45 protein-coding genes, 9 tRNA genes, 3 rRNA genes and 1 pseudogene (2 of these 58 cut by a window edge) are annotated in these 57,671 nt (G+C 46.1%); 30 read left to right on the top strand and 28 right to left on the bottom strand.

Features of this window, described 5'->3' with window-relative positions; translation table 11 throughout:
* The 6 genes from K4H25_RS14475 to K4H25_RS14450 all read left to right on the top strand — a co-directional run.
* Positions 1-7: the final stretch of a restriction endonuclease subunit S gene (locus K4H25_RS14475; protein ID WP_221021124.1), read on the top strand. It extends 1,319 nt beyond the left edge of the window; 7 of the gene's 1,326 nt are visible here — the last part of the coding sequence; its start codon lies beyond the left edge, outside the window; it ends in the stop codon at positions 5-7.
* A gap of 445 nt (positions 8-452) precedes the next feature.
* Positions 453-1,397 carry a hypothetical protein gene (locus K4H25_RS14470; RefSeq protein WP_221021123.1) on the top strand — a complete coding sequence of 315 codons (945 nt, stop codon included), beginning with the start codon at positions 453-455 and terminating at the stop codon, positions 1,395-1,397.
* A 119-nt stretch (positions 1,398-1,516) separates the two neighbouring features.
* Positions 1,517-2,296, top strand: a complete 780-nt coding sequence (locus K4H25_RS14465) for a Fic family protein (protein WP_221021122.1) — start codon at positions 1,517-1,519, stop codon at positions 2,294-2,296.
* A 184-nt stretch (positions 2,297-2,480) separates the two neighbouring features.
* Positions 2,481-5,783, top strand: a complete 3,303-nt coding sequence (locus K4H25_RS14460) for a type I restriction endonuclease subunit R (protein WP_221021121.1) — start codon at positions 2,481-2,483, stop codon at positions 5,781-5,783.
* A 10-nt stretch (positions 5,784-5,793) separates the two neighbouring features.
* Positions 5,794-6,465, top strand: a complete 672-nt coding sequence (locus K4H25_RS14455) for a hypothetical protein (protein WP_221021120.1) — start codon at positions 5,794-5,796, stop codon at positions 6,463-6,465.
* Between the two features lie 71 nt (positions 6,466-6,536).
* A complete protein-coding gene (locus K4H25_RS14450; protein WP_221021119.1) occupies positions 6,537-7,244 on the top strand; it encodes a YgjP family zinc-dependent metalloprotease in 708 nt (235 codons plus the stop codon).
* 183 nt (positions 7,245-7,427) lie between these two features.
* Here K4H25_RS14450 and K4H25_RS14445 read toward each other — a convergent pair.
* The 6 genes from K4H25_RS14445 to K4H25_RS14420 form a co-directional block, all read right to left on the bottom strand.
* A tRNA-Leu gene (locus tag K4H25_RS14445) sits at positions 7,428-7,512 on the bottom strand.
* Between the two features lie 55 nt (positions 7,513-7,567).
* Positions 7,568-7,641: transfer RNA gene (locus K4H25_RS14440), tRNA-Cys, on the bottom strand.
* 47 nt (positions 7,642-7,688) lie between these two features.
* Positions 7,689-7,764 (bottom strand) — tRNA-Gly (locus tag K4H25_RS14435).
* A 37-nt stretch (positions 7,765-7,801) separates the two neighbouring features.
* Positions 7,802-7,877: transfer RNA gene (locus K4H25_RS14430), tRNA-Gly, on the bottom strand.
* Between the two features lie 44 nt (positions 7,878-7,921).
* Positions 7,922-7,997, bottom strand: a tRNA-Gly gene (locus tag K4H25_RS14425).
* 45 nt (positions 7,998-8,042) lie between these two features.
* Positions 8,043-8,118 (bottom strand) — tRNA-Gly (locus K4H25_RS14420).
* A gap of 229 nt (positions 8,119-8,347) precedes the next feature.
* Here K4H25_RS14420 and nadA point away from each other — a divergent pair.
* Positions 8,348-9,262 carry a quinolinate synthase NadA gene (nadA, locus tag K4H25_RS14415; RefSeq protein ID WP_221021118.1) on the top strand — a complete coding sequence of 305 codons (915 nt, stop codon included), beginning with the start codon at positions 8,348-8,350 and terminating at the stop codon, positions 9,260-9,262.
* 80 nt (positions 9,263-9,342) lie between these two features.
* On the opposite strand, the gene K4H25_RS14410 is transcribed toward nadA, so the two are convergent.
* From K4H25_RS14410 to K4H25_RS14350, 13 genes and pseudogenes are all read right to left on the bottom strand, one after another.
* Positions 9,343-9,861 (bottom strand): type II secretion system protein, encoded by a 519-nt coding sequence (locus K4H25_RS14410; protein WP_221021117.1) that lies wholly within the window; start codon positions 9,859-9,861, stop codon positions 9,343-9,345.
* Positions 9,836-10,210, bottom strand: coding sequence for a type II secretion system protein (locus tag K4H25_RS14405; protein WP_255587724.1), 375 nt, complete (start codon positions 10,208-10,210; stop codon positions 9,836-9,838). The genes K4H25_RS14410 and K4H25_RS14405 overlap by 26 nt, the downstream gene beginning before the upstream one ends.
* The gene (locus K4H25_RS14400) at positions 10,200-10,673 is read right to left on the bottom strand and encodes a type II secretion system protein (protein ID WP_221021115.1); all 474 of its coding nucleotides are present in this window, start codon (positions 10,671-10,673) and stop codon (positions 10,200-10,202) included. Before K4H25_RS14400 ends, K4H25_RS14405 begins: the two co-directional genes overlap by 11 nt.
* 296 nt (positions 10,674-10,969) lie before the next feature.
* A pseudogene (locus K4H25_RS17150) lies at positions 10,970-12,127 on the bottom strand (secretin N-terminal domain-containing protein); the annotation flags it as partial.
* Between the two features lie 569 nt (positions 12,128-12,696).
* Positions 12,697-13,230 carry a hypothetical protein gene (locus K4H25_RS14390; protein WP_221021113.1) on the bottom strand — a complete coding sequence of 178 codons (534 nt, stop codon included), beginning with the start codon at positions 13,228-13,230 and terminating at the stop codon, positions 12,697-12,699.
* The gene (locus K4H25_RS14385; RefSeq protein WP_221021112.1) at positions 13,230-13,754 is read right to left on the bottom strand and encodes a hypothetical protein; all 525 of its coding nucleotides are present in this window, start codon (positions 13,752-13,754) and stop codon (positions 13,230-13,232) included. The genes K4H25_RS14390 and K4H25_RS14385 overlap by 1 nt, the downstream gene beginning before the upstream one ends.
* A complete protein-coding gene (locus tag K4H25_RS14380; RefSeq protein ID WP_221021111.1) occupies positions 13,754-14,356 on the bottom strand; it encodes a hypothetical protein in 603 nt (200 codons plus the stop codon). The genes K4H25_RS14385 and K4H25_RS14380 overlap by 1 nt, the downstream gene beginning before the upstream one ends.
* Positions 14,353-15,153: a hypothetical protein gene (locus K4H25_RS14375; protein ID WP_221021110.1), complete on the bottom strand. Its 801-nt coding sequence runs from the start codon at positions 15,151-15,153 to the stop codon at positions 14,353-14,355. Before K4H25_RS14375 ends, K4H25_RS14380 begins: the two co-directional genes overlap by 4 nt.
* Positions 15,134-16,786, bottom strand: a complete 1,653-nt coding sequence (locus K4H25_RS14370) for a GspE/PulE family protein (RefSeq protein ID WP_221021109.1) — start codon at positions 16,784-16,786, stop codon at positions 15,134-15,136. The genes K4H25_RS14375 and K4H25_RS14370 overlap by 20 nt, the downstream gene beginning before the upstream one ends.
* Positions 16,783-17,961 (bottom strand): type II secretion system F family protein, encoded by a 1,179-nt coding sequence (locus K4H25_RS14365; protein ID WP_221021108.1) that lies wholly within the window; start codon positions 17,959-17,961, stop codon positions 16,783-16,785. Before K4H25_RS14365 ends, K4H25_RS14370 begins: the two co-directional genes overlap by 4 nt.
* Before the next feature lie 3 nt (positions 17,962-17,964).
* Entirely contained in the window at positions 17,965-18,393 is a 429-nt protein-coding gene (gene gspG / locus K4H25_RS14360) for a type II secretion system major pseudopilin GspG (RefSeq protein ID WP_221021107.1), read from the bottom strand.
* A gap of 263 nt (positions 18,394-18,656) precedes the next feature.
* Positions 18,657-20,630, bottom strand: a complete 1,974-nt coding sequence (locus tag K4H25_RS14355; RefSeq protein WP_221021106.1) for a glycosyl hydrolase family 18 protein — start codon at positions 20,628-20,630, stop codon at positions 18,657-18,659.
* 581 nt (positions 20,631-21,211) lie between these two features.
* On the bottom strand, positions 21,212-21,805 hold the full coding sequence (locus K4H25_RS14350) for a superoxide dismutase (protein ID WP_221021105.1): 594 nt from the start codon (positions 21,803-21,805) through the stop codon (positions 21,212-21,214).
* Between the two features lie 169 nt (positions 21,806-21,974).
* Here K4H25_RS14350 and K4H25_RS14345 point away from each other — a divergent pair, with 169 nt between their 5' ends.
* Complete coding sequence (locus K4H25_RS14345) at positions 21,975-22,895, top strand: CobD/CbiB family protein (protein ID WP_221021104.1); 921 nt, start codon at positions 21,975-21,977, stop codon at positions 22,893-22,895.
* Positions 22,896-22,898: 3 nt separating this feature from the next.
* The gene (locus K4H25_RS14340; RefSeq protein WP_221021103.1) at positions 22,899-23,546 is read left to right on the top strand and encodes a fumarylacetoacetate hydrolase family protein; all 648 of its coding nucleotides are present in this window, start codon (positions 22,899-22,901) and stop codon (positions 23,544-23,546) included.
* A 102-nt stretch (positions 23,547-23,648) separates the two neighbouring features.
* On the opposite strand, the gene tsaD is transcribed toward K4H25_RS14340, so the two are convergent.
* On the bottom strand, positions 23,649-24,665 hold the full coding sequence (gene tsaD, locus K4H25_RS14335; protein ID WP_221021102.1) for a tRNA (adenosine(37)-N6)-threonylcarbamoyltransferase complex transferase subunit TsaD: 1,017 nt from the start codon (positions 24,663-24,665) through the stop codon (positions 23,649-23,651).
* A 176-nt stretch (positions 24,666-24,841) separates the two neighbouring features.
* Between tsaD and rpsU the strand changes: the two genes are divergently transcribed.
* The 7 genes from rpsU (at position 24,842) to K4H25_RS14300 (ending at position 34,604) form a co-directional block, all read left to right on the top strand.
* On the top strand, positions 24,842-25,054 hold the full coding sequence (gene rpsU / locus K4H25_RS14330) for a 30S ribosomal protein S21 (protein WP_157670867.1): 213 nt from the start codon (positions 24,842-24,844) through the stop codon (positions 25,052-25,054).
* A gap of 204 nt (positions 25,055-25,258) precedes the next feature.
* Positions 25,259-25,699, top strand: a complete 441-nt coding sequence (locus K4H25_RS14325) for a GatB/YqeY domain-containing protein (RefSeq protein ID WP_221021101.1) — start codon at positions 25,259-25,261, stop codon at positions 25,697-25,699.
* A 48-nt stretch (positions 25,700-25,747) separates the two neighbouring features.
* Positions 25,748-27,658 carry a DNA primase gene (gene dnaG, locus K4H25_RS14320; RefSeq protein WP_221021100.1) on the top strand — a complete coding sequence of 637 codons (1,911 nt, stop codon included), beginning with the start codon at positions 25,748-25,750 and terminating at the stop codon, positions 27,656-27,658.
* 102 nt (positions 27,659-27,760) lie between these two features.
* Positions 27,761-29,701 carry an RNA polymerase sigma factor RpoD gene (rpoD, locus tag K4H25_RS14315; RefSeq protein WP_221021099.1) on the top strand — a complete coding sequence of 647 codons (1,941 nt, stop codon included), beginning with the start codon at positions 27,761-27,763 and terminating at the stop codon, positions 29,699-29,701.
* Positions 29,702-29,716: 15 nt separating this feature from the next.
* A tRNA-Ile gene (locus tag K4H25_RS14310) sits at positions 29,717-29,793 on the top strand.
* 232 nt (positions 29,794-30,025) lie between these two features.
* Entirely contained in the window at positions 30,026-31,219 is a 1,194-nt protein-coding gene (locus K4H25_RS14305) for an autotransporter strand-loop-strand O-heptosyltransferase (RefSeq protein WP_221021098.1), read from the top strand.
* A gap of 16 nt (positions 31,220-31,235) precedes the next feature.
* Entirely contained in the window at positions 31,236-34,604 is a 3,369-nt protein-coding gene (locus K4H25_RS14300; protein WP_221021097.1) for a hypothetical protein, read from the top strand.
* A gap of 203 nt (positions 34,605-34,807) precedes the next feature.
* Here the strand turns inward: K4H25_RS14300 and luxS are convergent, their stop codons facing one another.
* On the bottom strand, positions 34,808-35,320 hold the full coding sequence (luxS, locus tag K4H25_RS14295; RefSeq protein WP_221021096.1) for an S-ribosylhomocysteine lyase: 513 nt from the start codon (positions 35,318-35,320) through the stop codon (positions 34,808-34,810).
* Positions 35,321-35,537: 217 nt separating this feature from the next.
* Between luxS and K4H25_RS14290 the strand changes: the two genes are divergently transcribed.
* The 6 genes from K4H25_RS14290 (at position 35,538) to rrf (ending at position 41,246) form a co-directional block, all read left to right on the top strand.
* The gene (locus K4H25_RS14290) at positions 35,538-35,879 is read left to right on the top strand and encodes a hypothetical protein (protein ID WP_221021095.1); all 342 of its coding nucleotides are present in this window, start codon (positions 35,538-35,540) and stop codon (positions 35,877-35,879) included.
* A gap of 40 nt (positions 35,880-35,919) precedes the next feature.
* Positions 35,920-37,453: ribosomal RNA gene (locus K4H25_RS14285) — 16S ribosomal RNA — on the top strand.
* A gap of 64 nt (positions 37,454-37,517) precedes the next feature.
* Positions 37,518-37,594: transfer RNA gene (locus K4H25_RS14280), tRNA-Ile, on the top strand.
* A 7-nt stretch (positions 37,595-37,601) separates the two neighbouring features.
* Positions 37,602-37,677: transfer RNA gene (locus tag K4H25_RS14275), tRNA-Ala, on the top strand.
* A 377-nt stretch (positions 37,678-38,054) separates the two neighbouring features.
* Positions 38,055-40,947 (top strand): 23S ribosomal RNA (locus K4H25_RS14270).
* Between the two features lie 185 nt (positions 40,948-41,132).
* A 5S ribosomal RNA gene (rrf, locus tag K4H25_RS14265) occupies positions 41,133-41,246 on the top strand.
* The 16S, 23S and 5S rRNA genes sit together here with 2 tRNA genes alongside, the layout of an rRNA operon.
* Before the next feature lie 114 nt (positions 41,247-41,360).
* Here the strand turns inward: rrf and K4H25_RS14260 are convergent.
* Positions 41,361-42,448, bottom strand: a protein-coding gene (locus K4H25_RS14260) for an IS3 family transposase (protein ID WP_221020586.1) whose coding sequence is annotated in 2 segments (ribosomal slippage) — positions 41,361-42,196 and positions 42,196-42,448 — 1,089 coding nt in all. Because the reading frame shifts where the segments join, the coding sequence is not laid out codon by codon here.
* Positions 42,449-43,039: 591 nt separating this feature from the next.
* On the opposite strand from K4H25_RS14260, the gene K4H25_RS14255 reads away from it, so the two are divergent.
* Positions 43,040-44,368, top strand: a complete 1,329-nt coding sequence (locus K4H25_RS14255) for an APC family permease (protein ID WP_221021094.1) — start codon at positions 43,040-43,042, stop codon at positions 44,366-44,368.
* A 65-nt stretch (positions 44,369-44,433) separates the two neighbouring features.
* Positions 44,434-45,519 (top strand): calcium:cation antiporter, encoded by a 1,086-nt coding sequence (locus K4H25_RS14250; protein WP_221021093.1) that lies wholly within the window; start codon positions 44,434-44,436, stop codon positions 45,517-45,519.
* A 129-nt stretch (positions 45,520-45,648) separates the two neighbouring features.
* Here the strand turns inward: K4H25_RS14250 and K4H25_RS14245 are convergent, their stop codons facing one another.
* The 6 genes from K4H25_RS14245 to K4H25_RS14220 all read right to left on the bottom strand — a co-directional run bounded on the left by K4H25_RS14245 (position 45,649) and on the right by K4H25_RS14220 (position 52,053).
* The gene (locus K4H25_RS14245; RefSeq protein ID WP_221021092.1) at positions 45,649-46,869 is read right to left on the bottom strand and encodes an EAL and HDOD domain-containing protein; all 1,221 of its coding nucleotides are present in this window, start codon (positions 46,867-46,869) and stop codon (positions 45,649-45,651) included.
* Positions 46,870-46,937: 68 nt separating this feature from the next.
* The gene (locus K4H25_RS14240; protein ID WP_221021091.1) at positions 46,938-48,842 is read right to left on the bottom strand and encodes a chemotaxis protein CheA; all 1,905 of its coding nucleotides are present in this window, start codon (positions 48,840-48,842) and stop codon (positions 46,938-46,940) included.
* Between the two features lie 29 nt (positions 48,843-48,871).
* Positions 48,872-49,630 (bottom strand): protein phosphatase CheZ, encoded by a 759-nt coding sequence (cheZ, locus tag K4H25_RS14235; RefSeq protein ID WP_221021090.1) that lies wholly within the window; start codon positions 49,628-49,630, stop codon positions 48,872-48,874.
* Between the two features lie 38 nt (positions 49,631-49,668).
* Positions 49,669-50,058, bottom strand: a complete 390-nt coding sequence (cheY, locus tag K4H25_RS14230; RefSeq protein ID WP_173532170.1) for a chemotaxis response regulator CheY — start codon at positions 50,056-50,058, stop codon at positions 49,669-49,671.
* Between the two features lie 68 nt (positions 50,059-50,126).
* Positions 50,127-51,074: a chemotaxis protein gene (locus K4H25_RS14225; RefSeq protein ID WP_173532169.1), complete on the bottom strand. Its 948-nt coding sequence runs from the start codon at positions 51,072-51,074 to the stop codon at positions 50,127-50,129.
* Between the two features lie 28 nt (positions 51,075-51,102).
* Positions 51,103-52,053 (bottom strand): chemotaxis protein, encoded by a 951-nt coding sequence (locus K4H25_RS14220; protein WP_221021089.1) that lies wholly within the window; start codon positions 52,051-52,053, stop codon positions 51,103-51,105.
* 197 nt (positions 52,054-52,250) lie between these two features.
* On the opposite strand from K4H25_RS14220, the gene K4H25_RS14215 reads away from it, so the two are divergent.
* The 6 genes from K4H25_RS14215 to K4H25_RS14190 all read left to right on the top strand — a co-directional run.
* Positions 52,251-53,426 (top strand): sensor histidine kinase, encoded by a 1,176-nt coding sequence (locus K4H25_RS14215; RefSeq protein WP_221021088.1) that lies wholly within the window; start codon positions 52,251-52,253, stop codon positions 53,424-53,426.
* A gap of 96 nt (positions 53,427-53,522) precedes the next feature.
* A complete protein-coding gene (locus K4H25_RS14210; protein ID WP_173532166.1) occupies positions 53,523-53,828 on the top strand; it encodes an STAS domain-containing protein in 306 nt (101 codons plus the stop codon).
* Positions 53,829-53,833: 5 nt separating this feature from the next.
* Positions 53,834-55,561, top strand: a complete 1,728-nt coding sequence (locus tag K4H25_RS14205; RefSeq protein WP_221021087.1) for an ATP-binding SpoIIE family protein phosphatase — start codon at positions 53,834-53,836, stop codon at positions 55,559-55,561.
* Between the two features lie 115 nt (positions 55,562-55,676).
* Positions 55,677-56,846: a methyl-accepting chemotaxis protein gene (locus K4H25_RS14200; protein WP_221021086.1), complete on the top strand. Its 1,170-nt coding sequence runs from the start codon at positions 55,677-55,679 to the stop codon at positions 56,844-56,846.
* A 36-nt stretch (positions 56,847-56,882) separates the two neighbouring features.
* The gene (locus K4H25_RS14195) at positions 56,883-57,248 is read left to right on the top strand and encodes a response regulator (protein ID WP_221021085.1); all 366 of its coding nucleotides are present in this window, start codon (positions 56,883-56,885) and stop codon (positions 57,246-57,248) included.
* Between the two features lie 24 nt (positions 57,249-57,272).
* Positions 57,273-57,671 carry the beginning of a chemotaxis protein CheW gene (locus K4H25_RS14190; protein ID WP_221021084.1) on the top strand. 1,740 nt of this gene lie beyond the right edge of the window, so 399 of the gene's 2,139 nt are visible here — the first part of the coding sequence; its start codon is at positions 57,273-57,275; the stop codon falls past the right edge of the window.

The raw sequence follows: 57,671 nt of genomic DNA, 5'->3' as shown, positions 1-57,671 counted from the left end.
CGCTTAAGCATGTATTGGCTTGTAGTCATTGTTAATATTAGTTTTGGTGGATATACATCGTAATGGTTGTTGATTCAGTGATGGCGCAATGTTTTATCGACGCGAATATGGCGGGCGACTTTGGTCAGCGATGGCCTGCTGGCAGGGTTGACGCTGCTAGGGCCGAACTACAAGCGTGACTTCACCGCCAGCGATACCGAGCTGAGCGAACAAGGGGCGTTTAGTTTGGGCTGAGGTTGTAGCCTAAAAGGCTACGTTCGTAGCTAAAAAGGCAACGATATTGTGCTGTTAGGTATGGGCTGTTTGTTGTGGCGCAGCTATTTCATAGATGGATAAACAATTAGCAATATTTGAAGCCAAATTATTTCATTACTTAATCCTTTAGGCAGTAACCCGCAGTAATCGATTTTGGTGGGTGAAGCGTGATATGAGAAACGGCGGGGAAACATCGTATGCAAATTCGTGAAGATTATCTAGACCCTACTCGTGCATGTGAGCTTATGCAGCAGCAGGATAATATCGAGCTATTACCACTTCTGCGCTATCAATTTTGCGATGGTATTCATCGCGGTATTTATTCTGTGCGCTTATTGCCTGATGCTCAATTACTGATATTGCGTGGCGATGGAATTAGCCCAGAAGAATTAGTTGACCGTGCGCAAGAAGCTGCAATTGCTACTGTACGTTTAGGTCCCGCATTGCGGGCGGTGTTATTTGATTTACGCGGGCTACTCACTGACTATGCTTTGACGCAAATTTTTCAGGCAACGCAATCACATCTTTGGCCTATGCGCGGCGCGATTGATGTGTCGTATGACTCGCTTTCGTTTTTACTGGAAGAAATAGACTCACTGACCTTCGCTTTGCCGACGCAGCTTTTTCAGCCTGAAATGGTAGGGCTATTGTGCATGCGTGGCGATGCACGTCGTGAAATGGAAACGCCAGAGGAAATTATCGAGAAAGTGCAAGGCAATGCGGTACAACTATTCGCTTGGTTACGGTCATTGGCCAGTGATACAGCCCCCCTGTTACGGGAGCGTTTAACTTTGCGCGTGATTTCTGAGCTGAGGCATCAGCCCGCTTTTGGTGTTCACGGAGATGGTTTTAGTTCTATGTGGGCAGAGTATTGCGATGTACTAGCAAGTGATTCCATGCTTGGTGAGGTGGTCGATAGTCAACTTGAACTGCAGGTTCATAATGAATTGTCCAAGTTATCACAGCAAGAGCGTGTATTTTTGTGGCTAGATTCCGATGATTCTTCGGGGTGGGAAAGAGATTGTGAAAATGGTTTGTCCGAGTTGGTTCCTGTGCCGAAACAAATCAATTTACATGCAACCACAAGGTGGGCTGTAGAGGAGATTCATCGTTTGATGGTGCGTGAAGTAATAGCTGACTAAATTGGGCACAGTGCTTTTTAGAGTTAGCTACTGCAAAGTTGTAATTTAAAAGGCAACGATATTGTGCTGCTGTTAATGGTTGGCGGTCGTGGTGTATCGGGTCGCAAGGAGAGAAGGATATGACGGTGAAAAATGAATTGGCAGCACTGCTGATTGAGTTGGATGCGAGCAAAGCCAAACTCGATGCGTTGCGCCCCTTGCCACCTGCTGCGGTGCGTAATTTGCACGATGAGCTGGTGCTGCGCTGGACGTATAACTCGAATGCGATTGAAGGCAATACGCTGACGCTAATGGAAACCAAGGTGGTGCTGGAAGGTATTACCGTGGGCGGTAAGTTGCTGCGTGAGCATTTTGAGGCCATCAATCATCGCGATGCGATTTTGTATGTGGAAGAGATTGCCCGCCGCGAAGAGCCATTTAGCGAGTGGCAAATCCGCAATTTGCATCGGCTGATTTTGAAGCAAATCGACGACGAAAATGCTGGCACGTATCGCAAGTTGAATGTGACGATTGCAGGCGCAAGACATATCCCACCCGATATGTTGCAAGTGCCAGAGCAAATGGTGGCTTTGCTGCGCTGGTATGAACAAAGTCAGTACGATACCGAGGCGCACGCGCTACATCCTATTGAGCGCGCCGCCAAGCTGCATTTAGATTTCGTCAAAATCCACCCGTTTATCGACGGCAATGGCCGCACTGCGCGCTTGCTGCTGAACCTAGAGCTAATTAAATCGGGCTTCCCTGCCATTGTATTGCCTGTCGAGCGCCGCTTGGCCTATTACGAAGCCCTTGATACCGCCTGCGTCGATGGCGACCTAGCGCCGTTTGTGGCGCTGGTGGCGGAATGCGTCAAAGAAGGCTTTAAGCCGTATTGGTTTATGTTGGGTATGCCTCAGTAGCCTTTTAATTTTAATGTTTACAAGGCAATACCTACTGTTTCCTGCAGGTTGATACGTTTGGCTGTTTTGCAGGAAACCACTTTGTAAAACACGTAATGGTACAAAAGTTTTCACGCAAGGCGAAGCAACGATGCGTGAAGACTTTTGTCTTGCGACTTAGAAATGCGCTTACTGAGATTATTGAATGAGCCAAGCTGAAAAAATCGGCGTCGAAAACCCTGCCATCGCCAGTTTGGTAAAGCTGGGTTACCAGCATCTATCGGGCAAAACCATCAAGCCTGAACCGCGCCATTTGGCTCCCGTCATGCTGGATGTGTTGCAAGCGCGTTTGCTGATGCTGAACCCTTGGCTGGCCGATACGGCAGGCGGCGTTGCGGCGGCGGTGATTGAGCTTAAAAAGCGGGTGAATGATGAGTTGATACCCGCTAACCGCGCATTTTGGGAGCAGGTGGTTCACCGTAGTGATATTCAGGTTAAAGACGCGCTGGGCTTTATGAAAAGCGTGCGGTTTTTTGACGCGAGCGATGCAGCGAATAATGACTTTCATGTGGTTGACCAGTTTGTCGGGGCTAATGCCGACGGTGATGCATTTCGCCCTGATTTGCTGTTGTTTGTGAATGGGCTGCCGCTGGCGATGATTGAGTGCAAAGCATCGCACCATAGAATGGAAGAGGCGCTAGGCCAGCTCGATGGGTATCAGCGCAGCTTTGCGCCACAGTTCGTATTTAACCAAGTGCTGGTGGGCCTCAACCGCCGCGAAGGCCGTTATGCCGCGATTGCGACCAAACCCGATTACTATGCGCGTTACCGCTTGCAAGAGGCGGAACGGCAGCAGGTGATTGCAGTGCTGGGGGATGACCCTAGTGAGCAGGACGAGCTGCTATGGGCGCTATTTGAACCGAGCCGCTTCCTTGAGCTGATTACGCATTTGGTGTTGTTTGAAGTGCGCGACGGCAAGGTAATGAAAAAATTGCCGCGCTATCAACAGTGGCGGGCAATTCGCAAAACAGTGGCCCGCCTGACTGCGCCGAATCCTGTTGGTGGCGTGGTGTGGCATACGCAGGGTAGCGGCAAGTCGCTGACGATGGCGCTGCTGGCACGGTATTTAAGAAGTGATGCTTTGGGTTTAAACAACCCGACCGTACTGGTGCTAACCGACCGCAAAGACCTCGACCAACAGATTTTTGAGACGTTTTGCGCCATTGGCATTAAGACGATGAAGGCGGGTTCGGTCGATGGCCTAATTAGAATTCTATCGAATGACTACGGTAGCGTGTTGACCAGCACGGTGCATAAATTCCAAGAGCAAGACGAGGAAACTGAGAGTGATGGGCCAGATACACCTGAAGATGTGGATGACGGCGATACTTTAAAACCGAACGAGCAAGCCTCGCGGCATGTGCGGGTTCGGGTCGACAATGATTTTTATATCGTTGAGCAGACTAATGCCCATTTTGGCAAAGTCGACGCTGACGGCGTGTTGCTCAAGGCGAAATGGGTCGAGGTAGCGCGGGAGAAAATCACTTTTCGAGTGCTGAGTAATAAAGCTAATTTTTATGTTCTGGTCGATGAGGCGCACCGCAGCCAATACGACTTTTTGGCCGCGTTTATGCGCGCTAGCGTGCCGAACGCCAAGTTTGTGGCTTTTACAGGGACGCCGCTACTGCAAGACGACAAACACACGCTGGGTGAGTTTGGCGGTGGCGAATATATTGACGAATATCGCCTACACGAAGCGGTCGCCGACGGCGCAACGCTGCCGATTAAGTATTTGGATGCGTGGATTGAGCTGGTGGCCAGTGGCGACCTCGATAAAGCCTTTAAAGAAAAATTTGGCGACGAATCCGAAGTTCGACAGTACGCGCTGAAAAAAGCTTTGCTGCAAAAATGGCGCGAAGCCGCTGACCGCTTGGATAAAGTGGCCGAGCATTTGACCGAGCATTTTTTAGCCAATGTGCAGGCAAAAGGACTCAAGGCCATGCTGGTTTGCGATGGCCGCGATATGGCCGTGGCGTATAAGGATTTGCTCGACGCCAAAATGATGGAACGGGCTAAGTTGGGTTTGCCGACATTTGAAAGCCGCGTCGTGATTTCGCTGGCGGGGATTACGTCAAAACGCACTGGGCATACCGAAGCCGAAGAGGCTGAAAAACGCGGGGTCGATGTCGCCGAGATTGCCTCAATTGAAGAACGTATCAAAGCTGAAATCAAAGCCAAGACAACGCCTGTTGCTATCTTGCCTGATGAAATCAGTACCTTTGTGAGTAAATTATTCCCGTTGCCCTATGGTGATGAAAGCAAAGGCCGCGACGGCCAAATTCACGCCAATAATATCGGCTTGATTATCGTATCGGATATGTTGCTCACTGGCTGGGATGCGCCGATTGTGGGGACAATGTATCTGGACAAACCGCTGAAAGAACACACGCTGCTGCAAGCGATTGCGCGGGTGAATCGCACTTTGGCGGGCAAAAATGCGGGTTATATCGTTGATTACCACGGTGTAGTCGAACACCTCGACCATGCGCTGAAAATTTACGGTGGTGAAGTCAAACCATCGCAGGTGTGGGAAGGCGTAGAAAGTGAAATCCCGAAAGCGCAGGCAACGCTAGAGCGGATTTTAAAGCTGCTGCCGCGTAAGCACGACCCTGTGACGCAGCGTGAAGATTATAAAGACGACGCCGAGCAGTATCTTGACCCCGATACCCGCCTTGATAGCGTCGAAGAATTTATCGCGCTGGTGAAGCAATTTAACCGCTCACTCGACATTATTTTGCCCGACGTGCGCGGCATTCCGTTCAAACCGTATTTCACGTTGTTTGGCGAAATTCGCCTGATGTTGCGCGATAAGTTACCAAGCAATGCATATCAGGAGCGGATTACCAAACTGGAATCGGCGCTACTTCAGCAATTACTGGATGAATACATCGCCGCCAGCCCAGCCAAAAGCCTGCTAGGGCATGAAGTGTCGATTCTGGATGCCAGTGATATGGCACGCCTCAAGCGCGGTGCAAACGCAGGCAGCCAAGCCCTGACGATGAAAAATCAGCTCAAGCATACGATTGTGACGGGCCGAGATAAAGACCCTGCTTTTTTTGACAAGCTGGCTGAAGAGTTGGCAAAACTACTACTCGAAGAAAAAGCAGGCCGCATCACGCAGGTGCAGTTTTTAGAGCAGCTAGAGCTATTTGGGCAGCAAATCCGCGATAAAGATAAATCTGGCTTTGCAAATGCAGCACAGACGGCGGCATATCACTATTTGGCCAAAGAGTTGACTGGTGATGTGGCTAAAGTCATCACGACCAAGGTGTTTGAGCATGTGGAGTTGAGTAATACCTTGGCCGCGCACAACTGGAAGCAGATGCGTGATGTTCACCCTGAAGTACGCGACTTATTACGCCGATTATTAATGCCGCTGGCAGGCTGGGAGCGTACCGTGGCGCGTGAACATGCCAATCAATTGTTTGATATTTTGCTGAAGAATTGAGGTGAGTATCTTGAAAAACAATCTTGTTGAGGTTTTGAAAAAATTTAATCGCAAAGAGCGTTATTGGTTAATCAATAATGCGCTAGATAACCCAAGCCTGGGTAAAACCTTTATCGGCAGGCTTAGTGTGGCCCTTTCCGCAGAAAGGGTCGAGATACCACTAGATGCTTGGTGGGCAATGGATTACCACATCGATTGGCTCGTGGGTGCTTTTTATACTCTCAGGCATGGCGAAAAAAGCTTGAATAGGGTGTTTAGTAATCATAAAACTGAGCCTCCCTTAATTGCTGGGACGCAACAAGATATCGACTTTATTATTGCTTTTCACAATACGCTTATTTTGATTGAGGCTAAAGGCGAAGGTAGTTGGAGTGGTAAACAGTTACCTGAGAAAATATCCAGACTTAATAGGTTGCTGGGAAATCAGCAAGATGACGATGGAAAATTTTGGTCATTTAATGAGCTTAACTTAAAAGTGTTTTTTGTTTTAATGTCACCAGACAACCCGAGTTATCCTCTAGAGGACGGCTGTTGTTGGGAGCTGAAAGACGGTAAGAATCTGAATTGGATTCAGTTGACGATGTCTGAGCAGGGAGAACCCGCTTCGTTTTTGAAGGTAATTCGTTGTAAAGATGAAGAAGGAACGACTGGCAATGAAGGAACGCACTTTAAGATAGGGTAGGTAAATTTGAAGGTAAAACAGGCGTATGATTTTCAAAGACATAACCATTTGTATGGGCATGGTTAAAAATCATGCCTAGTTTCGCCTACGGTCAAACACTCATTGAATGGCGCTTTGAGCTGGCCCCCGACCTCAAGCGCCATTACATCACCGTTGAACGCGGCGAGCTGGTGCTGCTGCGTGGGCCTGATGCGACGGTTGAAGAGCAGACCCAGCTCATTCGGCAACGGGCGCGCTGGATTTGCGAGAAGCGCCAACAAGTCAATCAACTGGTCGCTGAAGAAATCATTGTTACGGGCAGCCGACTGCGTTATGCGGGCCGTAGCTATTACGTTGAAGTGCAACATCAGCCTGATGCAAAAGGGGTGGCGCTGCGTTTTACTGCCTCTCGATTTTTGATTCAAAACCCAGCAGGTACAAGTATTACGCCAGCGCAGTTAGCGCCATTTCTGACTCGATTTTATATGGAGCGTGCTCACAGCAAGTTATTGCCACGCTTGCGCTACTGGGAAAAGAAAACGGGCTTGGTATCGCATGGTGGGCGCATCAAACACTTTCAGGGCCGCTGGGGCAGTTGTGACGCCAACAACATCATCGAGTTTCACCCACGCATTATGGAGCTTTCTGCTGCGGTGCAGGATTACATCATTGTGCATGAGCTATGCCATACGGTCGAGAAAAGCCACTCAAAAGCGTTTTGGGCGCTGGTGGCTGAGCACATGCCAAATTGGTCGGGTTATCATCAAGAGTTGGAGCGGGCGAACGGCGGGGAGTTCTAATACTTCATTGGGGTTAGGGGCTGTGTTGCGAGGCGTGCGTAGCTAGATTGTAGAAAATAAGTTTAGAGTAGAATTTTAGGCAAAAAAATAGGGGAGCGATTTTATCGTTCCCCACATCGTTCCCCAGATTCTATTGTTACTACATACCTTGGGTAGGTATAAGGCTGGAAGCCTTGTATTTGTTGGTGCTCGGAGCGGGACTTGAACCCGCACACCTTTCGGCGAGGGATTTTAAGTCCCTTGTGTCTACCAATTTCACCATCCGAGCGCTGTGCATTACTGCGTCAGCATTTTTTAAAGTCCGATGAATCGTACTTTATTGTTGGAGGCGGAGGCCGGAATCGAACCGGCGTAAACGGCTTTGCAGGCCGCGGCATAACCATTTTGCTACCCCGCCAGGGGTCGTACTGATTAATGAATAACAACTTCATTAATACTAAAAATTGGAGCGGGATAAGAGACTCGAACTCTCGACCTATACCTTGGCAAGGTATCGCTCTACCAACTGAGCTAATCCCGCATCGATACTGCTGATGCTGCTTACTACGCCATTTTTTTGGAGCGGGATAAGAGACTCGAACTCTCGACCTATACCTTGGCAAGGTATCGCTCTACCAACTGAGCTAATCCCGCAGCCTAAACTGCTGTTACTGTACTACGCCATTTTTTTCTTTTTTTGGAGCGGGATAAGAGACTCGAACTCTCGACCTATACCTTGGCAAGGTATCGCTCTACCAACTGAGCTAATCCCGCAGCCTAAACTGCTGTTACTGTACTACGCCATTTTTTCTTTTTTTTTGGAGCGGGATAAGAGACTCGAACTCTCGACCTATACCTTGGCAAGGTATCGCTCTACCAACTGAGCTAATCCCGCATCCGTGTCTGCAGATCGATGTGATTTGCAGAGGAGGCGAATTATGGACAAGGGCGATGAAGCTGTCAAGAGGAACTGCAATATTTTTCTACTCAATTGCGAAATAATCGTGCGGCCCCCTGCATTTCTGGCAAAAAAGCGGGCGGCAGGCATGGTAAGATTGGTGTATTGATGACGGTGTATTGATTGCATCGCCTTTATTTTTTGTAGCTTGCTTAAGGATAGTCCCATGCCACGCGTTGTGACGCTTGCTCATTATTATACCCAGCCTGAAATCCAGCAAATGGCGGATAAGGTTGGCGATAGTTTGGAATTGTCGTTGTTTGCTCGCGATGCCGACGCCGATATTATTGTGTTTGCCGGTGTGCGTTTTATGGCGGAAACCGCTAAAATTTTGAACCCGAATGCCAAAGTGATTTTGCCTGATGCCGGTTCAACCTGTTCTTTGGTGACGCAAACCGATGTGAGCGCGCTGAAAGCTTGGCGTGAATCGTATCCTGATCATGTGCATGTGTCGTATATCAATAGCTCGGCCGAACACAAAGCGTTGTCAGATTGGATCGTCACCAGCCGCAATGTGGACGACATCATTGCGCATTTGTACGCCGAAGGTAAAAAGGTTATTTTCTCGCCAGATCGGAATATGGGCGCGTATTTGAACTTCCAGCACGGCTACGATATGCCTTTATGGTCGGCGGTGTGTGAAGTGCATGATAAGTTTAACCAAGCGGCGCTCGATGAAGCATTTGCTGCGTGCAGCACCGCCAAATACTTGATTGCCCATCCTGAAAGCCCATTGCCAGTGCTGCAGCAAGCCGATTACGTCGGTTCAACCTCAGGTATGTTGAACTGGATTAAAGCGTATGACAAAGAGCCCGATGGCGTGATCTTCGTCGCGACCGAAGACGGCATTTTGTACAATATGCGCTTGGCTCGCCCAGACCTAACGATTGAGCAAGCGCCGATTTACGCCGGTTGCCAGTGTAATTCTTGCCCGTATATGAAAATGAACACGATTGCAGCGGTGAAACGTGCCCAAGCGGGGCAGGGTACCGAGATTGATTATCTGACTGCCAGCGATATGGATGCAGCACGCTTACCGATTGAGCGAATGCTGGAATTCTCGCAACGCTATTACGCCTAATAGGGTATTGGTCGCTTGGCTTTTTAGCTTAAAGGCTAGCGGTAAATACCCATTGGTATTGGGCGATGTTCATGGCGGGGTTACTTTCGGCCGCCACCTTGATTCGGCCAGTGGGCAAAGCGCCAGTCTTGGTAAGACTTGGCGTCTTTAAAGCTGGCATTTTCTTGGATAAATTGGTCGTTTTTCAGTGGTTTTTGCAATGATGGACTTTGCACGCCCATAAAGCCGCCGCCGGGGCCGCCAATCATCAGCCAATCGCCACCCGTAATGGGGTCTTTATACGCTTTACGCAAATAGCGTCGAGGGAAGGGTACTCGCGGGTCTTGCACTAAATCTTGCAGCGTTTTGGGGTATTGCAGGCCAGCAGTGCTGTTTTGCTCGCTGTATTGCTTGATGGCGAGGCGAATTTCATTGCCGACGCGCATCAGTTCTTCTTCTTTGCTGCGCTGAATGCGGTTTTGCCACGCTTCACCGACTTGCGCGAGGTAAATCCCCATAATCAAGACCAACATCAAGGCCCAGACATAGGCAAATCCTTGCTGTGGGTGCGGCAGGCGGCACGCTGTTACGCGCTTACCAGGTGCTGTACTGAGTGCCATCTTTGGCTGTGCCTTGGGCACCACTTTTTAAATCGTAGACGCCAGTACCAGATTCGGGCGGCACAATAATCCATGAGTCACGCTGGCTGGTGATCGGGTCGAGCGGCGCTTCACGCAAATATTTGCGGCTGACCAATTCGTCTAAATTATTCGGGTAGCGGCCAGTATCGGCATAAAACTTATCAATCCCATCACGCACCGCGACCAGATTGTGCTTGAGTACGGTTTCTTGCGCGCGGTCGGTTTGCTGAAAATAGCGCGGCACGACCAGCGTCAAGAGGCTAGCCATAATCGCTAGCACCACCAAAAGTTCAATCAGCGTAAAGCCTCGGCTTTGCTTACCACTCACGATATGGCACTCCATTTAAACCCGTTTGCGTTGAAATCGAGTAGATATCATACACGTCGCGGCCTTCAGCTGGCGCTTCGGGTGGACTGGCATAACTGCGTAGGCCCCAAGTTTGGGCATTGCTTTTACTTGGACAATCGCAAAATGGGTCACGCGGTAAGCGGCGTAAAAAATAGATTTTTTTCCCCGCCGGGTCTTTTAAATCTTTAGCGCCGTCCACCAAGGTGTCTAGCGTGGGTGGAAAGCCCGACTCATCGAGTGATTTATTCACGCGGCCGGCATCGACCGCCGCTTTGTATTGATCGATGCCATTGCGAATTTGCCAGAGCGCTCGGCGCAAATCGTCTTCACGATTGCGCGTTGCCGCCACTTGCGACAATGGCAAAGCCACAGTCGCAAGTACCGCCAAAATGGTTAACGTCACCATCAATTCAATCAGCGTAAATCCAGCAGCAAACCGCATTATCGACGACCCATACCGCCACCCCGTGGGACAGGCGTTGGCGCTGGCGGCGTGGCTTCAGTTGGCGTTGCCGGTGCGGGTTGTTGCTGCGGTTGTTGCTGCTGCGGTTGCGGTTGCGGTTCTGGTGCCGGTGCCGGTGCCGGTGGAATATACGGCGCAGGCGAGCCACCTTGGCTATTGATTAACACCGTCGATGAATTGCGCAGGCGCAATGGGTCGGTGCTGATACTGCCTTCGGTACCGCTTTCAAAATTGGTGATATACGACGATGGAATCGGCAACGATCGCACGACTCTTGGAGTAATCAGCAAAATGATTTCGGTTTTGCTTTTCTCGGTTTTATTGGTACCAAAAATTCGATCCAGCACCGGTAAAGAACTCAGGAACGGTAAGCCCGAGCCAGTTTCGGCTTCTTGGCGCGACAACAGCCCCGCTAAGACTTGGGTTTCACCATCACGCGCACTCATATTGGTTTCGGCGCGGCGCGTACCAATTTGGTAAACCAACAGCCCTGATTTGGTCGGAATAGTTTTAACAATATTGGAGACTTCGAGCGTCACTTTTACGCTGATTTCATTATCAATCGTTAGTATCGGCTCAACATTGAGCGTTAAACCCACGTCTTGGTAATTGACGTTTTCAGTGCTGGTGCCATTGGACACCGTTGTGGTGACCACGGGAACGCGATCGCCAATGAGGATTTTGGCTTTGTCGCGGTTTTTAACCCGAATTTTCGGGTTGGCCAAAATATTGGTTTTGCCCTTGCTTTGCAAGAAATTGGCCGTCACCGTCGGCGAGCCTAGATTAACCAGTACATCGCCTTTATTCAGATTACCAATTTGATCTAGCGTGACCGAGCCGGCAATTTTGGTGTTGTTGCTGGTTGTCTGCGTAGTGACATTGCCAACGGTATTGGTCGTAACAGTCGGTACCGCGCCGATTGCATTGCCATACACCGTGGCACTGATGGAGTTCGGATATTGAATCCCCAAATCGAGCACGTCGCTATTACTCACTTCAAGCACTTCAACGTCCATCAAGACTTCCGATTGCGGAATATCTTGCGCCGCGATCAAGCGCTCTGCCACGGCAATGGCGTCGGGAGTATCGCGCATCACCAACATCGATAAACGCTCGTCGATATACACGTCGCGCGTTTTGATCATTTGTTTGATCATGGACAGCACTTGCTTGGGGTCGGCATTGGACAAATAGAAGGTGCGCATCACCATGTCTTTGTAATCGCGATCTTTATCTGGCCGTTTGGGATAAATCAGGATGGTGTTGTCATTGAGGATTTTTTTATCCAGTTGATTGGTCGCCAAAATCAGATTAATCACGTCTTCGACGGTGGTGTCGCGCGCGTAAATCGTGGTTTTTAAATTGGGGGCGACGTCTTTATCAAAGATAAAATTAACCTTACCAATGCGCGAAATAATATCAAACACGCTCATCATGCTTTGATCGCGAAACTGCAGCGAAATCGGGCTTTTGAGTGCTTGCGCCAAAGCAGGGCGCAGATTCACTTCCCGCGCTTTACGGCTTTCTACTTCGTTGCGCAGCACTTGCGCTTGCACATTGCGGGGATTTTCCGCCAAGATTTGCAGCACTAAATTCAGCGATTCATCTGGGCGGCTGTCTTTGATTTCCTGTGCGTATTTGAGCATTGAGTTATGGCGAATGCCGATCTCAATCAAACGAATCCCTTCGCGAGCACGATCGTTATTGCTATCCCAGCTTAGAATTTGCTGGTATCGACTCATCGCCAATGCAGTATCGCCACGTGAACGCGCTTGATCGCCTTCCACTTGTAAGCGTGCCAAATACTGCTGCAAATTGCTTTGATACGCCATTTTCAGCTTTAAATCAGCTGGGCTACTGGCCATTTGTGCTTGCAGTAATTTGAGTGCGGCCTCTGGGTTGCCTTCGTCTTGGATCAGGTTTTCCGCTTTATAGCGCGCCATATCGGCGGCGCAGCCGGCTAAAAAAGCCACCGAAATGATTGAGGACATCAGTGCTCGTTTCACAATGTGCCTCCCGTCGGCAGTGTTTGTTGCTGATTGAGCGGTAAAAAAGTAAACGTCAGCATAGTGGAACTCATTTTATCGAGGCGGTAATTGCCAAGTAGGCTTTCGCCGGGTTGTACTCGGCCTAAAGTATCGCATTGGCTACAAAGCACGATGGATTGTCCTTGTCCTTCAACGACGACATATAAACTATTTTTTTCTAACCAAGTGGCGGTCACCACAAACGGCAACGGCGGAGCCACTGGGATCGGGGTCGGGGTGGGCGGCGGTGGTTTTGTTGGTGGCGGTGGTGGCGGAACCCAAGATTGCTTAGGGAATAAATCAGCAATACTGGCGCCGGACGCCGTGGCACTGGCTTGACTAGCTGCCGTGCTAGGCATTGAGGCGCCGCGTATTTCAGCAGCGAGCGCGCGCCGCGCGGCAGGTTTTGCCGTGCTATCTAATTGAGGTTCAGTGCGCTCTTGCCAGAAGGTGTAGGCCGTGATGGCTAAGGTGGCGCCCAGTAGGTATTGCATTGGACGAGAGAGCATTAATGGGCCTCCGTCAAATACGACAGTTGAATTTGCAGCGCGACTTGATCGTCGGAAATTTGCTGGCGTTGCAGGTTGACGGTTTCAATGCGCACGCCGGGTATGGTTTGTAGTTCCAGCATAAAGCGGCGAATTTGCATATAGCGTGCATTGGCAGGAAATTGCAGGCTGTAGCGCTGCAATTTGCCATCGGCTTCGACTTGATTTTTGTAATCGACTTGCGTGATCACGATTTGATTTTTGGCCGCCAGCTCATTCAGAGCACGTAAAAAAAACGTAAAGGTATCGCTGCGATTCAGCTTGGGTAGAGCATCGCTAGCACTGCTGGCCACAGCAGGAACGCGTAATTGTTGAAAGCGCTGCGCTAGCGCATTTTCTCTATCGATTAAATCGCGCTGGTACGGTTTTAATTCTTGGGTATAGAGCAGCAAGGCAAAGCCCAATAAGGCTAAGCCGGCTATACCCAATATGCCTGAGTAGCGAGGGATAAGGCGTAAATACCAAAATAATTGTGCTTTAGTCATCAATGCACTCCAGATGCCGCACTGGCTGAATGCACACGGCTGGCGGTGCTGGCCGCGCTGGCATTGTTGGCGGGTGCTGCGCGATCGGCCAGCCATAACACTTCAATCGCCGCGACGGCTGGTCGATGTGGATCGCCGATTTTTAAGCTATTGCGCGCGAGGGTGACGTGCTTGGTTTCTGGCGCAGCCTCAAAGCGATCGACCAACAGTAAGACGTCATTGAGTGATTTGGCTTCTAAATCCATTTTGATATCGCGCTCAACAGTGGCGATTTCGAGCCGGCTAAAGGCGATGTTTTGTTCCCAAACGCGCTCTAATAGATCAAATGCCGGAGCATGACTCAGTAATTGATCCCGACGGATTTTTTCGACCTTGGCCGAAACGGGTGAGGCATTGAGTTCGGCTTTGATTTTGCTATCGCGTTGCTTGATTCGTAGTGCGATGTTGTCCTCTTGCAGCTCGAGTTGATTTTTTTGTTCTTTAGCGACGTCTATTTGCGTCATCACCCACAAAACGGCAATCACACCGAGTACACATAGCAATAGACCCAGCCAAGGTGTTTGGGCGGGGCGTAAATGAAAATCCAGTTGCAGTTTTTTCATTGACTGGCATCTCCGGCAATAAACAGCGGCTGCACGGCGCCGAGCCATTCAAAGTCAAAATCAGCCGATTTAACACTGCGCAGCGTGAGTTCGGATGAGGTGAGATAAATATGCTCGGGTAAAAACTGGCCACTCAAAACGGCCGCTTCGCGCACTAAGGCCGCGAGCGATAAGGTTTGATTTTCTGGGCTGTCATGATCGAGCTGTATCGGCAAAGTGATAATGCCTTGCCAAGCATGCTCACGATAAAAACCAATTAAGGCATAGCCTTGCTCTAAGATCACCAAGGCATGTTCCGCAGCTTTTAATTGCCGCTGATGTTGATTGACTGCCGTCGTGAATAAAGGCTCGATTTTGCCGAGTTTAATTTTGCTGGTGCGGCACAGTTCCAGCAGCGTTTGGTACAGCCCTTCATCAAAAGCGGCGGCAATGCGTGGCTCGCCATATCCGCCTGGCGCAATGCGTATCCGCCAAGATTCGCTACTAACACCATAATGTTGGGCCAGCAATAATCGGGCATAGCTTTCCCAATCGCGTTCGTAATTTAAACCGTCTTGCCAAGGTAAACACACATAGCGCACCCAAGGTGAGCCTAAAATCAGCTCGACTTGATCGTATCCTAATTGGCCACGCGGCACTTGATTGAGTAGCTCTTGAAAGCGATTGACCAGTAGATCTGATGCTGGATCAATACTGGTGCGATGCCGCGTGAGCACGGTACCGCTCCAATGCCGACTGGCCATTCGAATGCGCTGTTTGCTAAACCATGCACAATGCTTAATCAACAAAGGTGACACGGTTAATTTCCTGTAATGTGGTTTCACCGCGGGCAACGGCGTTAAGGGCAATTTGGCGCATCGAAATAAAGCCATTGCTCAGGGCAATTTTTTTGAGCTCGACCGCTGGCGCGTGTTTGGCAATCGCTTGCTTGAGTTCATCATCCAGTCGCAACACTTCGGCAATCGCTTTGCGGCCTAAATAACCGGTATTGCGGCAAGCGGGGCAGCCGCGACCTTTGCGAAAAGTCCAAGTATTCACTTGTTGGCGGGTTAAGCCCGATGCGGCGAGTAATTCCAGCTCGGGTTGATCATCACCCACGCAGTGCGAGCAGACTTTGCGAATTAAACGCTGCGCGACCACGCCAATCAGCGCATCGACAAAGCTATTGGGTTCAACACCCATATGAATAAAACGATCAATCACTGAGAACGCATTGTTGGCATGCACCGAGGTCAGTACCAAATGGCCGGTGAGCGCCGCTTGGACTGCGATATTGGCGGTTTCGCCATCACGAATCTCGCCGACTAAAATCTTGTCAGGGTCATGGCGCAAGATCGAGCGCAAACCTCGGGCAAAAGTAAGCCCTTTTTTATCGTTAACCGGAATTTGCAACACGCCGGGTAGTTGATACTCAACCGGATCTTCAATAGTGATGATTTTTTCTTCGCCATTATTGATTTCAGAGAGCGTGGCATACAGCGTGGTCGATTTACCTGAACCGGTTGGCCCAGTCACCAGTAGCAAGCCATAAGGCTCATGCGAAAGCGAGCGAATGGCGGCCATGGTTTGCGCTTCATGGCCTAGCGTTTCAAGGCGTAATGCTTTGAATGTATCGCCGCCGCCTTGTTTATCCAAAATCCGCAACACGGCATCTTCGCCATGAATCGATGGCATGATCGACACGCGAAAATCGACATCGCGATGATTCACTTTGGCCTTAAAGCGCCCGTCTTGCGGAACTCGGTGTTCAGAAATATCCAATTCGGCCAAGACTTTAATCCGCGAAACGACTTGCTCGGCCATTTCAACGCCGCTGACTCCGCCGGCATGCAGCAAAACACCATCAATACGGTATTTAATGGTCATGCCTTGTGGCGTGGTTTCCATATGGATATCGGACGCTTTGGCTTTCAGTGCGTCATAGAGTGTGGAGTTCACCAGTTTGACGACGGGTTTATCATCTTGTGACAACGTCGTTAAATTGATCTCGGTAATGCCTTCTTTACTGTTTTCTTGATTTTCACCGACCGCCATTTGATCCATCGCGCGATGCGATGTTTCATATTCATTAAAGTACTGCTGCAAATCATCAAATAGCGCAAACGCGACGCGAAAAGCAACGTTGATTTTTTGCTGGGCCCAGTTGCGAACGACTGGGCTAAATGGGTCTGATAAAATGAGCACGTAGCCATGCTGCGGGATTTCAGCCAACAGACACTGGTGAGCGACGGCATCGCCAAAGGCGAGCAAATCATAGCGTGGCTTAAGTGCTTTAAGTTCTAGTGAGGTAATGGCTGGCAGGCCAAGGTAGCCGCTGACTGCAAGTAGATACGCCTCATTATTTAGTCCTAGCGACTGCTGCAACAACACCGGTAAGGGTTGGTTGCCGCTGGTGGCTCGCAAATGCTGAATCAAATCGAGCGTAATCATTGCATATTCCCGGCCAACTCAAAAATCGGCATATAAAGCAAAAAGACGATGCCACCAATCAATACCCCAATCAGTAACATCAAAATGGGCTCGAACAAACGCGTAAACATTTCAATCGCTCGATCGAGTTCTTCATCACAAAATTGCGCGGCGCGCTCGATCATGGTGGCGAGCTCACCACTTTGTTCACCAACGCGTAATAGTCGTTCGGAAACCGGCGTGGTGAGTTGATATTTGGGTAGGGTATTGGAAAGCTGCTGGCCTGATTTGATGTCGATAATCGCTTGCGACAGCGCAAAGCGCATACTGTTTGGCAATAATTGCGCCGCCAATTCCAATGCAGCGACCAAATTTAAACCACCCGAAAGCAACAGCCCCACAGTGCGATAAAAGCGGGTTAACGCAAATAAACGCCGATATTCTTCCAGTCGCGGGAGCTTCCAAAATAAGGTCAGCAACATCGTCTGAATCGCTTGCGTGCGAAACGCCATCACAATGGCAATTAAGCTGGTGATGATGAGTAAAAACATCGCTTGGCCGTGCTGATGCACCAAGTCGCCCCACCACAGCATCATTTGCGCGGCGAAGGGCAGGTTTTTCATTGAGGCGTAAATTTGGCTAAATTTTGGAATCACATAAAACAGCAAAAACAGCATAATGCTGCCGCCAATGCCAATTACCACCATGGGGTAGACCAAGGAAGCGACGACCTTTTTTTTGACGGCGCTTAAGCGGGTTTCGTAGTGATGATAGCGTTTTAAGGCATCGGCTAAATGGCCGGTTTTTTCAGCCGATCCAACGCTGGCAATGTACAACGGCGGGAATAAATTTGGCATTTGCGCCAGCACTTTGGATAAAGGCAAGCCTTGGTATAGACCTTCGATCATGGTGGTCAGTACGGTGCGATTTTGATCGTGGCTGCTTTTTTCTTTCAGCGTTTCCATCGCCTCAACCAGCGTCAAACCCGCTTCGAGCAGTGCAATCAGCTCTTGGGTAAAGAGTGAAACTTGAAACTCACTCTTGCCCAATGACAGGCTGAAGGTGCGTTCAGCCTTAAAACTCACCAATTGCAAACCTTGCTCTAATAGCCGTGAGCGCAGGTCGTCCACGTTGGCGGCATCCAGCGTCATCTCGCGCAGTTGGCCTGCGCTTAGGGCTTTGACTTGGTAACGCATGGTTTACCAGTAGCTGATATCGGCGTCTTCGCCGCTACCGCCCGGTTTGCCATCTAAGCCATAACTCTTTAATTCGTAGTCATGACCATTTTCACCAGGGATAGTGTAAATGTAAGGCTTGTCCCAAGGATCGTTGGGTACATCCTTCATCAGGTAAGGGCCGCTCCATTTGCTTTCGTCAGCCGGCTTTTTGGTTAAGCTATTGAGGCCCAATTCAGTGCTCGGGTAGCGGCCAGTATCGAGGCGATATTGATCTAATGCCCCAGCGATGGATTTCATTTGGCTGGCAGCAGTTTTGGTTTTGGCTTTGCCGACTTCACCAAACAGTTTGGGGCCGACATAGCCAGCAAGCAGTGCAATAATCAGAAGGACTACGAGTAATTCTAGTAGCGTGAAACCATTTTTTTTATGTAAGAAATATTGCGTTTTCATCTTCAATCTCGGTCTAAGTTTTATCGTGCGAGATGCGCTGGATTGATTCCCTGTAGAGCCACATGCTAAAGCTTAAAGGCCTCTGGAGCAAGGATTTTTATGGGGGTGTGCGAGCGGTGAAGGCTTGTATTTACTTGGTTTGCAGGGTTTTTTGTATCATTTCAGCGAACGTTTAAAATTTGTTTGTTTGGTGTAATTATTGCCGGTTTAGCGATAAAAAAACCCCACTTAAAAAGTGGGGTTCAATCTTTACAACTGTATTTTTATTTGTTGATATGCGTCATTGCTTCAACCAGTTCACCGTTGGCTGTATCGCCATCGGCTTCCCAGCTAAAGATACCGCCTAGACCCATTTTGTTTGCATAGTCAGCTTTAAGTTTGATATCACGAGGTGTGTCGTAAGACCAGAAAGTCGAACCATCAAAACGATAGGTTTGTTGCGTAACTGGGTGAATGTACTCAGTACCTGGTGCGTTTTTCAGTACTTTGTAGTCTTCAATACCAGCTTCGTACGTGCCTTTGGCTGCGCCAGTTGCGGTTTGATACAGACCATTGTTCACGTTTTTCACGCCAGTCCAGCCGCGGCCATAGAACGGCACGCCAATGTGCAATTTCGCCGCTGGTGCACCACGAGCAATCAGATCTTTCACAGCTGCGTCAGTGTAGTACTTGCTGACTTTGCCAGTTTTAGGATCAACCGTGCGTGGGCTGGCTGGATCTTGGTACAGGTTCGACTGGAAGTCGGTTGGACCTTGTGCATCCCAGCCGCCGTTAAAGTCGTACGACATGATGTTGATCCAGTCGAGGTATTTGCTGTATTCGGCTGGTTCTGTCGCGGCGATTTTATCATCGCCGGCACCAATGGCGACCGTCAACAAGTATTTCTTGCCGGTGGTTTTGCTCAATTCATCCAATTGTTTGCGGAATTCTTGCATTAACAAGTTGTTGTTTTGCTTGTCGGCAGCAGAAACTGTGTTTGTGCCAATACCTTGTACACCTGGGTATTCCCAGTCGATATCAATCCCGTCAAATACGTCGGCAGCCGCGTAAACGGTTTTGCCGGTGGTTGGGTCAACGTAAGAGCCGCCCGCATTTGAGCCTGAATCGAATGGAATATTACCTTTGATCCACACATCGATACACGAGCTAACTAAAGCTTGGCGTAGTTCTGGCGTTGCTGCAGCCGCAGAGAACCATTTCGACCAAGTCCAGCCACCCAATGAAATGAGTGCTTTCATGTTCGGGTTTTTGGCTTTCAGTTTTTTCAACTGATTCAAGTTGCCTTTGAGTGGACCCGCTTTGCCTTGGCGAGGATCATCCCACTTATCCCAGCCGTATTTATCAGCTACGCCATCCACTGATTCACCGGCGCCAAAGCCTTTTTGGTAAACCGCCCATGCATCACCACCGTCTTGGCCGCCTGCTTCAAGTTTATTTACGGTTGCATCGCAAACGTATTTGCCGCCGCGGTTATAGATATTGGCGAATGAGTAGTTCAAGAACGTCAACTTGGCGGCTTGACCACTGTCTTGCATGTTTTTCAGGTAGAACTTACGACCGTAAATTGACCATTCAGCAAAATAAGTACCAACTTGTTTCGCACCAGTTGGTGGAACAGGCGTTGCAGTCGTTGGTGGTGTTGCAGTTGGCGTTGCAGTTGGTGTTGCAGTTGGTGTTGCAGTTGGTGTTGCAGTTGGTGTTGCAGTTGGTGTTGCAGTTGGTGTTGCAGTTGGTGTTGCAGTTGGTGTTGCAGTTGGGGTTGCAGTTGGGGTTGCAGTTGGTGTTGCAGTTGGTGTTGCAGTTGGGGTGGTCGTGCCACATGCGCCCATGTCTTGCCAAACATCATTGCTGCCTGGCGCGTTGCCTTGAGTCCACCATTTGGCTTTGTAGCTACGGTTGTTGTAGCTCACTAAGTTGCCACCGGTGTAAACGGCGCTTGAATTCCATTCAGCGCTAGTGCAAGCGCCTGGTGCAGTGCTTGGCGTTGCTGTTGGGGCGGTTGTTGGTGCTGTGCTCGGTGCTGTTGTTGGGGCAGTACCCGTAGCTTCCCAAGGACCCCATTGTTCTGCACCAGGTACATTGCCCTGAGTCCACCATTTTGCTTTGTACGTGTTACCTGCATAGGTGACGACGGCGCCACCTGAGTAGGCGGTTGCGCTATTCCATGCATCAGCAGCAAAAGCGCTGATTGAGACAAAGGCAATGGCTGCCGGGATTGCGGCTAAACGGAAGTTCATTTGATATTTCCTCTCATCCATCATTTGTTTGGTAAGAATTTCAATTGCACCGTGAAGTGCATGGTCTTCAAAACAGGGTTTGACCCGAGTGCACTGTGAGTAGCCCCTGTTTGTTCTTGGTTTTATGGCTCGCACACTCGGCTCGTTGCTGGCGCTGGATTTTGTTTTACTTAATACCAGTCGCCGCACGTAATCTTTGCTGCGAATTGCATTTGCTTTCGCGGCTGTTACGTTTCGTAGCGCTAATTTCTCAAACTACATTTGTCTTGTCAACTCGATGAATTAATTTAAAAACAGTTTAAATTCATAGTCTTAAATGTTCGGTAAGAAAAACAAAGGCATTTGAAATAAATACGAATGAATATCATTAGATGCTAATTATTGCGCTGCACTTTGGTGCATGAGGGGGGTGGTTAATGCCTTTGAAATATAAGGATAAATACCAATTCGAACGATTTTGCGGTGTTTTTTGCTTTGCTTTTGTGCATCGGCCTCAGGCGAAAAAAAAAGACGATCATGTGATCGTCTTTTTTTAAAACTGTATACAAAAGCTGACATATCGCTCAGCTGTTGCTTATTTTTTATGCTGCTAAACGTGCTGTTACCACATTCCAGTCAACCAGTTTCCAGAAACCTTCTAGGTAGTTTGGACGGCTGTTACGGTAATCGATGTAGTAAGCGTGCTCCCAAACGTCACAGGTCAACAATGCTGTTTCGCCAGTAGTGAGTGGGGTGCCAGCTGCGCCGGTATTCAAAATATCAAGTGAACCGTCGGCTTTTTTAACTAACCAAGTCCAACCTGAACCAAAGTTGCCTGCTGCTGATGTATTAAAGGCTTTTTTGAATTCATCAAATGAACCCCATTTCGCGGCAATGGCATCCGCCAATGCGCCAGCAGGTGCGCGATCTTCGCCAGCTGGGTTAGGTGCAAAGCCAAACCAAAAGAAAGTGTGGTTCCAAGTTTGTGCGGCGTTATTATATAAACCACCTGCAGGTGCAGTTTTTACAATCTCTTCCAGCGACTTGTTTTCGTTGTCGGTGCCTTTGATGAGGTTGTTGAGGTTGGTAATATAAGTTTGGTGATGTTTGCCATAGTGATAAGACAAAGTTTCAGCCGACATAAATGGTGCTAAAGCATCTTGTGCGTAAGGCAGTGTAGGAAGTTGATGTTCCATTTGTTTCTCCAGTTGAGGGTGGTATTGACGATATGGCACTGTGGTGTGCTTTTTCAAGAGCTGTCTATATTGTTTCTGCTCGCAAGGGCTCTATGTTATCTTTGAAACATAAAGTATGTACGGCTATGAGCTGATTTTTTTAGCTTGGGCGCAATTTAGGATTAAGTTTATGAGTATTTTGTCTTTGATTTTAGCTTTGCTATTAGAGCAACTTCGGCCGATTAGCAGCCGTAATCCGCTGTATTTGGGTTTTATTCGCACCGCCAATGGCATGGGGCGTAATTTAAATGCGGGTGAATATCGCAATGGGGTATATGCCTGGCTGCTAGCTGTGGTGCCGTTGGTGGTGATTACTGCGGGTGGGTATTGGTTTTTGCTGCGTTATAACGTCTTTCTAGCGATTGCTTGGGACGTGCTGATTTTATATTTTACGATGGGCTTTCGCCAGTTTAGCCATGCTTTCACCAAGATCTCAAAAGCATTGCAGGCCGATGATCTCAATACCGCCCGCAGCATGCTCGGCGATTGGACGGGACAATCGACTTCAGAGCTCAATGAAGATGAAGTGGCACGTTTGACGATTGAGCAAGGAGTGATTGATTCTTATCGTTACGTGTTTGGGACGATTTTTTGGTTTGTCGCATTGGCGTGGATTGCCGGTCCTGCTGGTGCTGTGGCTTACCGTGCGGCGTGTTTGTTGCAGCAAAAATGGGGTGGGCACGGTGATGTGTTTGGCCGCTTTGCTGATGGCGTGATGGATATTTTGGATTTTATTCCGATTCGTTTAGCGGCGATTTCATTTGCCGTGGTGGGTAATTTTGAAGACGCAGTTTACTGCTGGCGCTCACAGGCGCAGCAATGGATGGATCAAGATTACGGCATTTTATTGGCTTCTGCCGCTGGCGCTTTGGGGGTTCGGTTGGGTGAAGCCTTGCATCAAGATCATACGGTGAAATATCGCCCTGAATTAGGCGTTGGCGAGTCGGCCAATCCAGATTATTTGGCCAGCGCGGTAGCGCTGGTGTGGCGCGCGGCGATTTTGTGGTTGGCGGTGATTTTGTTATTTAGTATTTCTCAATGGGTGGCGTAGGCAATGGCTGAGATTCAACTGGGTGCAACGGCATGGCGAGTGAACAATATATATTGCGTGGCGCGTAATTTTGTTGCTCATGCCAAAGAAATGGGCTCGGCGATCACTGAAGAGCCGATGGTATTTATTAAACCCAATTCAGCGGTGGTGCAGCCGGGGGCGGCATTGGTGTTGCCGTCGTGGTCCAACGATGTGCATCACGAATTAGAGTTGGTGGTGTTAATTGGCCAAGGTGGCGCACACATTGCGAAGGCCGATGCGCTGGCGCATATAGCGGGCTATGGCTTGGGCTTGGATTTGACCGCGCGCGATGTGCAGGCGCTGGCGAAAAAAAATGGCCAGCCATGGACTTTGGCCAAAGGCTTTGATGGTGCTGCGGTGTTGACTGACTTTGTCGCTGCGGACGGGATTGATCCGACGCAGCAGCAATTTACGCTGACGATTGACGGTGAGCTGCGCCAGTCGGCCGATACGCGCTTAATGGCATTTGATGTCGCTACCTTGATTGCGTGGATTTCAAGCAAGTTTACTTTGCAGCCCGGCGATTTGATTTATACCGGCACCCCAGAAGGGGTGGGGCCGATTCGTTCGGGGCAAACGCTCAATCTGGCATGGCCCAATCAGCTTGAGCAGTCTTTTGTCGTGGCGTAGTTGCAGTCATCATGCCGCCAACAATGAAAAACCCGCAATAGCGGGTTTTTTTATGGGTATATCAATCTAAATATTTGGAAATGTTTCTTAGATAGCAATACCCTAGTCTGCACTCGCAAGGCTGGCTAAGTCCCAGCGTGGTTTGACGGCAAAAGAGCCGGCAACTTGTCGCTCCTTGAGTCGCTGTGCGCCGGCGTAGGCGATCATTGCGCCATTGTCGGTGCACAATTCAAGCGGCGGATAAAAAACCGTAAAGCCGCGTTTTTTGGCGGCATCATCAAATGCGGCACGCAATTGTCGATTAGCACCCACACCGCCGGCAATGACCAGACGCTTCATGCCAGTTTGTTTGAGCGCTTTGAGTGACTTTTTAACCAGCACTTCAACAATGGCCTCTTGGAAGGCCGCGCAAATATCGGCCCGAGTTACGTCGTCAAGCGGCGATTGTTGGGTGACTAAATTAAGCACTGCGGTTTTTAAGCCGGAAAAACTCATATCTAAGTTCGGCGTATGCAGCATAGGCCGCGGCAAAGTAAAGCGGCTGGCGTCGCCGGTATCGGCCAGTTTTGACAGCGCCGGGCCGCCGGGATAACCTAAGCCAATCAGCTTTGCTGATTTATCAAATGCTTCACCCGCCGCATCATCGACGGTTTCGCCGAGTAATTCATAGCGACCAACACCGTGGACTGCCATCAACTGCGTGTGGCCACCCGATACCAATAAAGCAATAAAAGGAAATTCAGGCGCAGGGTCAGCCAAGCAAGGCGATAATAAGTGTCCTTCTAAGTGATGGACTGCAATTGTTGGTTTACCCAGCGCAAATGCCAGTGCATTGGCAACTGATGCGCCAACCAGTAAAGCGCCAGCTAGGCCGGGCCCCGCAGTGTAGGCAATGGCATCAATGTCATCGAGCTGCTTGCCCGCTTGCGCCAAACAGTTTTCAGTTAAAGGCAGTACGCGGCGAATATGGTCGCGTGATGCTAATTCAGGCACAACGCCACCATACTCGCTATGCATGGCGATTTGGGTGTGCAGTTGATGGGCCAAGAGGCCTGCTTCGGTGTCGTACAGCGCAACGCCAGTTTCGTCGCAAGAAGATTCAATGCCTAATACCAGCATGGCGCACTCATTATTTGATGATCAATCTGCTTATATTAACGGGCAAAGATGCAACACGAAAGGGGCTGATCTCTATTCCTTTTGACAATTCAGAATTTATACCGGATAATCGCACCCTTTCCCGATCTTTGGTCTTTAACGAGGCTAGAGTTTAAAAGTTTACTAGGATTCGACTAATGCCTTCCGTACGCGTTAAAGAAAACGAACCGTTCGAAGTAGCGATGCGCCGCTTCAAGCGTTCTGTTGAAAAGACTGGCCTCCTCACCGAACTTCGTGCACGCGAATTCTACGAGAAGCCAACTGCTGAACGTAAACGCAAGCTTGCTGCCGCTGTAAAGCGTCAACACAAGCGTCTGCGTAGCCAACAATTGCCAGCAAAACTCTACTAAGAGTTAAGCTAGCTGTTGTTTGTACTTAAGGTCGCCTAGGCGGCCTTTTGTTTTTTCTGCACTTAGCGTTGTCATTGCTAAGCGGTGTGAGTTGATTTTGACGATTTCAGTCACAATTGAGCTAAAGAATCACAAAGCGTGTAGCCCGCGCGGCGTGAAGACATACAACGTTTTGTTATGACTGCATCAAATTAAGGACGTGTGATGACTTTAAAAGCCCGAATTACTGCTGATATGAAAACAGCAATGAAAGAAAAGCAAGCTGATCGTCTGGGTGCTATTCGTTTATTGCTTGCTGCAATTAAGCAGCGTGAAGTGGATGAACGGATTGAGCTTGATGATGCCGCGATTACCGCCATCATCGACAAAATGCTCAAGCAGCGCAAAGACAGCATCACGCAGTTTGAAGCCGCTGCACGTCAAGATTTGGCAGATAAAGAAAAATTTGAAGTGGCAATCTTGATTGATTATATGCCGCAGCAACTCAGCGCTGAGGAAATTGGCGCCATTGTTGACGCCGCGATTGCAACACATGGTGCCACCGCTGCTGCGATGGGTAAAATCATGGCCGAAATCAAGCCTCAACTCGCCGGCCGTGCTGATATGGCTGAAGTGAGTAAACTCGTTAAAGCGCGGATGGCTTAATTGCTAGGAGTTTGCGAGTCTATTTTTTTGAAGGTGTGCTGAGTTTAAATGGCGCTTATTCCCGATGATTTTATTCAGGATTTATTGAACCGCGTTGATATTGTCGACGTGGTCGAGCGCTATGTGCCGCTAAAAAAGGCTGGCCAAAATTACATGGCCTGCTGTCCGTTTCATAAAGAAAAATCACCTTCTTTTACGGTTAGCCAAACTAAGCAGTTTTATCACTGCTTTGGTTGCGGAGTGCATGGATCAGCATTGACTTTCATAATGGAATTGCAGGCTTTAAGTTTTCCTGAGGCCGTTCGGCAATTGGCCGAATCGGTCGGCATGCAAGTGCCAGTTGAAGATCGGCCACAGTCGGCAGAACAAAAAAAAGTACCCGGTATTTATGATGTACTGAAAGTTGCGTTTGATTTTTATCGGGCGCAACTCAAAACGGCACCTGCGGCGATTGAGTATTTTAAGCGACGTGGTGTTGAGGGTAAAACGGCGGCTAAGTTTGGCTTGGGGTATGCGCCTGGCGGCGATGATTGGCAGCCGCTTAAAGCGGTATACCCTGATTATGATTGGAATGTCACTTTGGCTGAGGCGGGCTTGGTGATTGATAAAGAAGAATCAAAGCGTCGCTACGATCGTTTTCGTGAGCGCGTAATGTTTCCAATTATGAATCAACGTAGTCAGATCATCGGTTTTGGTGGCCGGGTGATGGGGCAGGGCGAGCCTAAGTATTTGAACTCACCTGAGACGCCGGTATTTAGTAAGGGCCGAGAACTGTATGGCTTGCCGCAGGCGCGTACCGCCATTCGTGATCACAACCGAGCCTTGGTTGCCGAAGGCTATATGGATGTGGTGATGCTGCATCAGCATGGGATTGAGTACGCTGTTGCATCGCTAGGAACGGCCTGTACGCCTGAGCATATTCGTAAATTGCTTAAATTGGCCGATGAAGTGGTGTTTGGCTTTGATGGCGACAAGGCGGGCATCAAGGCCGCATGGCGAGCGCTAGAAAATAGCCTCCCCGAAGTTAAAGACGGCAAAGAGCTAAAATTTTTGTTTTTGCCCACCGAGCATGATCCGGATTCCTACGTGCAGGAGTTTGGCTCTGCCGCATTTGAGTCGTTGATTGATGAGGCGGCATTGCCGTTGTCGCAATACTTATTGAAAGAATTGTCGGCACAGGTTGACTTGACGATGGAAGAAGGGCGGGCGCGTTTGGTACATATTGCACGTCCGCATCTTGATCAATTGATACAAGCCCCCATATTAAAGTTAATGCTCGGTAAACGGTTGGCAGAAATGTGCCAATTATCTACTGCAGAATTTGCATCGTTGACAGTCGCTCCGTCGGTGGAAGTGCCGGTTTTTCCGGAAATATCCGCAGACACCGCGTTTGATTCTGCGCCAGTTTATGATGCGTGGCAGGGTCAAGGTCAAATAAAGCGGCCTTGGCAGCCTCGTGCCAATGGCGGTTTTAAGCGTGGAGCACGTGGTAAATCTTGGCGAGCAGAAGAAGATCGACCGCGCTTAAAGCCAGCAGGCAAGCACGATCCATTGTTGCGTGTTTTACAGTTGGTTTTATTCCGTCCGTCGATTTTACAAGGGCAGGATGAATGTGAATTGGCTTGGCCTAATGAGGGATTCAGTGGTTTAGTGCGCTGTGTATTGATGCGCGCTAGATTAGATGTCGAACTTCTAGGCGCTGAATTGGTCGAACGTTGTCAGGATTTACCGGGGTTTGCACGATTAGCTCCGATATTGAATGAATCGCATCATTTATTTGATAAGTTTGACCAAGATGAATTGCTCATTGAAATTTCTAACTCATTGATGGCTGCTACGCAAAATTTTTCGCTAGGGTCTACACTAAGTCGGAAAGAAGAGCTTGATGCGCTCTCGGCCAGTCGCGGTTTGACTGATGAAGAATCGCAAGAATACTTGACGCTTTTGTTGCGTCGCTAGCTAAGTGAAGGGGTCAAATGGGCTCTTCACTTCCGATGTCGGGGACAAAACCCTTCGATGTCTGGTATAATTCTCGGTTTTGCTAGACACCCAAGCAGAGTCATGGCAGCAGATCAAAAACTAAATAAAGATAATCTTGAATTAAACGGCGGCAAACAGGCCGAGGAAAAACTCGACCCTGAAGAACGCAAAGCCAAATTTAAGACGCTAATCGTCCTCGGTAAAGAGCGTGGTTACCTCACGTACGCCGAGATTAACGATCACCTCCCAGAAGACATGTTGGATGCCGAGCAAATCGAAGGCATTATCAGCATGATCTCCAATATGGGGATCCAAGTCTACGACGAAGCTCCTGATGCTGAAGATCTGTTGATGTCCGACGCGCCTGCCGCGGTGGCAGATGAAGATGCAGCAGAAGAAGCTGAAGCTGCTCTTTCTTCAGTCGATGCCGACTTTGGCCGTACAACGGATCCAGTCCGCATGTATATGCGCGAAATGGGCACCGTTGAGCTCTTGACGCGTGAAGGCGAAATTGAAATCGCCAAACGCATCGAAGACGGCTTAAAGCACATGATCACCGCCATTTCGGCATGTCCAACGACGATTGCTCAAATTATTGATTTGGTCGAGCGTGGTTTGAATGATGAAATCCGCATTGATGATGTTATTGACGGCTTTATCGATCCGAATGCCGTTGAAGAAGAAGAGACTGCGCTAGATTTGCCTGATCCTGATGCCGTGCTCGAAGAGAGTGATGGTGATGATGAGGAAGAAGCTGAAGATGATGGTGGCGCCGCAGCGGCTAGCGCCAATCTTGAGCTACTCAAAACACAGGCACGTGAACATTTTGAAGTGATTAACGATCTTTATGGTCGGATGCTTGAAGCATTGATTGATCACGGCACAGCATCACCCACCTATATCTTGCTACAGCAATCGATTGCGATTGAGTTCCAGAAAATTCGTTTTTCTGCGCGTCAGGTTGAATCGCTATGCGATGTATTGCGCGGAATGGTGGATGATATTCGTACGCATGAACGCCAAATCATGGATTTGTGTACGCGCCGCGTAGGTATGCCGCGTGACTATTTCATCAAAAATTTCCCTGGGCGTGAAACTGATTTGACGTGGGTTTCGGAAGAAATCGCATCAGAAAAAAGCTACTCCGGCATCATGTTCCGTTATAAACACGCGATCATGGAACAACAGCAAAAACTCAACGAGCTACAAGAGTCTGCACGTTTGAGTATTCGTGAGTTGAAAGAAATCAGTCGTCATATGTCGACGGGTGAAGCCAAGGCCAAGCGTGCTAAGCGCGAAATGATTGAAGCCAACTTGCGTTTGGTGATTTCGATCGCCAAAAAATACACCAACCGTGGTTTGCAATTCCTCGATTTGATTCAGGAAGGCAATATCGGCTTGATGAAAGCGGTGGATAAATTCGAATACCGTCGTGGTTATAAGTTCTCGACGTATGCCACATGGTGGATTCGTCAGGCGATTACTCGCTCGATTGCTGACCAAGCACGTACGATTCGTATTCCGGTACATATGATCGAAACGATCAATAAAATGAACCGTATCCAGCGTCAAATTTTGCAAGAAACAGGTAACGAAGCAACGCCTGAAGAATTAGCTGAACGCATGGAAATGCCGGAAGACAAAATTCGCAAAATCCTTAAAATCGCCAAAGAGCCGATTTCAATGGAAACGCCAATCGGTGATGATGATGATTCACACCTCGGTGATTTTATTGAAGACGCTAATAATATGGCGCCTGCTGATGCTGCTGTTTATGCCGGTTTGCGTGAAGCGACCAAAGAAGTGCTTGATACCCTAACGCCACGTGAAGCTAAGGTGCTACGCATGCGTTTTGGTATTGATATGAGCACTGATCATACGCTTGAAGAGGTGGGTAAACAGTTTGATGTAACGCGTGAGCGGATTCGTCAAATTGAAGCCAAGGCTCTACGTAAGTTGCGCCATCCAACTCGTTCAGAAAGATTGAAGAGTTTTATTGAAAATAACGCCAGCGAACAGTAGAATAGCAATCCTTTCGGGCCTTTAGCTCAGTTGGTTAGAGCAGAGGACTCATAATCCTTTGGTCCACGGTTCAAGTCCGTGAAGGCCCACCAGTAAAATCAAGGACTTAGCAGAAATGCTAAGTCTTTTTTTTATTCAAAAAAATTGAAATATTCCTCTTGTTCTTGCTGTTGCTCTATTTTTTAATAGTAGCTCATCAAATCTAAATGCTGATCATAAGTATTAAGAATAAGTGTTTCGAAACCGAGATTGTGCTTATTTGCTGCAGCAACTGTTTTTTACTGGTCTATGCTAAAAATCTATTTTTAAATTTTAGCTATTCAGATGAATCTTCCTTTACCTTCTCCGCCTTTGGCTTGTTTTATTTCTGCAGTCAATCCACCAACTCAGAGCTCTGAATCCAATATTTTCTTTGATTTTAATGATGGTGCGCGTGTTCAGTTGCCCGATGGCGACTGGCGGGTACGGTTATCTGATTTGCAAACACATAATATTTTGTTTGAAACACAAATTGGCGCAGGGACAGTAACGAGTAGCAAGAAGTACTTTGTTCCGTTTCATATTGAGGTGTGGAGTAAAGATCAAAAAATATTGGATCATCGATTAAACCTGCAAGACCAAGTTGTTTTGATTCAATTTCCGGTGGGTACTTTAGGGGATGTGTTGGCTTGGTTTCCCTATGCTGCACGTTTTGCTGCCGAGCATCGGTGCCATCTTACCTGTTCAATGGCTGCAAATTTAATTCCTCTTTTTGCTAAAGCAAATCCAACGATTCGTTTTGTTACTCCAGAAGAAATTAACACGTCTGAATTTTATGCGACTTATTACTTAGGGTTGTTTTTTGGTGATGATGAACATCATTATCAACCTGGAGATTTTCGACTAGTTGGTTTGCATCGCACTGCTGGACATTTGTTGGGGGTTGATCCTAGCGAGGAACCTGCAAAAATTACATCGTTGGATTGTCCTCGGCGAATTGTTGAGCCTTATGTCTGTATTGCGGTGCAAAGCTCTACGCAATGCAAATATTGGAATCATCCAACTGGATGGCTTGAGGTTGTAAAACACCTGAAGGAACAGGGTTTGCGTGTTCTGTGTATTGATCAACAGTCTTGCCATGGTAGTGGTTTGACTTGGACGACGTTACCTCATGGTGCAGAAGATTTTACCGGTGATTTAGCCTTGCTTGATCGAGCGGAATTAATTCGCAATGCTGAGTTTTTTGTTGGCTTGTCAAGTGGGCTGGCTTGGTTGGCGTGGTCGGTAGGAACGCCTGTCGCTTTAATTAGTGGCTTTACTCATCCAATCAATGAATTTTATACCCTATACCGTATTTTTAATCACCACACCTGTAATAGTTGCTGGAATGATCCTCGGCATAGTTTTGATCATGCTGACTTTTTTTGGTGCCCTCGGCATAAAGACACGCCTAGGCAATTTGAATGCACGCGCTTAATTACACCTTTGCAAGTGATTGACACATTAAATCGTATTCCACGGCGAGCTCTAATCGTCTAAGTGAAAGAGGCAATCAATGAAATTTCGCACTCAAAATTTGCGGTATGGCTTTCGTTGTTTTTCCAAATCGATTTTTCTTTCTCGTTTATTGTTTGTGCTTTTGATGCCTTCATCGTTGGTGCAGGCATATACCACACCTGTGACGAGTACCATTTCTGGTGAGACCGTCGATTCTGGTACTCAGTTTGTGATTGATGGTGGCGTGGTGGTTAATGGGTTGGTAACGACGCCAGCGACACAAGAGGTGTTGTCGGGTGGGATAGTGAGGTCATCACATATCGATGGCAAACAAATTGTTTATTCTGGCGGCCTGTTACAAGCAAATGATGTGGTGGGAAGTCAGTATGTGAATTCAGGAGGGCGGGCAGATCAAAGTAACATTACCGGCCGACAGTATATTTCTGCGGGAGGGGTGGTGAACTCCGCTTTAATTAATACGGGCTATCAATATAACGCTGGACTGGCGACTGATACGAGAGTTGTTGGTGGCGGTATTCAGGTGGTGCAAAGTGGTGGTCAAGCCGTTCGGACAACGGTCAATAATGGGCAACAAGGTGTTGTATCTGGTGGTTTGGCGACAGCAACGACGGTGATTTCTGGTAGCCAGATTATCTATTCCGGTGGTGTGGCCACCAATGCCACCGTTTTATCTGGAAGTGGCCAATACATCTATAGTGGAGGCCTAGCCTCTGGCACACAGGTGGTTTCTGGCACGCAGAGTGTTTATGTTGGTGGTTCGGCGACGAATACATTAGTTGAAAAAAAAGGCGCGCAATATGTGCAAGGCTCGGTGAGTAATACGGTTATTTCAGGTGGCTCTCAAGATATTGTCGCTGGTGTGGCCAGTTTTACGACTTTAAATGCTGGCGCCGATCAGCTTGTAACCGCGGGCTCTGCGGTATCTACAACATTAAATGGAAATAGCAATCAAAGTATTTTGTCTGGAGGTGTCGCAAAGCAAACCATACTTAATGATAGCAATCAGGATGTTGGAGCGGGTGGACAAGCATTTGATACCACGGTTGGCAGTGGTAGTGATCAAACGATTGAAGGTATTGCTACGCGCAATATGATTGCGCAAGGTGGGCGGCAGTTTGTTAGTGCGGGTGGTATTGCAAATGATTCTTTGCTGAATGGCGGTTTCCAGCAGGTGTTGTCGGGCGGGCTGGCTTCAGCAACCACAGTGGCTGCAGGCAATCAAAGAATAGAATTAGGTGGTGTTGCTAGTTCGACTATTTTGGGCGCAGCCGATCAAGTTGTGCTCGGGCGTGCTAATAATACGGTGATTAATGGGGGGCGTCAGTTTATTGACGCTGGCGGTATTGCCAGTGGCAATATCTTCAATGCGGGTACACAGCAGATTACATCGGGTGGTCGAGCGATTGATACGCAACTACTCTCCGCAAGCCAGTTTATTATGTCTGGTGGGCTTGCGGAGAATACAAGCATCAATTCGGGTGGACGGCAGACTGTATCTCAGGGCGGCATCGCTACAGGAGTCCATTTGAATGGCGGACGGATGCAGAATAATGGTGGCACGGTCAGTGAGCTAAATATTTCGGGTAGTGGAAGTCAAGCTTGGTTGGCCACCGGGACTTTGGCCGGTACAACAGTAGTCTCTGGTTCGAATAATCAATTGATTTTGCAGGGCGGTAAAGTTGACGGGACGTTAACTATTGCGGGTAGTGACAATCGGATTGATTTACTTCGAACTGATCTTTCCAGTCTGAACAACTTGCGCGATAGCACGGGGTTAAATCAATTATCACTTTTAAATGGTGCGGTGATTTCTGCAGCAACGACTGCCGATGCTCGTTCGCTAACTAATGTGCTTGACTTACAAAATTGGGGTGCAATTAACATTCATCGTGGCGCGACCTTGGTGATGGCAGGTAATTTGGCTTTAGCAAGTAATGCAACGTTAACTAACTCAGGCACTTTGAATGTACCTGTGAATGCGCAACTGACTGCCGGCCTGAATAATGCTGGGATGATCGCTTTGGGTGGAGGAGGGCAATTTTCTACTTTAAATGTCTTGGGGCAATTTCAAAGTGGCAATGGTCTTTTAGTTGATCATGTTTCAGCAAATCTTGAGAAATCATCCATGTTGCAAGTTGAGGGTAGCTTGTCTGGAACAACGCGAGTTCAATTTAATAATGATGGCTCCTCGGGCCGATTGGGAGAGCAAATTCATTTTGCTCAATCATCGATCAATACATTGACACGGGGCGATACTTTTATTGCCGCCAATCCAGTTGGGACACGCAATATATATGATGTTCGCTTAAAGGGCAGCCCATATGTATGGGAAATTGTGCAAAAAAATGTAAATGGTCGCACGAGCTGGTATCTTCAATCGCCATTTGCGCCTCCCGTGGTGCCCGATGGGAATGCAGGTTTACCGCCGCAGCCACCGTTAATACCTCCGGTCGCAATTGTACCTGTCTCTCCAGAAGTATCTCCAACATTAAAACCGGATCGCTTACTGCCAGAAATACCTGCATACGGCATTTTACCTGCGGTATCCGAGATTATTTTGCGCAGTAATTTAAGCACTCTAGAGCAACGTTTAGATGCCGCCCCAAATGTAGCCAATGATCTTTGGATGAAAATCGATGCCACTCATTTGCGGCAGAGTGCCGAGTATGGTTTTTCGTTTGATGGTTGGGGGAGTTCTGTAACGATAGGTATTGATCGAGAAGGTCAGCTCGATGAGAGTAAGTTGTGGCGGGGAGGGGTTTTTTTGGCGTGGAGTCACAATCAACTCAATACCTCCGGAGAGGGGGGGCTTATTCATTCGCGTGCTAGCTCTGACTTGGATATAAATAGTTTTCAAACCGGCTTATATGGTCAATTAGAAAAGGATGGTTGGTATGGGCGTGCTATTGCATTGTTAGGGTATGAGCGTGCCAAGGTTAAAACAGAAGACGCCTATAGCAATACCTTGACTGCACCTATTTGGGCAACGAGTCTTGGCGTTGGAAAAGTGTTTGAAATATTTGAGAATTGGACTCTCGCACCGCAGCTAAATATTGGGTACGCTAATTTTAATTGGGATTTAGAAGATGAAAGTATTAAAGGGCGCTTTGAACAAACTTCACATTGGTATGGTGGGGCAAGCGTTCGAGTTGAGCGGAGAATAAATACCGAAGAAAATATTTGGCTTCGCTCAGGCGTTACGCATCAATTTGGTCATGATAGTGCACTCAATTTAACCGCTCCCAATTTGTATTTACCCGCGGCAGGGCCAAGCACGACGTGGCAAATGCAATTAGGGTATAGCAAGCAGACTAATTGGGGGAGTTACTATGGTTTACTAGGCGGCAGTTGGGCTCGGGGTCAGCAGTTAGGCAAGGCTGAATTGGGATTGCAATGGAAGTGGTAGTGCATGCATGTGGCTTGAGGGCTTAGGCCGATATGCTTGATTGATTTTTATGCTTTACAAGTGACAAGAGCCTGTGTGATGGCAGGCTCTTGTCGACGTTGCGCTAAGCTCAGAAATATTCATATGAGAATACCAAAATGAGCCCGCAAATTAATGCAATCAATATGACAAAACCTTCATTTGAATGCGTATGCGCATTTTACTTAAGCATTTTTGTCTAGCCACTCCGCTGACAGTTTAATCTCTTCATTGAGGTTGACACCAACACCGCGGTTCAGAATATCCTGAGCGATTTTTTTTGCTTCGTCTAATGAGTGCATTTCATAGGTGCCGCATTGGTAAAGATTAAGCTCAGGAATTTCAGATTGCTGAGCAACCTTAAGTACATCCGCCATGGCCGCTTGCCAAGCATTGACCACTCGCAGTTCGTCCGGGGTGCCAATTAAACTCATATAAAATCCAGTACGGCAGCCCATTGGGGAAATATCAATAATTTCTACACCATCACCATTGAGATGGTTACGCATAAACCCGGCAAATAAATGCTCAAGGGTGTGGATGCCTCGCTCAGATAATATCTCTTGATTTGGAATGCAAAAACGTAGATCAAAAACGGTAATTGCATCGCCGTGTGGCGTAGTCATTTTTTTTGCGATACGGACTGCAGGTGCTTTCATGATTGTATGGTCAACAGTAAAGCTATCTAGCAAGGGCATGGTGACTCCGGTGTTTATGTGAGTTAGGCGATTAGACGAATAATAAATGAGATTGTACTTAGCAATAAGGTATATGTGGATACCCTTAGTTTTTTATTTCTTTGGCTCTCTCAAGCAGAGATTAAAGTCCTTTGCTGTGCTGCAGCGTTGATTTCTTAGTCTAGCGGCGAAAATGTTAGCGAATTTAGGGGCAAAAACGGCGAAATAAGCATTTAGCGTGATTTATATTCGCCACCAATGCTTCAAGCCCTTCTGTGTTTTACAATGTATCAGAATTAATGTTGAAACCAGACGCTATAAAATTCAACAACTTAGCGCCTTTGTGTTGTTTTCTTTGCAACTAGGTGTTGACGTACTTTCGGTGGGTGGGTATAGTTCGGCCTCTCTGCTGCTGACACAGCAAACGAAACAAGCGGTTTTCCAGCTGGTTTCAGTGTCTAAGCCACTGATCTTTAACAAAATACAGCCGATGAGTGTGAGTGCTTGGTTTGCCAGTCAAACAAGTGCTTACACTCAAGATTTAAAAGAAATCTTGGTTTCTAACCAAGTGTTTCTTTGAGTAATGAGTACTAAGCCAAGTATGTAAATTCAGCTAGATTAAACGAAAGAGTTTGATCCTGGCTCAGATTGAACGCTGGCGGCATGCTTTACACATGCAAGTCGAACGGTAACAGGGTGCTTGCACCGCTGACGAGTGGCGAACGGGTGAGTAATACATCGGAATGTACCCAGTAATGGGGGATAACGCTTCGAAAGGAGTGCTAATACCGCATACGCCCTGAGGGGGAAAGTGGGGGACCGCAAGGCCTCACGTTATTGGAGCAGCCGATGGCTGATTAGCTAGTTGGTAGGGTAAAGGCCTACCAAGGCAACGATCAGTAGCGGGTCTTAGAGGACGATCCGCCACACTGGAACTGAGACACGGTCCAGACTCCTACGGGAGGCAGCAGTGGGGAATCTTGGACAATGGGCGAAAGCCTGATCCAGCAATGCCGCGTGCGTGAAGAAGGCCTTCGGGTTGTAAAGCGCTTTTGTCGGGGAGGAAATCCTAGTGGTTAATAACTACTGGGGATGACAGTACCCGAAGAATAAGGACCGGCTAACTACGTGCCAGCAGCCGCGGTAATACGTAGGGTCCAAGCGTTAATCGGAATTACTGGGCGTAAAGCGTCCGCAGGTGGCTTGATAAGATAGACGTGAAATCCCTGGGCTCAACCTAGGAATTGCGTTTATGACTGTCTCGCTAGAGTATGGGAGAGGGGGGTGGAATTCCACGTGTAGCAGTGAAATGCGTAGAGATGTGGAGGAACACCGATGGCGAAGGCAACCCCCTGGCCTAATACTGACACTCATGGACGAAAGCGTGGGGAGCAAACAGGATTAGATACCCTGGTAGTCCACGCCCTAAACGATGTCTACTAGTTGTTGGGCTTTTCGGAGCTTAGTAACGCAGCTAACGCGTGAAGTAGACCGCCTGGGGAGTACGGTCGCAAGACTAAAACTCAAAGGAATTGACGGGGGCCCGCACAAGCGGTGGATGATGTGGATTAATTCGATGCAACGCGAAAAACCTTACCTGGTCTTGACATGTACGGAAGTCCGTAGAGATATGGATGTGCCTTCGGGAACCGTAACACAGGTGCTGCATGGCTGTCGTCAGCTCGTGTCGTGAGATGTTGGGTTAAGTCCCGCAACGAGCGCAACCCTTGCCATTAGTTGCTAACATTTAGTTGAGCACTTTAATGGGACTGCCGGTGACAAACCGGAGGAAGGTGGGGATGACGTCAAGTCCTCATGGCCCTTATGACCAGGGCTTCACACGTCATACAATGGTCGGTACAGAGGGTCGCCAACCCGCGAGGGGGAGCTAATCTCACAAAACCGATCGTAGTCCGGATTGCACTCTGCAACTCGAGTGCATGAAGTCGGAATCGCTAGTAATCGCGGATCAGCATGTCGCGGTGAATACGTTCCCGGGCCTTGTACACACCGCCCGTCACACCATGGGAGTGGGTTTTACCAGAAGTAGCTAGGATAACCTTCGGGAGTCCGGTTACCACGGTAGGATTCATGACTGGGGTGAAGTCGTAACAAGGTAGCCGTAGGGGAACCTGCGGCTGGATCACCTCCTTTCAAGAGAAAGATTGGTAGATTAAGTACTCACACTCATCGGCTGTAGATTTGAAAGAAACGATATGGGTCAGTAGCTCAGTTGGTTAGAGCACCGTGTTGATAACGCGGGGGTCATAGGTTCGATTCCTATCTGACCCACCAGTATCACGGGGGTTTAGCTCATCTGGTAGAGCACCTGCTTTGCAAGCAGGGGGTGAACGGTTCGAGTCCGTTAACCTCCACCATTATCTGCTGTAGAAAATAGAATTCTATGTATTGCACGTTGTTGGGTGCAGTGTATTTTATTCTGGTTTCTAAAATTAGATAAATCGGCTGTTTATATTTAGATATGAATGATTGATTTTAGTAATATCGCTCTTTAACAAAATAGAAGAAGTAATTAATTCCAATAAACATTGTAATGGAATTAAATAAAACAATAACTGCGTGCAGTTGTGGTTGAGTTTAATTTCAAAGTAAAAATATTGGGTTGATTGTATCTGTTCAGTTGTGCTGGTCTCATGCCAGTGGAACTGAACCGCAAGTGAAATGAGAACTCACTTGCAAGTCGCAAATACGATTTCAGTAATCTGAGATACGTTTTACGTGTTTGAGGTTATAGGATCAAGCGAATAAGTGCATCTGGTGGATGCCTTGGCGATGATAGGCGACGAAGGACGTGATAGCCTGCGATAAGCGTGGGGGAGCTGGCAAAGTGCTTTGATCCCACGATTTCCGAATGGGGAAACCCGGCCCTTTTGGGTCATCCTAGACTGAATACATAGGTCTAGCGAAGCGAACCCGGTGAACTGAAACATCTAAGTAACCGGAGGAAAAGAAATCAACCGAGATTCCCAAAGTAGTGGCGAGCGAAATGGGAAGAGCCTGTACGTGATAGCAGTAGACTTAATAGAATGGAATGGAAAGTCCAACCATAGTGGGTGATAGTCCCGTATATGAAAAGTCAATTGTGATACTAAGCGTACGAGAAGTAGGGCGGGACACGAGAAATCCTGTTTGAAGATGGGGGGACCATCCTCCAAGGCTAAATACTCATCATCGACCGATAGTGAACCAGTACCGTGAGGGAAAGGCGAAAAGAACCCCGGGAGGGGAGTGAAATAGAACCTGAAACCGGATGCATACAAACAGTGGGAGCCCTTGAAAAATGGGGTGACTGCGTACCTTTTGTATAATGGGTCAGCGACTTACGTTCAGTAGCGAGCTTAACCGAATAGGGGAGGCGTAGGGAAACCGAGTCCGAATAGGGCGCATAGTTGCTGGGCGTAGACCCGAAACCAAGTGATCTATCCATGGCCAGGATGAAGGTGCGGTAACACGCACTGGAGGTCCGAACCCACTAACGTTGCAAAGTTAGGGGATGAGCTGTGGATAGGGGTGAAAGGCTAAACAAACTTGGAAATAGCTGGTTCTCCTCGAAAACTATTTAGGTAGTGCCTCATGTATCACTGACGGGGGTAAAGCACTGTTATGGCTAGGGGGTCATCGCGACTTACCAAACCATGGCAAACTCTGAATACCGTCAAGTGCGAGCATGGGAGACAGACCTGGGGTGCTAACGTCCTGGGTCAAGAGGGAAACAACCCAGACCGCCGTCTAAGGTCCCAAATGATCAATTAAGTGGAAAACGAGGTGGGAAGGCACAGACAACCAGGATGTTGGCTTAGAAGCAGCCATCATTTAAAGAAAGCGTAATAGCTCACTGGTCGAGTCGTCCTGCGCGGAAGATGTAACGGGGCTCAAATTGATAACCGAAGACGCGGATATGACCATTTATGGCATATGGTAGAGGAGCGTTCTGTAAGCCTGTGAAGGTGTCTTGAGAAGGATGCTGGAGGTATCAGAAGTGCGAATGCTGACATGAGTAGCGATAAAGGGAGTGAAAAGCTCCCTCACCGAAAACCCAAGGTTTCCTGCGCAACGTTCATCGGCGCAGGGTGAGTCGGCCCCTAAGGCGAGGCAGAAATGCGTAGTCGATGGGAAACAGGTTAATATTCCTGTACTTGATATAAGTGCGATGTGGGGACGGAGAAGGTTAGGTTAGCCAACTGTTGGAATAGTTGGTTTAAGTGTGTAGGCGGGTGTCTTAGGCAAATCCGGGACGCTGTTAACGCTGAGGCATGATGACGATTCACTTAGGTGATGAAGTAACTGATACCCTGCTTCCAAGAAAAGCCACTAAGCTTCAGCTTATATTGAACCGTACCGCAAACCGACACAGGTGGGTAGGAAGAGTATTCTAAGGTGCTTGAGAGAACTCGGGAGAAGGAACTCGGCAAATTAACACCGTAACTTCGGGAGAAGGTGTGCCTTATTGGTGAAGAACCTTGCGTTTGGAGCTATATAAGGCCGCAGAGAAATGGGGGCTGCGACTGTTTATCAAAAACACAGCACTCTGCCAACACGAAAGTGGATGTATAGGGTGTGACGCCTGCCCGGTGCTGGAAGGTTAATTGATGGGGTGCAAGCTCTTGATCGAAGCCCCAGTAAACGGCGGCCGTAACTATAACGGTCCTAAGGTAGCGAAATTCCTTGTCGGGTAAGTTCCGACCCGCACGAATGGCGTAACGATGGCCCTACTGTCTCCTCCCGAGACTCAGCGAAGTTGAAGTGTTTGTGAAGATGCAATCTCCCCGCTGCTAGACGGAAAGACCCCGTGAACCTTTACTGTAGCTTTGCATTGGACTTTGAAGTGGTTTGTGTAGGATAGGTGGGAGGCTTTGAAGCAGAGACGCTAGTTTCTGTGGAGCCGTCCTTGAAATACCACCCTGACCCCTTTGAGGTTCTAACCTTGGTCCGTTATCCGGATCGGGGACCGTGCATGGTAGGCAGTTTGACTGGGGCGGTCTCCTCCCAAATTGTAACGGAGGAGCTCGAAGGTCGCCTAGGTACGGTCGGACATCGTACTGATAGTGTAATGGCAAAAGGCGGCTTAACTGCGAGACCGACAAGTCGAGCAGGTGCGAAAGCAGGACATAGTGATCCGGTGGTTCTGTATGGAAGGGCCATCGCTCAACGGATAAAAGGTACTCCGGGGATAACAGGCTGATTCCGCCCAAGAGTTCACATCGACGGCGGAGTTTGGCACCTCGATGTCGGCTCATCACATCCTGGGGCTGTAGCCGGTCCCAAGGGTATGGCTGTTCGCCATTTAAAGTGGTACGTGAGCTGGGTTCAAAACGTCGTGAGACAGTTTGGTCCCTATCTGCAGTGGGCGTTGGAAATTTGAGAGGGGCTGCTCCTAGTACGAGAGGACCGGAGTGGACTGACCTCTGGTGTACCGGTTGTCACGCCAGTGGCATTGCCGGGTAGCTAAGTCGGGAAGAGATAAGCGCTGAAAGCATCTAAGCGCGAAACTTGCCTCAAGATGAGATTTCCCTAGGGTTTTAAATCCTCTAAAGAGTCGTTCGAGACCAGGACGTTGATAGGTTGGGTGTGGAAGCGCAGTAATGCGTTAAGCTAACCAATACTAATTGCTCGTGAGGCTTGATCCTATAACCTGAAGCGCGTAGTGCGACGATGGATATAATCAATCCAAGTGTTGTTGTTGGAAAGTGTAGTATAATTACTTCTTCTATTGATTTTACGAGTTAGCGCTGTAGGTTGTGGTCTGAAAAGATAGCGGCTGAATGCGATAACTCTCGTGTGACTCGAAAGAGTTGCATCAGACAAGTTTTTGTCTGGCGACCATAGCGAGGTGGTCCCACTCCTTCCCATCCCGAACAGGACAGTGAAACACCTCAGCGCCGATGATAGTGCGGATTGCCCGTGTGAAAGTAGGTCATTGCCAGACTTCCCTATAAGTAGAAAGCCCGATTCGAAAGAGTCGGGCTTTTTGCTGTCCGTCGTTTAGACGTCGAGGAGAATGGGTAATCCCCCCACTTTTAAGCTCACTTAAAAGTAGAGGTCAGGCATGTAATGCCAGTTTTTGTTTCGGGGTGATGCCACCCAAACCCATGTGCGGGCGCTCGTTGTTGTAGCTCCAAAGCCATTGCGTGGCAACCTCTTGCACTTCAGCAAGACTTTCAAAGTCATCGCAAGCCAGCCATTCATGCCGCACGGTCCGATTATAGCGCTCGATATAGGCATTTTGCTGGGGATTGCCCGGCTGAATATACGCCAATTCAATTGAATGTTGTTCCGCCCAGTTTTTTAGCAACTGGCTAATATATTCAGGCCCATTATCTGAGCGAATCCGTTTTGGCTTGCCTCGCCATTCAATGATTTGATTCAAACTACGCACCACGCGCTCGGCCGGCAAAGAGAAATCAACATCAATCGCTAAACCCTCCCGATTAAAATCATCAATCACATTAAACAGGCGAATGCTGCGGCCATCGGCTAATTGATCGTGCATAAAATCCATCGACCACGTTTCATTGATTTTCTCAGGCACTGCTAATGGTGCTGGCGTTGCACGAATTAAGCGTTTATTAGGCTTAATTCGCAGATTTAATTCTAAATCGCAATAAATCCGGTAGACCCGTTTGTGATTCCAAGACTTTTTCTTGACGTTTCGTAGATGCAAAAAGCACAGACCAAAGCCCCATGTGCGATGAACTTGGGTAAGTTGCAGTAACGAATCGGCAATTTTTTCATTTTCTGCGTCTAGTTTTGCCACATAGCGATAACAAGTCGTGCTGATCATAAAGCTAGCGCAAGCTGCACGAATCGAAACGGCCTTTGATTCAACGGCCCAGCGCGCCATCTCACGCCGCTGAGATGGCTTCACCACTTTTTTGCCATGGCTTCCTTGATGATGTCTGCCTGCATTTGAGCTTCGATATACATCTTTTTAAGGCGCTTGTTTTCATCTTCCAGCTCTTTCATGCGCGTCATCATCGAGACGTCCATGCCGCCAAACTTAGCGCGCCACTTATAAAAAGAGGCCGAGCTCATGCCGTGTTCACGGCATAAATCAGGAACAGTGGAGCCGGCTTCGGCCTGCTTTAAAATCGCCATAATCTGGCTGTCAGAATAACGTGCTGCTTTCATGTAGAAGCTCCTCAAAGACTGCGAGAAAATTCTACTTAAAAATGAGCTGGTTTGGTGGGGGGATTACCAATGCAGATACCGGTAGTGGTATTTGATTCCGGCCCTTGTAGTATCAGCTACTGAGGAATATACGTGGTAAATGTTTGTGTGGTTCTGAGATGACGAATTTAAATTGCTTATTTTTTCATCTCACACTAAAAGCACATCATTAATTGAATATTTCTTTACTATTTGTAATAACCATCAAGTAAAAACCAATGTCACACTCGAATTGGAACGCTACTCTATCCTACCATCCAGAATATTCTTGAAACATTAATCCGTAATAAATCCACTCGCAATCTTCTTTATTAATGGCACCATTTTCTGAATAAAAGGCAGGTCCATGGAATAGGGGGGGTATAGTCCGAAAATAGTTGTCGACAAAACTGATTTAAAATTTAGTGTTTTTTTACTGTTATTAAATTTGTATCAGTGTAATACTATGTTGGTAAAAAGAAAGAAAAAAGCATGTGAATTGTTAAGTTGTGTACAACACATGAATTTTGACTAGACTAGACTCATGACGATCAAATTTTATGAGGTAGATCCATGTCTGTTGATCCAACGTTAAATATGGTTAAAAATTCAGTAGCTAATAATAAAATTGGTTTTATTAGCATTTTTTTATTAGGTATTAATGGAATTATAGGTTCAGGTATTTTTTTACTGCCTAACCAAGTATATGCAAAAATAGGTGCTGCTAGCATTGCTATTGTATTAATTGCATCTTTACTAGTGCTTGTCATCGCATTATGTTATGCCGAATTAGCTAGTAAATTTAGCGAAAATGGTGCTGCATGGATTTATAGTTATAGAGCATTTGGTCGTTTTATTGGTTTTGAGGTTGGATTTTATGCTTGGATTTTGGGGATTATAATACTATCCTCTGAAATCGCTGGGTTTCTAACTGCATTAGCGGGTTTTTTTCCTTCTCTTAAAAATAATTATTTATATAATTTGTCGGCACTGTTAATTTGTATTTTCCTTGTTGTTGTAAATTATTTCGGAGTTAGCCTAGCTAAGTTTTTGAATAATTTGTCCTCTGTTTCAAAATTAATGGTTATATTTTTATTTGTTGTTGTTGGTATTTTTTATTTTGATTTTAGTAATTTTCAGCCATTCATATTGCCTGAAGTTGTATCTAATGATTCTTTTTATTCTTCAGTTGGTGCTGCACTTGGTGTTATATTTTATGCATTTACAGGGTTTTCATTTTTACCTATTGCTGCTGCACGAATGGAAAATCCACAGAAGAATATTCCTTTGGCTTTAATTTCTGTAATTATGACCTGTAGTGTTATTTATTTTCTATTGGTAGTTGTTTCTATTAGTGTTTTAGGAACAGATTTGTCTGTTTCGTCTTTGCCTGTTGCGGATGCATTTTCAAAAATGGTTGGAGATTGGGGTTATAACTTAATTGTTATTGGTATGCTGATTTCTATAGGTGGTGTTATTTTAGCTTTTTCATTTAGTGTTCCATTAATTGCATCGTCACTTGCATTACAACATCAGTTACTACCTGAGTTTATAGGTAGGAAAAATAAATATAATCGACCAGTGAATGCATTAATAATAACTTTTGTTCTATGTTCGGTCTTACTTTTGAGTGGAGATTATTTGTTTTTAATTTCCTTGGCTGTTTTTGCATCTTTTGTTCAATATGTACCAACCGCATTAGCCGTCATTAAATTAAGGAGTGATAAAAGTTTACCGGTCGGTTTCGTTATTCCTGGAGGGCCTGGGGTGCCTATTTTGGCTATTTTGGCATCACTTTATTTGTTATCTAATTTTAATTTGAAGATTTTTATATTTGGATGTGCTGGATTAGTCGTGGGTGCTGTTGTTTATTTTTTTCAAAAAAAACGAGGTGTAGATTGAGTTGTTCGATTGTTGTTAATTTTTGAGGTTAGCATTTTTATTTTTAATGTTATAAGGTTGAGTAAATGATCAAATCGATAAGAAAATTACCATTTTGGACTGTCGCGACACCATTTATCGGGTGCTTCTTACTTTTTGGCCAATTGTTTGATTTTGGTGAATGGTATTTAATTTTATTATCGATTGGACTTTTGTTTGGGGTATTAGCTGCGGTTCATCATGCTGAGGTAGTTGCACATCGTGTCGGTGAGCCTTTTGGAACTTTAGTATTGGCTGCTGCAATTACAGCAATTGAAGTTGCATTAATTGTAACGCTAATGCTCACAGGTGGAGAAGCTGCATCTTCATTAGCACGGGATACTATTTTTGCTACAGTAATGATTATTCTTAATGGTATTGTTGGATTATGTCTATTGGTTGGAGGAAATCGCTTTGGAGAACAGCGGTTTGGAATGTTGGGTGTTAATGCTTCATTATCAACTTTAGCAGCCATTGTAGTATTAACTTTAATTTTACCAAATTATACAACTACTGTAGCAGGACCAATTTATAGTTCAAACCAATTAGCATTCGTGGCATTAGTTTCTTTAGTTTTATATGGGACTTTTCTTTTTGTGCAAACGGTTCGCCATCGAGATTATTTTTTACCTCAACAAGGTGTGAGTGATGAAGACATTCATGCAATACCACCAACAACTAAAGTTGCGATCTTGAGCGCTGTTTTATTAATAATTGGCTTAATTGCCGTTGTTTTATTAGCAAAATCTATTTCTCCCGTGATTGAGGCTGGTGTCGCTAGTATCGGTGCGCCAGCAGCACTAGTGGGGGTCATTATCGCAGCAATTGTGTTGATGCCTGAAGGTTTGGCGGCATTACGTGCAGCAAAATCTAACCGATTACAAACTAGTTTAAATTTAGCATTGGGTTCTGCATTGGCGAGTATTGGCTTATCGATACCAGCAGTTGCAATTGTATCTGTTTTAAATGGTTGGCCTTTAATGCTTGGTATTGATGCTAAATCAACAGTACTGTTAGTGTTGACATTGATTGTTTCAACTTTATCATTAGGTAATGGCAGAACTACCGTTTTGCAGGGATTAGTTCATTTAATGATTTTTGCGGTTTATCTTTTTATGACTATTTTCCCATGAGGCCAATGGGTTATAGTTGTCAGGTTTTAAAATTTATATTCTAAATAAATTTTTCTTAATAGAAAATGCTCGCTTAACTATTATGCTAAGCGAGCATTATTTTTTAAATTTCATTAGATGATATGAAAATTAAACTCCAAGTTCCTCTACCCAATTTAGAGCTTGTACATGAGATCGGTTAAGCATTTCTGGTGTTATTTGTAATTGCTCACATAGTCTTGGTACTTCTGCCATTTCGGGATCTTCACAGGCCTCAGCAAGTTCAAGAAATGGACCATAGATGCCTGTATGTTCCATTAATGCATCAGTTACAGTTTCAGGTAAAATTAATGTTTCTAAAATTTTATCCATTGGCATATCTAGTAATACATCAAGCAAAGAAAACATACCGACGATAAATAAATTATCTTTATCCTGTCCATCAAGTAGGTGTGAACCTAATAGTTCGACTAATCGACCGCGCGTAACTGCAGTTTTTAATAAAGCAGGAGGTGTACCAGTGTCCGCGCCGGCTGTAACAAGTAATAGCGTAAGCCAGCGATATAGTTTTTGATATCCTAATATAGTTACGGCATGGCGAAATGATTGAATTTCACAAGAAAGTCCAAAGCCAGCTGAGTTGATGTAACGAAGAAGTTTGAATGAAAGTGCTACGTCTTTTTTAAGTGCGTTTTCGATATCTCTAATTTCTGCATTGTTACGTAACATATTTAGAAGTTGCAAAATATTTGCGTAACCTGGATTAATTACTTTTGCAGATAAAGTTTCTGGATGTGCAAAATAATAACCTTGAAAACAATCCATTCCTATATCAAAACACTTTGTGAATTCGTCTTTGGTTTCAACTTTTTCAGCAACTTGAAGCAATGGGAAACGGCGTAATTCCTTCGATAAAATAGGAACTTGTGTCATTCCTAATTGCTGAATATCTAATTTAATATAATTAGAAAATTCAATCATCGAAGCTGTTTGAGGTGTCAGCACAAAGTCATCAAGCGCTATGCCAAATCCCTGTGCACGTAAATCACGCAAACGATTTAATAAATCTTCAGTGGGTTGTGTGGTTTCAACAATTTCTAAAATTACGCGCTGAGGCTGTAATAACTCTAAAAAATTACTTTCAAGCATTGATTCTGCGACGTTAATAAATGCTAATTTATTACCAACTAGCCAATCTGTACCCATATTGGATATTGTATTTACCAATACGTTTGTGCCTGCATGCATGTCACTTGAAAACTCAGCAGAAACAGCCTCTTGATTTAAGCGAAATAATAATTCATAGCCAATAATTTGTTGCTGACGATTCAATATAGGTTGACGTCCAATAAATGCATGTTCTTGCGTCATATTCTGGTAACAGGCTAAATGCCATGCTCCTAGTTCGTTGGAATAGTTTTATGACAATTTTTATTAAATTAAACAAATTGCTCGATAAAACGAGAGGTTTTTATTGCTGAAGTTTCTGCTGTATCAGATGCCAGTAGATCTTCCATATCAAGGACTAGCACGATTGAACCATCCCCTGATAAGGTTGCTCCTGCAACGCCTTTAGGACGGATATTTTGTAGTGGTTTAATGACGACATCATCTCTGCCAATGAAACTGTCTACAGCTAGAATAAATGAATGCTCCGCAGATTGCATTAATACGCCAAATTGCGGTAGTTGAACCTCTTCCCAGCCAATTAAGTTGGCTAGAGAGCGTACTGATAAAATTTCGTCACGAACGACGATTGTTGCTCTTCCTGATACTTCTTGTACATGTTCTTGACGAATGGTAATGATTTCTCTAACCATTGCGAGTGGAACAGCAAAAGGCTGATCGCACACTTTGACAACGAGTACCGGTAAGATCGCAAGGGTCAATGGCAGAGAAATAGTGAAGCGAGATCCCTCACCCACTGCAGATTGAATATCAACGCGCCCATTTAGCTTTTGAATATTCGTTTTTACGACGTCCATTCCAACGCCGCGACCAGAGACACTTGAAATTTGATCTTTAGTTGAAAAGCCAGGAAGAAAAATAAGTTGTAAGCTTTGCTTGTCATCAAGGCTATTTGCCGTTTCGATGTCAATTAAACCTTTTTCTATGGCTTTACGACGAATTACATCTGGGCGCATGCCTCGCCCGTCATCAATAATTTCAATTCGAATATGATCGCCCACTTGAGTCGCTGTTAGTTCAACAACGGCTTTGGCGGGTTTACCGCTAGCAATACGCTCTTCAGTCGTTTCAACACCATGATCGACTGCATTGCGTACTAAATGCACTAATGGATCATTAAGATCTTCAAGCATCGTTTTGTCGAGCTCAGTCTCTTCGCCTGAGATAACGAGTTCAACATCTTTCCCCATTTGACGCGCTAAGTCACGGGCAAGTCGTGGATACTTTTGGAATAAACGACCGATTGGCTGCATCCGTGTTTTCATTACGGCATTTTGTAAATCACCAACGAGTAAGTCGAGCTGACCAATGGCTTCATCAAGCGCTTTGAGCGTAATGCTATCCATTTTTCCAGACATAATGTCTGCACGCAGAGTAGTTAGCCTATTTTTTGTGAGGCCTATTTCACCCGATAAATTTAAAACTTGATCCAAGCGAACGGTATCGATTCGGATGGTAGTTTCTTGTGTGGCAAGTTGTTGTGAATTGGCCTGAGGTCGAGCATTGCTTGTCGCCGCCGCAGGTTTTAAGCTTTGCATTGGCTCTAATATTGCAGCGCTTGGGGCCAAGACTTCGTTATGTTCTACGCTGTTGACTTCAATATCGCTTGATAATGGCTCACTAGTCACTTGAGTTGCTACCTCTTTTTCATCCAGTAAGACATCGTACAAATTTTTCCAGTCATGCTCTGGTTTGCTTTCCGTGGAGACTAAAACTGAAGGTGTTACTGCTGGACTTTCTAACACAGTTGAAGCATTGCTACTTTTGCCTTCGAGCACATCGTCTAAAGCTTTCAGTAGCGCAGGATCTGCAGGTGCAGGTTGACGGCCTTGGGACATCTCGCCAAACATTTCACGAACTACACCCGTTGCGGCTAAAATTTCGTCCATAATTTCTGGATTTAGCGTGAGTTCGGCATTACGGAGTTTATCAAAAAGATTTTCTGTTCTGTGGCAAAGACTCACCATGGAGTCGACATTTAAAAAGCCAGCCCCGCCTTTAATTGTATGGAAACCGCGAAAAATATCATTGAGTAACGCTTTATCATCTGGGCGTTTTTCTAGCTCAACTAACTTATTATCGACTTCAGATAGCAACTCTGAAGACTCAGTTAAGAAGTCCTGTAATAGGTCTTCCATTCCGCCGAAAACACTCATGATATACCCCTTATGCGCGGTAATAAGACTTAGAAACCGAGACTTTCCAAGAGGTCATCAACCTGTTCTTGGTTAGTAACAATATCGGTTCTTCCTTCTGTTGTGATAACAGGGCCATTTAATAGGCTATTTTCATCTGCTTTATTTGTTCCTTGCGGACTAAACATCAGCAGAAAATCAAGTAAATGACTTTCCATATCTTTTGCCATAGTCAAAACACGTTTAATTACTTGGCCAGTTAAATCTTGGAAGTCTTGTGCCATCATGATTTCAAGCATCTGTGTGCTAACTTCGTCTGATTGTTGTGCTGTCTTTGACAAGTGTGTTCTAGTGTTTTCAACCAATGATTTAAATTCATCAATGCTCAGTTCTTTATTGAAAAATCGATCCCATTGTTGAGACAGTTTTTTTGAACTTTCGGTGATGTCATCTTGTAGTGGCTTGGCAATGTCTAGCGCATTGAGAGTACGTTCTGCTGCTTGTTCAGTCATTGTCGCGACATAAGACAGTCGGTCTCTAGCATCAGGAATTGATGCTGCAGCGGATTCTAACGACTTATCTAAGCCAAGTTCACGCAAGGTGTCATGGAGTTTGCGTGTAATTTGACCAATGTGTGAAAACATTGATTTGGCAGGCTCCGCCATCAATGACTGTGGGTCTTCTTGGCTGCTGGCGGAGTCTACCGAGGCGACTGGCGAGGAAACTTCTACTTGGCTTGATACCAAAATACTATCAAAAAGCGCCTCAAGGTCTGGGGAGTCCCCATTATTTAGTGCATTATCGCTCACAGTGCCTCCTACTGATTGTTATCATGTATTGTGAAAAATTATTTTGCCATGTTGACAAAAATTTTCTTCAGCTTTTCATCCAGTGTGGCTGCTGTAAAAGGTTTCACAACATAACCGCTTGCTCCAGCAGTGGCTGCCTCGATAATATTTTCTTTTTTGGCTTCTGCTGTCACCATCAATACTGGTAGATGTTTGAGTTGGGCATCGGCTCGAATCGCTCTTAATAATTCAATGCCGGTCATATTGGGCATGTTCCAATCGGTTACGACGAACTCAAATTGGCCATTTTTTAATTTATGTAATGCCACTTGCCCATCTTCTGCTTCATCCACATTGGTAAATCCAAGCTCCTTTAGAAGATTTCGGACGATGCGACGCATGGTAGAAAAATCATCTACCACGAGAAAACGCATGTTCTGATCTGCCATAACTTAACTCCAGCTGCGTTATCGCAATTGATATACGCATATAATTATTTTGTTACGAAGACGTTGACTTAGCCTTGGCTACTCAACATCGGGGAAAGAGTATCGGCTAAAATGAGCGCATCAAATTTAGCAACATAAGCATCGACACCTACGCTTGCACCCATTGCACGATTTGCATTAGATGAAAGAGAAGAGTGCATTACCACTGGAATACCTTTAAAACGATGATCTGATTTTATATATTTAGTCAGAACATACCCATCCATTTCAGGCATTTCAGCATCTACTAATATTAATTTTAATTTGTCTCGCAAGTTTTCGCTATCATGAGTTGCTCGATTAGCTAAATTCTGTAGTTTATCCCACGCTTCTTTACCATTATTGGCTTGATGATACTTAATACCAATTTTATCAAGCACACCAATAATTTCTTTTCGCGCAACCATTGAGTCATCAACAAAAAACATAAATGTATCTGGATTGATTTGTGTTGGCGGTAGCTCAGGAATTAATGGTTCGCCAATCACGGTAGCTAAAATTTGTTCAACATCGAGAATGGAAACCAGCTTGCCATCAGGTAATTCGGTAATTGCTGTTATCAACGCTTGGTTTCCGGCTAGCATTGTTTCTGGAGCACGTACTTTATCCCAGTCAACTCGAATAATACGATCAACATCATGAACCAAAAATGCTTGAGTATGCTTTGAAAACTCAGTCACAATCATCGTGCTTGAAGTATCACCTACAGGTTCTTCATGCGTTGCAATAAATCGAGCCAATGAAATGACTGGGATAATGTTGCCGCGCAAAGAAAGAACACCTTCGACACCATGCGGCATATTTGGCGTTTTTGTGATTTTGGGTGTTTGCGAAACTTCACGAACCTTAAATACGTTAATTCCGAAAATTTCTCGTGTACCTAAGGAAAAAAGCAAAATTTCCATTTTGTTCGATCCCGCAAGCTTTGTGCGAGCATCGACGGTATCAAGTAAGTTAGTTTGTTGTGGTTTGCTCATAAGTCACCTCAGCCTGGTGTTTTTGCGATTATTCGCGACGCAAAAAATTTGTGATACTTTCTGATAGTTTATGGGGCTCAAATTTCGCGACATAACCATCAACCCCAACAGATTGCCCTAGCTTTTGATTAGAAAGACCTGATAGCGATGAGTGCATCAAAACTGGGATGCCTGCAAAACGAGGATCACTTTTAATTTGCTTGGTGAGCATGTAGCCGTCCATTTCTGGCATTTCAACGTCGGTTAATACCAAGTGCAATAAATCTTTAACCATTTTTCCTTGCACTTCTGCAGACTTGGCTAGCTTAAGTAAATCTTCCCATGCACGTTTACCATTTATTGCGTGCATATGATGTACATTCATTGCATCTAAGGTTTGTTCGATTTGGCTACGAGCAACCAAGGAGTCATCAGCAAAAAACACAGTTTTATGACTGACGCTTGAATCACAAACCACTGCTGCAGTATCAATGATGTTGCTTTTTTGGGTAGTCTCAGCAAGCACTTTTTCAACATCGAGCATCATTACTAGCTTTCCGCTCTCTAATTCCGTTACCGCTGTGACTAGTCCCCCCATCTGCATGGTGAGCATATCAGGAGGAACTCGCATGACAGACCAATCTAAGCGTAAGATTGTATCGACAGCTTCCACTAAAAAGCCTTGTGTATGTCCATTGTATTCTGAGACAACCATAATCTCAGGTTTGCTTTCTGTCGCGATACCTGCGTATTTTGCTAAGTCAATAACAGGAACCAATACTCCACGTAAGCTAACCATGCCTTCTACTGAAGATGGCATATCAGGTGCCTGAGTAATTTCTGGCGTCCTCATTACTTCTCTAACTTTAAATACATTAATGCCAAAAGTTTCTCTTCGGCCTGATCTTTGATCTAGGCCCAAAGTGAAAAGTAATATTTCTAATTTATTGGTCCCTGCCAATTTCGTACGGGCGTCGATATTTTTTAGAAGGTCTGACACGACTTTACTCCCAGAGGCTGCGGGTGATTGAATATAGCATTATCGGCCTAGAGCTCTAAATATAAAGCCTTAAAACCAATTTATTTTAAAAAATCTTATTTTTCAAGCTGCTTACGCAAATTGTTTTTTTTGCGGTCAAATTAGTAATCTAAAATCTTTATAATGCATAACTATGCTGACGACAAGAGTGTTACTTAATGAGTTTAAACCAAGAAGTCATTGATCCTAAAAATTTAGAGCAGGCTTTTGCTTTATTTACAGCAGCATCAGAACAGCTATCAATCGCGTATGCGGAATTACAAGATCAGGTTACCACTCTTACTGAGCAGCTAGAGGTAGCAAACGGTAATTTACGACGCGAGTTTGAAGAGAAGTCAGCATTGTCGCGACGTCTTAGTTTGCTGTTAGATCGATTACCAGCTGGGGTTTTAGAATTAGATCAATGTGGTTATGTATTGACACAAAATGCAGCAGCAAAAAAGTTATTAGGGCGTACTGATCACCGATTTAATTGGTTAAAGGTCTTGGCTGAGCAAATGCAAGCGACTGATGAGCCTGGCGTTTTGGAGTACCAAAGTGGAGATAGCGCACGTCACCTTCTTTTGGAGGAGGTTGATGTACCCGAAGAAGGGGTTCGACTGGTTTTATTGCATGATGTGACTACTGCTACAGAAATGCGTCGTGCATTAAGTCGACATCAGCGTTTGGTTGAAATGGGAGAGATGGCAGCTGGCTTAGCGCATCAACTGCGCACACCACTGGCAACAGCACTTCTTTATAGTGGGCACTTAGTTCGGGCGGAGCTAAGTAGTGAAGATCGCGTTCGATTTGCCCAAAAATCATTAGAGCGCCTCCGGCATTTAGAGGTCTTGATTCAAAATATGCTGCGTTTTGTACGTGGGCAGCAGCAATTTACTGAGCGTTTAGAGGTGGGTGGGGTATTACTTGATGCAATTCAGCACGTGCAGCCTCAATTTGACGCTAAAAATGTGGCGCTGTTGTTGATCGGCTCGAACAGGCCAGTTTGGGCAAAAGTAAATGCCAGAGAGTTTTCTGGTGCTATCGCTAATTTACTTGAAAATGCACTCCAAGCGTCAGCATCAGGGCAGGAAGTGCTCTGTAGTCTATCTGTGGATACATCTACTCTAGAAATTGAAATTAAAGATTATGGTTGCGGTATGTCTGAAGCGACTTGCGTTAGACTGTTTGAACCCTTTTTTACCACACGCAAAGATGGTACTGGTCTAGGTCTAGCAATTGTGAGAAATTTAGTATCTTCCTATGGCGGCGGGATTAGTGTTGAATCTAAGTTAGATTTTGGTAGTTCTTTTAAGATTCGCTTGCCACTAACGACAGCTACAACTAAGGTGTGAAAGTGGTTGAGAATTTATATTGGCACTTGTATCTGCCTGATAAATTCTCGGCTTTACTGTGAATATATTTACTACAAGTTATAAGGTTAATTACGTATGACACCTACCGTGCAGATTGAGGGTAACGTTGGCCGCGTCATTTTATCGGGGCAGTTTGATTTCAGTGCGCATAGAGAATTTCGGCAGGTTTGCGAGTCTTTGATTGCAAATGCAGAAATAAAAGAGGTGCTCGTTGATTTTCAAAATGTCAATTATTTAGATAGTTCTGCACTTGGCATGCTGTTACTTTTAAAAGAGAAAATATCGGCTGCCAGCAAAAGTCTAGCTCTGGTCAATTGCCGTGATACTGTTAAGCAGGTTCTTGAAATTGCATGCTTTGGTAAAATTTTCACCATTAGGTAATTTGCATGAAAATCTTGGTTGTAGATGATACTGAAGCAATTTTACTGCTCATTTCGCGCTTTGTAGAAGCCTTGGGTCATAAGGCGATATTGGCTAGAAATGGGGTGGATGCGATTGAGCAGTGTCGTTTGGAGCAGCCAGATTTAGTATTAATGGATGTCATGATGCCGATCATGACTGGCCCTGAAGCTGCGATCATTATTAAAGCAGAATCGGGAGAGCGCTGGGTTCCTATTGTTTTTGTTACAGGGATCGGCGAGGAAAATGCGCTTGCTGATGCAATTGAGCGAGGTGCGGACGACTATATTAATAAGCCAGTTAATTTTCGAGTTTTAGAAGCCAAGTTAAAAGCTTTTGGACGGACTTTAGAGCTCAATAGAAAGGTCAGAGAGCAGTCCGAGCGGCTTGCTGACTACTATGAGAATGCTGAGGAAGAAAAACGCGTTGTGCGGCATTTGATGGAGCAGTTAGTCAATTCGGAACGACTATCAGATCCTCAATTGCAGTATTTGCTATCACCAGCTGAGAGTTTGTCAGGAGACTTGATCGCGTCTGCTCGTACCCCAGGGCAAGCCTTGCATGTCATGCTTGCTGATGGCATTGGTCATGGCTTAACTGCCGCATTGAATGTACTGCCACTCACGCAGCCCTTTTATAGCATGACTGAAAAAGGTTATGCGATCAGCGATATTTTATTAGAAATGAACGATAAAGTTCGACAGGTTTTACCTGTTGGGCGTTTTGTTTGCGTTACTTTGATCTCTATTGATGAAACCACCGGATGTATCGAGATCTGGAATGGCGGCATGCCTATGGTTTATCTAGTCAATGAACAAGGTGATGTGGTTTCTGAGTGCCGTTCTAAAAACTTACCGTTGGGCATTATTCCTTCCCATTCTATGGATTTTTCTCCGGAAAGATTTTACTCGAATGGTACTGGCTATGTTGTCGCGTGTTCGGATGGTTTGATTGAAGCTAGAAATCAACAAGGCGAAGAGTTTGGCACTGAGCGTTTACTACGGTTATTGAAAGAAAAATCGAATTTAAAACCGATTGAATATTTCCAAGAAACCTTCCTCAATTTCTTGCAGCAAGAAAAGCATCATGATGATGTTTCTTTAGTTTTAGCCAGCTTTGGCGCCAATCCAAATCGTGATTTAAAAGTTAATCATCATTCGTCAGAAGATATTAGCCAGTTATTAACGGCTGATTTTGCAACAGGAAATCAAAGCACTTGGCGTTACAATTTGGTATTAACTGCTGAAGAGTTACGCTATGTAAATACGATTCCTTTTATGATGACGTTTGTTAAAGAAATAAAGTCCTTGGCCAGCTCGCAATCAGATGTTTTTTTAATATTGACCGAACTGTTTGTTAATGCCGTTGATCATGGTCTACTTGGCATGGATTCTAAAATGAAAATGAATCCCGATGGTATGGAAAATTATTTAACAGAGCGGGTGCGTCGTTTAGCAGAGCTTAAAGAAGGTCGCATAGAAATTGATTTGATGGGGGTATTACTCAGAGGACATGAAATTTTACGCATTCGAGTGAAGGATAGTGGCGAAGGGTTCGATTGGTCTCGTTCTTTACAAAGCGGCGAGGTCATTGATGCTGTGCCTGAGTTTACTTTTGGCCGTGGAATTTCATTGGTTAAAGCACTTGCATTACGCGTTAATTATGTTGGTATTGGGAATGAAGTCGAGGTTTATTACGCTCCTCAAGAGATTTAACGTTATTTAAATTACACGTTAATTTCAAAATTCTGTCTTTTACATTTTGTTGTGTCTATAAATAATCAGATTGGTCTTGGTTTTTTTTCTTGATTCATTTGAGTTATGGATACGCATGTCACATCGTCAATTATTTTGGCCACTTCTTTTTGCCTGTGGATTTCCTCTCTGCCTGCTTTATTTTGAGCTAGATGTTCAGTGGTTTGCACTACTGATGGCCTTCATTTTTCCTTCAAGTTTGTACGCCTTATCACTGTTTTTAAGTCGAAAACTTGGGTTAAAGCCAAGTGCTGAAGTGCGTCACGATGCCCCTCAATGTGTTGATCAACAGCAAATTCATTTGGCAAGTCATGAACAACTGATTTTGGCCGAAGAAGAAATACAGCAGGTCATTGCAATCTATAGCGATGCAATACCTAATTTATTGGTCGGCTTTACTTCAATGGTTGAAAAGTCTCGATTACAGCGTGATATGGTTGCCCGGCTATTGCAGGCTGAGGCCGATAATAGTGGACTTAATTTTCAGAAATTCGTCTTAGAAACCTCCGAAATTCTCTCGCGATTTGTTGATAGCGTGGTGCATAACTCGAGTGCTGCAATGAGTTTGGTCGACCAGATGGAGCAAATTGGTACAGAAGTTAGCAGTGTTTTATCCGTGCTTGGTGAGATCGAAGGGATCGCAAAGCAAACCAATCTTCTGGCATTGAATGCCGCAATAGAGGCCGCTCGAGCAGGAGAATCTGGCCGAGGGTTTGCGGTGGTTGCAGATGAAGTACGAACCCTTTCGATGCGCACAAATCAATTTAGCTCGCAAATTAGAGACAATGTACAGCATATTCATGCATCTGTTTCTGGGGCCGAAAGCGCAATATTTAAGCTGGCCTCTCAAGATATGAATTTCTCATTAGAGTCCAAGCTTCAAGTCGAGCATACCTTGATCGAAATTCAAAATTTGAATCAAACCGTTGAAGACACCGTACAACGCCTTGGCCTTGTTGCACAACAAGTTGAGCAACAAATTGACCAAGCAGTCTGTTCTCTACAATTTCAAGACTTAACGCAACAGCTGCTGCTTCATGTGCAAAGCCGTGTGCATGAAGTACAGGACATTTTGCAAAAACTTTCTGCAATTGACAGTGATTTGTCTATATTAAATTCAGAATCTGATGGGAAAACTGAAATTATATCGGCAATTTACACTCAGGCTATGCAACTGAGTGCTGCGCTGCAACGTAACCCTGTCGCCCAACAAAATATGAATAGTGGTTCAGTGGATTTATTTTAATCGCTCTGCATTCTTTAAAAGTTAAGGGAAAACAAGATGGCTAAAAAAGTTTTGACTGTGGATGATTCAACGTCGATACGGCAAATGGTCGCCTTTACTTTAAAAAGTGCCGGCTATGAGGTGGTTGAAGCCGCTGATGGGAATGCTGGGGTTGCTCAAGCGAAAAATCAGCAGGTCGACCTCATTTTGACTGACCAAAATATGCCGGGTATGGATGGATTAACTTTAATCCGTACTGTTCGTGCATTACCTCAATATAAAACGACCCCCATTCTGATGTTAACCACTGAATCTAGCGATGCCATGAAGCAAAGTGGGCGTGCAGTTGGAGCGACGGGCTGGTTGGTCAAGCCGTTTGATCCACAAAAATTACTTGAAGTGGTCCGTAAAGTCATTGGTTAGTTCATTAGTATTCAGGAGTAAGCAATGACCATAGATATGAGCCAGTTTATAGCGGTTTTTTTTGATGAGGCTGCCGAGCATTTGGCGAGCCTTGAAGCATTATTGCTAAAGCTTGATGTAGAAAATCCAGATCCCGAAGCCTTAAATGCCATTTTTCGTGCGGCGCACTCCATTAAAGGTGGTGCCGCGACATTTGGCTTTAACGACTTAACCGAAGTCACTCATATCCTTGAAAATCTGTTAGACCGGATTCGCAAACAAGAAACTCAGCTACGCCCTGAAATGGTTGATGCCTTTCTGCGTGCCGGTGACGTATTGCAAGATATGCTCGCAGCCCATCGAGGACAGGGCGACGCCGATGAAATTGCCATTCAGCAGATAACGCAAGAATTAGCCAGTTTTTCCAATGAAGACCAGCAATCG

Origin of the sequence: Deefgea piscis (assembly GCF_019665785.1) — a bacterium.
Taxonomy (GTDB): Bacteria; Pseudomonadota; Gammaproteobacteria; order Burkholderiales; family Chitinibacteraceae; genus Deefgea.
Note: the sequence above shows the minus strand (reverse complement) of the source record. Positions and strands in the feature narration are given on the sequence as shown.

Coding starts and splice junctions, on each gene's coding strand:
- K4H25_RS14470 (WP_221021123.1), top strand. CDS start 453: ATGCAAATTCGTGAAGATTATCTAGACCCTACTCGTGCATGTGAGCTT.
- K4H25_RS14465 (WP_221021122.1), top strand. CDS start 1,517: ATGACGGTGAAAAATGAATTGGCAGCACTGCTGATTGAGTTGGATGCG.
- K4H25_RS14460 (WP_221021121.1), top strand. CDS start 2,481: ATGAGCCAAGCTGAAAAAATCGGCGTCGAAAACCCTGCCATCGCCAGT.
- K4H25_RS14450 (WP_221021119.1), top strand. CDS start 6,537: ATGCCTAGTTTCGCCTACGGTCAAACACTCATTGAATGGCGCTTTGAG.
- nadA (WP_221021118.1), top strand. CDS start 8,348: ATGCCACGCGTTGTGACGCTTGCTCATTATTATACCCAGCCTGAAATC.
- K4H25_RS14410 (WP_221021117.1), bottom strand. CDS start 9,861: ATGGCACTCAGTACAGCACCTGGTAAGCGCGTAACAGCGTGCCGCCTG.
- K4H25_RS14400 (WP_221021115.1), bottom strand. CDS start 10,673: ATGCGGTTTGCTGCTGGATTTACGCTGATTGAATTGATGGTGACGTTA.
- K4H25_RS14390 (WP_221021113.1), bottom strand. CDS start 13,230: ATGCTCTCTCGTCCAATGCAATACCTACTGGGCGCCACCTTAGCCATC.
- K4H25_RS14385 (WP_221021112.1), bottom strand. CDS start 13,754: ATGACTAAAGCACAATTATTTTGGTATTTACGCCTTATCCCTCGCTAC.
- K4H25_RS14380 (WP_221021111.1), bottom strand. CDS start 14,356: ATGAAAAAACTGCAACTGGATTTTCATTTACGCCCCGCCCAAACACCT.
- K4H25_RS14370 (WP_221021109.1), bottom strand. CDS start 16,786: ATGATTACGCTCGATTTGATTCAGCATTTGCGAGCCACCAGCGGCAAC.
- K4H25_RS14365 (WP_221021108.1), bottom strand. CDS start 17,961: ATGCGTTACCAAGTCAAAGCCCTAAGCGCAGGCCAACTGCGCGAGATG.
- gspG (WP_221021107.1), bottom strand. CDS start 18,393: ATGAAAACGCAATATTTCTTACATAAAAAAAATGGTTTCACGCTACTA.
- K4H25_RS14355 (WP_221021106.1), bottom strand. CDS start 20,630: ATGAACTTCCGTTTAGCCGCAATCCCGGCAGCCATTGCCTTTGTCTCA.
- K4H25_RS14350 (WP_221021105.1), bottom strand. CDS start 21,805: ATGGAACATCAACTTCCTACACTGCCTTACGCACAAGATGCTTTAGCA.
- K4H25_RS14345 (WP_221021104.1), top strand. CDS start 21,975: ATGAGTATTTTGTCTTTGATTTTAGCTTTGCTATTAGAGCAACTTCGG.
- K4H25_RS14340 (WP_221021103.1), top strand. CDS start 22,899: ATGGCTGAGATTCAACTGGGTGCAACGGCATGGCGAGTGAACAATATA.
- tsaD (WP_221021102.1), bottom strand. CDS start 24,665: ATGCTGGTATTAGGCATTGAATCTTCTTGCGACGAAACTGGCGTTGCG.
- rpsU (WP_157670867.1), top strand. CDS start 24,842: ATGCCTTCCGTACGCGTTAAAGAAAACGAACCGTTCGAAGTAGCGATG.
- K4H25_RS14325 (WP_221021101.1), top strand. CDS start 25,259: ATGACTTTAAAAGCCCGAATTACTGCTGATATGAAAACAGCAATGAAA.
- dnaG (WP_221021100.1), top strand. CDS start 25,748: ATGGCGCTTATTCCCGATGATTTTATTCAGGATTTATTGAACCGCGTT.
- rpoD (WP_221021099.1), top strand. CDS start 27,761: ATGGCAGCAGATCAAAAACTAAATAAAGATAATCTTGAATTAAACGGC.
- K4H25_RS14305 (WP_221021098.1), top strand. CDS start 30,026: ATGAATCTTCCTTTACCTTCTCCGCCTTTGGCTTGTTTTATTTCTGCA.
- K4H25_RS14300 (WP_221021097.1), top strand. CDS start 31,236: ATGAAATTTCGCACTCAAAATTTGCGGTATGGCTTTCGTTGTTTTTCC.
- luxS (WP_221021096.1), bottom strand. CDS start 35,320: ATGCCCTTGCTAGATAGCTTTACTGTTGACCATACAATCATGAAAGCA.
- K4H25_RS14255 (WP_221021094.1), top strand. CDS start 43,040: ATGTCTGTTGATCCAACGTTAAATATGGTTAAAAATTCAGTAGCTAAT.
- K4H25_RS14250 (WP_221021093.1), top strand. CDS start 44,434: ATGATCAAATCGATAAGAAAATTACCATTTTGGACTGTCGCGACACCA.
- K4H25_RS14245 (WP_221021092.1), bottom strand. CDS start 46,869: ATGACGCAAGAACATGCATTTATTGGACGTCAACCTATATTGAATCGT.
- K4H25_RS14240 (WP_221021091.1), bottom strand. CDS start 48,842: ATGAGTGTTTTCGGCGGAATGGAAGACCTATTACAGGACTTCTTAACT.
- cheY (WP_173532170.1), bottom strand. CDS start 50,058: ATGGCAGATCAGAACATGCGTTTTCTCGTGGTAGATGATTTTTCTACC.
- K4H25_RS14225 (WP_173532169.1), bottom strand. CDS start 51,074: ATGAGCAAACCACAACAAACTAACTTACTTGATACCGTCGATGCTCGC.
- K4H25_RS14215 (WP_221021088.1), top strand. CDS start 52,251: ATGAGTTTAAACCAAGAAGTCATTGATCCTAAAAATTTAGAGCAGGCT.
- K4H25_RS14210 (WP_173532166.1), top strand. CDS start 53,523: ATGACACCTACCGTGCAGATTGAGGGTAACGTTGGCCGCGTCATTTTA.
- K4H25_RS14205 (WP_221021087.1), top strand. CDS start 53,834: ATGAAAATCTTGGTTGTAGATGATACTGAAGCAATTTTACTGCTCATT.
- K4H25_RS14200 (WP_221021086.1), top strand. CDS start 55,677: ATGTCACATCGTCAATTATTTTGGCCACTTCTTTTTGCCTGTGGATTT.
- K4H25_RS14195 (WP_221021085.1), top strand. CDS start 56,883: ATGGCTAAAAAAGTTTTGACTGTGGATGATTCAACGTCGATACGGCAA.